Below are 57,671 nucleotides of genomic sequence, written 5' to 3'. Positions count from 1 at the left end.
TTTATAGGACTAGCCATTCCGCATATTACAAGACAGGTTTTTAACACCTCAAACCACAAGGTATTGTTACCTGCTGTATTTTTGTTTGGAGCCATCATCATATTGGTATGTGACAGTATTGCGCAGTTACCAAATAGTGAATATACGCTACCCATCAATGCTATAACATCGCTTATAGGAGCACCAATAGTAATTTGGTTATTAGTTAGAAAACGAAAAATGATGTTTTGATGACAAAGGAAGAAAAACATATCGTTTTAAAAACTGAAAACCTAACCATTGGTTATAGCTCTAAGAAGGAGGAAAATATTATTGCCTCTAATATCAATATTGAATTACATAAGGGTGAATTAATTGGGTTAATTGGAGCTAATGGCATAGGTAAATCTACACTTCTAAGAACACTTACCAGTGTTCAATCAAAATTAAGTGGTAACATCTTTATAAATGAAAAAGATTTAAACACTTATACAAACCTTGATTTGGCGAAATCCTTAAGCTTAGTCCTAACCGAATCTTTGCCATCAAAAAATTTCACAGTTTTTGAATTAGTAGCCCTAGGCAGACAACCTTATACCAATTGGCTTGGGAATTTATCTGAAAGTGATATTCAAATAATTAATAAAGCAATATTTCAAATAAACATTGAAGACCTTAAAAACAAAAAGTGTTTTGAATTAAGTGATGGTCAACTCCAAAAAGTAATGATTGCTCGTGCTTTGGCTCAGGATACAGATTTAATTATTCTAGATGAACCAACAACACATCTAGATATGTATCACAAAGCTTATATTTTAAAGTTACTACAACAGCTTGCAAAAGATACCAAAAAGACAATTTTATTTTCATCACATGAAATAGATTTAGCTATTCAGTTGTGTGATAAATTGGTTGTAATGACTGAAGACAATGTAGTTTCAGACCAACCATGTAATCTAATTTCAAAGGGCACTTTTCAAAATTTATTCCCTAAAGATTTAATTACTTTTGATGAAAACTCTGGAAGTTTTAGAGTGAAAAAGTAGAAAATTTATTTCCCCTTGTAAATTCCAAAACGAAGGATTTATAATCATTCAAAGAGCAAATTTGCATTAATACTACAATGCTATGACTAAATAGTCAAAGGCATTTGCCTATATTAAATATATCTTTACTGTAAAGTTTTACAGCGCTCTTACCTTTTTAAGGCAACAGATAGTATTAAATATAACAACCTTTATTATGAAAACTAAATTAAGTCTTTTACTATTTTCCTTGGTAACTCTTGCAATTGTTATGTTAGTTTTAAATGACAAAGATAAGTTTGAATACCCTAAAAGAATTGGTTCTAAAGCAGTAAGCTGTACACCAACTAAATTCCTTTTAACAGATATTGATACCACAAAACAAATTGCACCCTTGTTTGAAAATATAGGCACTCATAGTTATAAAGTGAGTACAGAAAATGAGATGGCTCAAAAGTTTTTTAATCAGGGTTTGCGCTTAACATATGCTTTTAATCATGCCGAGGCTCATAGAGCTTTTATGGAAGCATCTAGGCTTGACCCAAATTTAGCTATGGCATATTGGGGGCAAGCTTATGTACTTGGACCAAATATTAATGACCCTTTTCCAGATGACGAAAGGAAAGCAAAATGTAACGAAGCCATTAAGAAGGCGAATAATTTTCTAAGTAATGCTACAACAAAAGAACGTCATTTAATTCAGGCGCTATCTCATAGATACTCTAAAGACTCAACAGATGTGGCCATATTAAACTCTGAATATACGGAGGCTATGGAAAAAGTGGTTACTAAATACCCCGAAGATGCGGATATACAAACTCTATATGCAGCTTCAGTTATGAACACAACACCGTGGAATTATTGGAATGAAGATGGGAATCCACAACCAAATATTAAAGAAGCCAAGGCAGCTTTGGAAAAAGCTATTAAAACAAATTCTGAACACCCAGGAGCCCATCATTATTATATTCATATGGTAGAACTACCAAAACCAGATTTGGGTGTTCCCTCAGCCGATAAGCTGGGAACTTTAATGCCTGCAGCTGGTCATTTGGTGCATATGCCATCGCATATTTATATAAGAGTTGGCCGGTATAAAGATGCCGTAATATCAAATCAAAAAGCCATTTTAGCAGATGAAGATTATATCTCGCAATGTTACTCCCAAGGTATGTATCCGTTAGGCTACTACCCGCATAACATTCATTTTTTATGGTCTGCTTCCAGCTTACTCGGTGATAGTAAAACGGCTATAGAAGCGGCTAAAAAAACTGCTGAAAAAGTTCCGGTTGGAGAAATGAAAGAACTTCATTTTCTTCAAAATTTTGCCTCTACTCCATTATTGGCATATACCAGATTTGGTAAATGGAATGACATTTTAACCTATCCAAAACCTAATGATGATATTAAACACTTAAAACTTATTTGGCATTATGCTAGAGGAATTGCCTTTTGCAGAAAAAGCAATTTAAAAGAAGCCAAAGAAGAACTTGATGCCTTAGAAAAATTTGTAAAAGACCCCGATATGGAAACTATAGTAGCCACTGGTTTTGATAACGGAAAAACAATTAGTGAATTAGCTTATGAAATTGTAGCTGGTGAAATTGATATTTTAAAAGGGGATTTAGATTCGGCAATATCACATTTAACTAAAGCAGTAGAGATTGAAGATAGTTTAATTTATAACGAACCTTCCGCGTGGCATATTCCGCCAAGGCAAAATTTGGGTGCCGCCTTAATGCTGGCTAAACAATTTGATGAAGCCGAAAAAATATATAAAGAAGACTTAGAAGACCTTAGGCAAAATGGTTGGTCTTTAATGGGGTTGTATAAAAGTCTTATAGCACAAGATAAAATTCAAGAAGCAAAAGAAATAAAAGCAGAATATGATAAAGCTTGGAACGAAGCAGACACCAAAATTGAAACCTCCATTCTATAGTTTTTTTTATTATATAAAATAAGTTTAGATTAATGATTTCCTCATAAAAAATTTATCTTTGAGTAAACTATTATTTTAAATGAACGACAGTTTAATTCTTATTCTTGCCATATTAATTTCTGCAGGAGTTGGTGCCTATTTAGGCATACTATTTACAAAGCTTAAAAGTAAAGGCGAACAAAGTGCTTTAGAAGAACGTCAAAGTCAACTTAATAAAACAATTTCAGATTTAAAATCTACTATTGAAGGTTTAGAAAGTGAGCGCAATCAATTTCGTGATGAACGCGAAGCTTTAAACTTAGAATTGGTTCAAAAGAATACCGAATATGAGAATCTACATCAATTAAACCTTAAGCGTGATAAAGAGTTAGAAGAGCGTCAGGAGCAATTGCGTAAAGACTTTGAACTTCTAGCCAATAAAATTCTTGAAGAAAAATCGAATAAATTCACTGAGCAGAACAAGGAGAACATCAAAAATATCCTAAATCCACTTCAGGAGAAAATTCAAGGTTTTGAGAAAAAAGTGGAAGCCTCTCAAAAGGAAAGCATTAGTATGCATTCAGCATTAAAAGAACAACTTTTAGGCTTAAAAGACCTCAACCAGCAAATGACGAAAGAAGCAACCAATTTAACTCGAGCGCTTAAAGGCGATAGTAAAATGCAAGGAAATTGGGGCGAGCTAGTTTTAGAACGTGTACTTGAAAAATCTGGTTTAGAAAAAGATCGTGAATATTTTGTACAACAAAATTTTACACGTGATGACAACTCTCGTGTAATGCCTGATGTTGTTTTGCATTTGCCCGATGGTAAAAAAATGATAATTGACTCTAAGGTATCTTTAACAGATTACGAACGTTTAGTAAATGCTGACGATGATGATAAACCACAATTCTTAAAAGCACATGTGAACTCCATTAAAAAACATGTAGAGCAACTATCTGCAAAGAATTATCAAGATTTATATGATATAGAATCACCAGATTTTGTACTCATGTTTATTCCTATTGAACCTGCATTTGCAATAGTGGTTAATGAAGACAACGCTATTTACAATAAAGCTTTTGACAAGAACATTGTTATAGTTACTCCTTCTACTCTACTTGCAACGTTACGCACCATAGACACCATGTGGAATAATGAAAAACAGCAACGTAATGCCTTGGAAATAGCACGACAAGCTGGTGCACTGTATGACAAATTTGAAGGTTTAGTTACAGATTTAACTGGCGTTGGCAAAAAGATAGACGCGGCTAAAACTGATTATTTATCTGCCATGAATAAATTAGTTGAAGGACGCGGAAACCTCATCACAAGTGTTGAAAAGCTTAAAAAAATGGGAGCAAAAGCCAAAAAATCACTTCCTGAAGCTATTATTAAACGCGCTGAAGAAGAATAATTTTATCACACAAAAACGTGATATATTTGTTTATCATATAAAAACGTGATATATTTGTTTATCATATAAAAACGTGATAAAATGATAACAAGTGTAATTACGGGTGACATCATTAAATCTACAGTTCATGAATTTCCAAAAATCTGGCTAGATGGCTTAAAAGAAACATTGTCTTATTTGAGCACAAATAGATTTTCTTGGAGGCTCCATCAAGGAGATAGTTTTCAATTAGAAATTCCAGACAAACACCTTAGTTTTATAAGTGCAGTTTATATAAAAGCATCTATGAAATCCAAAGGACTAGATGTACGATTAGCAATAGGTATTGGTGATAAATCATATGAAGGCGAGAATGTTAGTGAATCTAACGGAGAGGCTTTTGTGTTTTCCGGAGAAACATTAGAAACTCTTATAAAAGAAAAGCAAAATTTACGCATCAAAACTAATGATTTCAAACTTAATGAAGAGCTCAACCTATATTTTAAATTAGCTCTTATAGCTATGGATAGTTGGACAGTTAATACTGCTGAAATAGTTAAACTTAGCATAGAATATCCTAATGCCCTACAAAGCGAACTAGGGAAAATGATTGGAATTAATCAAAACGCAGTAAGTACTAGACAAAAACGAGCACATTTAAATGAAATAATGGAGTTAGATTTGATGTACAGACAAAAAATCAACAAACTATGATCTTATTCTTAAAACTATTCTTGGCACATATTATTGCTGATTTTTTTCTTCAGCCAGCAAAATGGGTAAAAGAAAAAGAAAAGAAAAAACTAAAATCAAGTAAGCTATATATTCATGTACTGCTCCACATTATTGTTACTGCTTTAATTCTTTGGGATACATCCTTATGGGGCATTGTATTAATAGTAGGTACTTCCCACTTAATTATTGATGCATTAAAACTTATCATTCAAAAGAAAAAAACAAAACGACTACTGTTCTTTATTGATCAGCTGTGTCACATAATAGTCATAACCATTTGCTATTATATTTTTTCAGATGAATCCTTCAACCTAAAATTCATCATTACAGAAGACGTTTTATTACTCATAACTTGTTTGCTATTTTTAACAATTCCAGTATCTATAATTATGAAAATCATTTTTTTAAAGTGGAATCTTTCCGAACTCACTAAAAATAATGAGTCATTAGAAGATGCTGGCAAATATATTGGTATTTTAGAACGCGTTTTAGTGTTCATTTTCATTGTATTAGGGCATTGGGAAGCTGTTGGGTTTTTAATTACAGCTAAGTCGGTTTTTAGATTTGGAGACTTAAGAGAATCTAAAGACAGACAACTTACCGAATACATTTTGATAGGAACTCTAATTAGTTTTGGCATTGCCATAATAACCGGAATACTGTATAATTTAATTGCTTAATAGTCATGTTTAAAAGCGCTAAAGAATCTCAAGTAACCATTACAGAATTAATGCTACCAGCCCACTCTAATTTTAGTGGAAAAATTCATGGTGGTTATATATTGAATTTAATGGATCAAATTGCATTTGCTTGTTCGTCTAAACACTCAAGACATTACTGTGTAACAGCTTCAGTAAACCGCGTTGATTTTTTAAACCCTATTGAAGTTGGTGAGTTAGTTACACTTAAAGCATCTGTGAATTATACTGGAAGAACCTCTATGGTTATTGGTGTTCGTATAGAAGCGGAAAACATTCAAACCGGAGAAAAGAAACACTGTAATTCTTCTTATTTTACCATGGTTGCCAAAGACGAAAACGGCAATAATGTTCCTGTACCAGGTTTAATTTTAGATAGCGAACAAAGTGTGCGCCGTTTTTCAAGAAGTATTGCCAGACAAGAACAAGCAAAACATAGAACAACAAAATTCAAATCTACAGAGTTTAAAATGCAAGATTATCTTGAGCTTTTAAAAGAACATAACGCCAAAATAAAACTTTAAAAGTGAACTCTTACTACAGCATTTGGCGTAAACCCTAATGACTGTTGAATTGTTTCATTAAGATTATCAAGGTTGATACTATAAAAATTGTTAAGCTCATTCTTCCTATTTAAAACATTCCAGAGAGATAAGCCAACTTTAACTTTAGATTTTTTATTTAAACTAAAGTTATAAAGTGCAGATATATCTAATCTTAAATAGTCTTTAAGAGTTTCTTCATTAGTTGGCCCAAAATTAATATTACCATTTACTATTTTGTCATCTTGTATTGGGCAAGTAACCGGTTTTCCCGAATGCCAATTTAATCCTCCGGATACTTTTATTCTTTTATTAGAATATGTAGTTCCAAAAGTTAATGCATGGGTTATATCATAATTGCTCGGAAACGCATGAGGTTCTAAGTCCTTAAAGGTATAATCACTGCTTAAATGGGTATAACTTAACCACAAATTAAAATTACTTATTTGCTTTCTTAATAAAACATCTAAACCATGAGCATTGTAACTTCCTTTACTTTTAACAAATTCATACTGATTTTGAAAACCTTGACTTTGTGATGTTATGCCCTCAACCTTTTTTAAATACCCTTTAACACTTAACAACCAGTTATTATGATTATAATTCAAGCCTGCGGAAACTTGTTTACTGGTTAATATTGGAATATCTAAGTTATTAGATAGCTGCCATCTACGTTTTTCAATGCCCAAAAAATCACTTTGAAAATTAATAACTTGAGATGTGTTTTGATTCTTGAATTCTCCTAACATTTCAAAAGTGAAATGGTCTGAAAAACGTTGCATGAAACTAAACCTTGGTTCTAAAAACGATTTTTTAAACTTACTAATGTAATTGTATCTTAATCCAAAATTAACATTAGTAGTTCCATTTTTGGATTTGTAATTAACTTGTGAAAACACGCCGTGGGTTCTCAATACTTCTGACACCAAAAGTCTATAAATAGGATTGTCCATATCATCTAAATTAGACACTTCTGTTTCTACAAAATGATATCCTAATAAAAAATTTAAATCATTGGTTGGGTGATAATTTAATTTAATCTTACTACTGGTTTCCGAAACCACATTTTCCTGTAGAAATCGTTGAGACTCTAATACATTTGAATTTAAAGACCTTAATTTATAATCTGTCTCATAAATTTCGAAAGTGGTATTCAGTTTGTTACTCCAATATTTCTTATAATTTAAACCTCCAGCAATACTATTTTGGGTTAACGTACTTCTTTTAGATTCAGCTTGATTATTAACAACGGCATTTTCATTGAATTGAAGTCTGTTGTTTGCATTAATAAAATTTAATCGTAATTCTTCATTATCATTAATTTTATAAATCCACCGCAATGAAATATCATAAAAATCGAATGCTTCATTTGTATTAGAAATAGCGTTAGCATTACTAGCTACTTCAGTATTTTGGGAAATTCTTTCAAAAAAGGAATTGTAAGTTGGTGTTTCAACAAATTGGTTAATAGATTTCCTTGTGGCCAATTGTAAAGATGATTTGTGACCGATTGGTACATCAGCAAAAGCATTTACGTTGGTTAAATTAGCATCAACAACACCCTTAAAGTTATCATTAACCTTGTTTTCGGTTTCCATCATAATGGTACCTGAAACACCATCGGTATAACTAACATCACTTCCGTTTTTTCTTAAAAAACTCTTTTGTGTAATGTGTGGATTGTACATGGATATAAGTCCAAAGAAATGACCAGATTGATACATTTTAATGCCATCCCAAAGTATAAGGTTTTGATCATGAGTCCCTCCTCTTATGTTAATATTTGAAACCGTTTCGTTAGCACTAATAATACCTGGAAATGCCTGTACGGAATGTAAAACATCATTATCTATCAAACCAGGCAAAATATCAAATTTTGAATAGTCTATCTCATAAGAACCATCGCTTATTTTATTAATTCCAGTGGCTATATAATTTGAAATTACTACTTCTGATAAAGACTGAAATTCATGTACTAAATAGATATCCTCACAAGTATTTAAAACAAATTCATTGTATGGTTTTTCAATGGTTTTATAACCTAAATGTGAGATTCTGACAGGCAATTCAAGATTTGTCAATTCAATTTGAAAATAACCTGCTTTATCGGTGGTAGTTCTATTGTTACCAGATTGAACTATGGTAAATGATAAGGGTTGTAAGCTCTCTCTATCTTTTAAATAACCACAAATTTTTACAACACCTTCCTTCTTAAGTTTAATTATTACAATATTATCTAGTCTAGTATATAGCAAAGTGGTATTACTTTCGAGGTGTTTTAAAACTTCTGGTAAGGTTAAATGGTCTTCTGGCGCTATTAAAAAAACATCCTCAATAATATCTTCAGCATAATTAAACTTAACATTAAACTTATTTTGAAGTGTATGAATAACGGATGCTAATGACTGCTTCTTATTCTTTTCTTGAGCGCTAACATTAAATAAAGCAAGAAGTATAAAACTAAATAAAATGATTATTTGGTTAGTTTTCTTTATCATGAATTGTTACCATGTTTGAAGGACTTAATTCATAAGATAGGTTCATTGGCTGAGTAATTGCTATCAACGCATTTTCAAGATTATCATGCGGAAAACCTCCAGTAAACAACCTGTTAGTATTAATATCTTTATAGACAATTTGTAAATTATATTGTCTTTCAATTTCAGCAAGTACTTCTTTAAAAGGTATGGCATTAAATTCACTCATATTTTCTGTCCACTTGGGTGTCTTATTATTTATTTCACCTTCGGTGAATTCCCCGTTCAGAACCAGAAAAGAATTACCTTCAGATAATGTCTTGTTAACATGGTCAAAATTCACTTTTACAATCCCTTCAAAACATTTAACCTCAAAATAATTCCGCCTTTGTTTCACATTAAACTCAGTACCAACAACCGTAACCAATCCGTGGCTTGTTTTGACGTTAAATGTACTCCCCTTTTCAACTTTAAAAAAGGCTTCCCCATCAAGCAGTAACATTCTATGATCTTGCCATTCTTCTTTAGTATATTTTATTGATGACAATGCATTTAATTCTACAATAGAATTATCTGGTAAAATATAAGCTAACTTTTCCCCTGCTAAGGTTTCAATATTGGTTTGTGCATTGAAAAAAATTGTATAATACAAACCTAATCCTATTATTACTACACTAGCTATTTTTAAGAAAACATTAAACGAAGCATACTTTTTTGTTGGTTTTTGTTGTTCATACAACTCTTTAAAGGATTCAAATTCAGAAGTTTTGAAAAAGTTCGAGGCCTTGAAATGCTTCGCTTTATCAACTATAAACTCATTATACTCGGAATCATTCAACTCACTAAACTGTTTTTTTTCAGCATTTGTGAGTTCATTATTGAGCCACTTATTTATTAAATCGTCTTTATCCATAATCACCTAAGCTATATATATAACAACTGAATTTTAAATTCTCCTGATTATTTTATTTTGAACCCCTCTAGTTCTTCTTTCAAAGTATTAAAGGCAGTATATATTCTGTACTCTACAACTTTCTGTGAAACTCCCAAAATTTCGGCAATTTCTTTGTGCTTTTTCCCTTCAACCTTACTTAATAAAAAAGCAACTCGCTGTTCTTCTTTTAAATTTTCAAGTACCCGCTTGTATTGTTCTAAAAACTGATTTTCTTCTAAGAGGAATTCCGGAGATTCGTTAGTATAATTATTTTTATGCTCTTGCCTATATTTTAAAACAACTTTCTCATGTTTAATAATATTCAATGCCATATTATTAACCACCTTATATAAAAACGATTTAGCTTTTGACAGGCTTACATTTTTACAATTATCCCATAACTTGATAAATGCTTCTTGAGTTAAATCACTCGGATTAGATTTATCACCATATTTATAAAACAAAAAACTTTGTAAATCCTGCGCATACTTATTATAAATATGCTCAAACACTTTTTCTTTACAAATATTTTCGTTGAGCTCCTTTGCCAAGTTTTTTTTTTAAAGTTAAATAAAATATGTTTCTTTTTCAGGAGATTTTAAAATTCAGTTGTTATATAATAAAGCGCAACAGTTAGTCTAACTGAAAATTATGAGTATTAATAAATTAAATTTCATTTTAACAGTACTTTGCTTGCTCATTTTAATGAGCTGCAGAAGAGAGGAAATGGAGTTTATTCAAGCCCCTGAAGAAGAAAGGTTAAGCAAAAACTCTGCTATAGCCAGTTCAATGAAAATGATTGCCATCAATGATGGATCTGATGATAATATTCTAGATTATTCAAACTGTTTTAATGTTAAATTACCTATTGAGGTAACTGCAAATGGTGAGATAATTGATGTTAAAACTAAAGAAGACTACAAAATTGTAGAATATATTTTTGACGACTCCGATGATGATACTGATGTTCTAGACATTACATTTCCTGTTACAATTACCCTTGAAGATTTTAGAGAAGTGATAATTTCAAATGCTGAAGAATTGGCCAGTTATTCTCAAAACTGTAATGGTGAAAATGAATTTGATGATGATATTGAGTGTATTGATTTTAATTACCCAATTCTTGTTTCTTTATTCAACCCAGACCGCGAAACCTTTGGTGTGATTAAATTAGATTCAGATGAAGGTTTATATCAATTTATTGACAACTTACATGATTCAGATTACATGACCTTAAATTTCCCCATTACTACTACTCTTTTTGATAATTCAACACTAAATATTAATAGTCTTAATGAATTGGAAGATGCTATTAACACTTTTAGCAACGCGTGTGATGAAGATGATGATTACAACTTTAATGATGACGATTGTGATGACTGTGATACTGAAATGCTGGCTTCTATCTTAACCAATTGCCAAAGTTGGACCATAGATAAACTAGAGCGTTATGGTAATGATTTAGATGATTATTATGAGGGTTACACCTTTAATTTTCACGAAAATGGTAGGGTTGGTGCGTATTGGGATGGACAGAACGCCTACGGCACTTGGGAGGCAAGTGGAGAAGCCAATAATATAACTGTAATAATTAACATTCCCGGTTTAAATTACTGTAATAAAGACTGGAGATTACATGAAATATCTGAGTACAATGAGGTAAAAGTAGACTTTAGAGTGGGATATAATGACAGGTTAAGGTATAACAACATTTGTGATTAAATTAAAAAGAATTAAGCTAGTATAATCTGCTGTTCTATGAAAAAGAAAAGGATTTTATAATCAAGTTAGACTTGATTTCTAGCTAAACTGCTTCAGTAGTTAACTACTGAAGCAGTATTTTAAAAAATTTGAAATGAAGAAGAAACTTATAATCGTATTACTAATAGGTGTAATTGGTGTTGTTTTATATAATTACATTTATAAAGACCATAGAAATATTTCAACCGAAAAAGCTGAATTTACAATAACTTCTATAGAGTTATCCAACGATTTCCAAATAGCACCATCAGACTCGGAAAAAAAATATTTAAATAAAACCATTGTTGTTAGTGGTACCATATCTGAAGTTAATGATAATAATTTAGTCTTAAATCAAAATATATTTTGTCAGCTACAGGATCCAATTAATCAATCTCTCCAAATAGGTAATTCTTTAAAAGTTAAAGGGCGTTGTATTGGGTATGATGACCTTTTGGAAGAGATTAAATTAGACCAATGTACAATTTATAATTAATATCTATGAGAAAAACTACACTTTTACTTATTCTTTTAATTTCCACTGGGTTAAATAGTCAAAATAGCATTTTTGACCATTGTAGAAATGGCAATGTTTCAGAAATAGAAAAACTTCATAATCAAAATCCTTCAATTATTAATTTAAAAAATGATTATGGCTATACACCTATTATGCTAGCCGCATATCACGGTAAAGAAAATGTGGTGGCGTTTTTATTAGATAAAGATGTTGCTATAAATGAATGTAGTGATTATGGCACACCCCTTATGGCTGCTGTTGTTAAAGGGCACTTTAACATTGCCCAACTTTTATTAGAAAAAAAGGCCAACCCCAACATATCTGATATTAAGGGCACTACCGCTTTACACTATGCTACCATGTTCCAAAATCTTGAAATAATAAAGCTTCTTGTGACAGCTGGTGCAGACGTTAATCTTAAAAATAATGTGGGCAAAACCCCTATGGATTTTGGGTTAGCCTCAAACAATAACGATTTAATAAATATTCTTAAAAACTATTAATCATGAAAACAATTATTTATTCCATTTTACTGTTATTTCCGTGCTCCATCCTATATGCTCAGACCTATACTACTGGGGTTGTTAATTTAGACACTGATTATACGGCTCGGTTTGATGTAAATACTTCTACTAATAAAGTTACCATGACATTAATAGGGCCCGATAATCGATGGTTGGGTATAGGCCCTGGAATTTCTACCGGCTTAGGAATGGGGAATCTTGGTGATGATGCTGTTGTATATAATTCAACTGGTTTGGAAGATAGAAATATGCCTTCTGGAACCGGAATGCCAAATCTAGATTCTAGTCAGGATTGGAGTGTGAGTAGCAACACTACTAATGCCGGTGTTAGAACTTTAATAGCCACGAGGGATATAAATACTGGTGATTCCAATGATTATGTTTTTCCAAGTTCTGCGAGCTCATTACCAATTCTTTGGGCAAAAGGGTCTTCTTTATCTTTCGGGTATCATGGTTCAAATAAATCAGGAACAGTAGCAAATCTTACTTTAAGTCAGGATACCAATATTTTAAACGAGTTTAAACTATATCCAAACCCCGTTACATCATTACTAAAAATAGAACTCCCTGGTCCTATCCAAAAAGCTAATATTGAGGTTTATAATAGTTTAGGGAAAATTATCTATTCAGGTGAAGTAACAAAACTAATGTCCTCCGTTGATGTTACAAGATTTAATAGTGGGCTACATTTAGTAAAATTAACATATCTTGAAAGTACTAACACTAAACGTTTCGTAAAATATTAAGTCTTATTAATTATTTTGATATATTGAAGTATGACGTATTTATTCTCCTTTCTAATTATATTAGTTCCTTTATTTACATTTTCCCAAGAAGACCTGCTTGATGAAATAGATACCGATTCCACAGGGACACAATATGAATCTGCTACATTTAAAGGTTTAAAGATTGTAAACTTTGAATCTACAAAACTAGTTTCAGATAATGAATTAACTCTTATAGTATCACATCGATTTGGTAGCTTAAAAAATGGTATTGATACCTTTTTTGGTTTAGATGAAGCAGTAACCAGAATTAATTTTGTATACGGCATTACCGATGGACTAAATATTGGCATTTCCAGAAGCTCCTTTCTTAAAATTTATGAGAGTTCATTAAAATATAGACTCTTTAGGCAAGAAAAAAATGGCTTCCCATTTACCATAGTTGGTTACAATTCCATATTGGTTAATACTGCTTTGGATAAAGTCAACTATCCATTATTGGAATTCAAACATAGAGTTGGGTATACTTCACAAATTTTAATAGCCAGAAAAGTAAACTCTAATTTATCTTTTGAGTTAGCTCCAACAATATTTCATGACAACTTTGTAGTAATAGATGAACAAGATAATACACAATACGCCTTAGGTCTAGGAGGACGCTATAAATTAAGTAAACGTTGGTCTTTAAATGCAGATTACGGATGGCATCTTAATAGAGCTGATAATTCACCTTTTAAAAATCCGTTTTCTATTGGTGTTGATTTAGAAACTGGTGGACATGTTTTTCAAATGCACTTTACCAATGCCCAAGGTATGAATACGAATACCTTTTTAGGGCAAACCTCAGGAGACTGGGGTGATGGCAACATTTATTTTGGCTTTAACTTAAGTAGAAGATTTTAATAATGAGTAACTATAAAAACAATTGACTATGAAAACAAAAAACCTATTGTACATTCTGAGTTTTTCGGTTTTGTTATTCGCTTGCTCCAGCAGTAGCAGTGATGATTTAAGCAATCCTGATCCAGATCCAATAGAAAAAGTAACTTACAAAGACAATGTTAAAGCTATAATAGATAGTAATTGTCTTAACTGCCACGGTAATCCTACAAATGGCCCTTCTAACTCCTTAAACACATATGACTTGGTTAAAAATGATGTTGACAAAATTATAGACCGTATTAACAGAACTGGAGCAGGAAAAATGCCCCCAAGTGGAAATTTATCAAACTCGGCCAAAGCCCTTATCCAGCAATGGAAAGATGACGGACTCTTAGAAGAATAAAATGAAAACATTATTATTTATTATAACACTAATTTTTGGAATTAGCTCTTTTGCCCAGTCAAAATTTATAACAAAAACAGGAACTGTAGGTTTTGAAGCCTCGGTTCCTTCTTTTGAAGAAGTTAGAGCTTCTAATAATTCCGTCACAGCCATTATCAATACTGATACTGGTGAGTTTGCTGCATTGGTTTTAGTTAAAGGATTCCGATTTAAAAATGCCCTAATGGAAGAGCATTTTAATGAAAATTATGCAGAGTCTGACACCTACCCAAAGGCTACTTTTAAAGGTAGGGTTAAAGATTTTGACCTTGCCAAGCTCAAATCAAAAACTCAGGAATTTGTAATTGTTGGTGCTCTTGCTTTTCACGGTAAAACCAAAAAACTGACGGATGTCCCTCTCTCCATTTCACAAAATGAAGGTGTCATTACTATAGAAGGGAGTTTTAAAACTTTAGCATCTGATTTTGATATTAAAATTCCAAAAATTGTCAAAAATAAAATAGCCGAAGATGTACTTGTCACCTTTGATTTTAAACTCAATAAAAAGTAAAACAAAAATTCCCTTTTCAAATTTAAAAAAGGGGATTTTTACTACACTAAATAATATCTAATTACGGTTTATGTAAGGCCTTTAAAATTATAATACCAATTCTGGGTAAAATAAAAGTAATTGCTCCAAAAACAGTTGTTAACAATGCTACCTTTAGTCCTCCAGCCATCATTCCCTGGCTAACATCTCCCAGCGCATCAATAGCATCAAAAGCTTGTATCATACCAATAATGGAGCCCAAAAGCCCAAATACCAAACCTAAAATACTAGTGTCTGAGGCTAATCTTACCATTTTTTTCGATTTGTCAGGGCTTTTGTTCAAACTTAAAAACCCTAATACCAAAAACAAGAGGGCCAGTAATAAGCATATTAATATCAGTGACATAAAAAACGGGCCTCCTTCGTTAAACCTGTCAACAAAAACATTTCCTACTAAAGGTTTTGAGGAACTTAATAATAAGATATTCATAATTAATAATTTTGATTAAACATGTCACAAACATACACCTTGAATGAATTGATAAAATAAAAATGCGACGGATGACCAAATTAGCAATTAAAACGGCATGATGCAGAAACACGCGTTAAATTGGTTATCTGTCTACAAAAACAACAACGGCCCTAAAAATACATTAATATTGTATTTTATTAATGCTAATAATGAAGGCTATATTTATTTTAAAGAAATTAGGACAGTTAATTTTACACATACTTTTTTGGGGCGGCGTACTACTATTTTACACCTATTTCTTTGGGTTTGATAATGACAATTTTAATTACGTTTTATCATTCTCATTATTCTTAATGCCCATTACTATAGCAACTACTTATGTTTTTATTTATAAAATTATTCCAAAATATCTTATAACAAAACAATACATCAGATTCGGATTTTATACGTTTTGCTCTATAACAATTTCGGCATATCTTATTGTAGTTTCTGTTTTCTACGGACTCATCTATCTTTCGAATTTTGACTATTCAGATATGGCCCCGATTAGTAGGAGTCTATTGTTTGTAGCTACCGCTGTATATTTGGTTGTTATTATTGCCAGTGGATATAAACTTCTTAAACTGAACTTAAAACATACTCAGGAAACAAGTAAACTTGAAAACAAAATATTAGAGGCACAACTAAAACTAAAAGAACAAGAGTTGAATTATTTAAAAATGCAGATTCATCCACATTTCTTGTTTAATACGCTAAATACCATGTATGGTTTCGCACTGAAAAAAGCCAATGAAACCCCTGAAATGATTCTGAAGCTCTCTAATTTATTAGATTATTTGCTTTACAAAATAGATAAACCATTTGTACTATTGACCGAAGACATAAATCATATAAAGGATTATGTGGAGTTAGAAAAAATGCGCTTCAACAAGACTTTAAATATAGATTTCACTACTAGAAATATTTCAGAAGACGTTAAAATTGCTCCCATGTTATTACTTCCATTTATAGAAAACAGTTTTAAACATGGTACGTTGAAAAACGGCATGTTAAAAATAGTTTCCACCATTACATGTGAAGAAAATAAAATTCATTTCGATATTGAAAACACCAGCACCCAAGAGGAAGAATTAAAAAATGGCATTGGTTTAACCAATATTAAAAAGCGTTTAGATTTGTTATATAAAGATAATTACAGCCTTAAAATAGATAACAAAAATGGTATATTTAAAGTAAATCTAACCTTAAACACTATTTAGGAGTTGAATCAGAATAAAGACATATCATGTTTAATTGTTGATGATGAAAGTATTGCACTAGAAATAATTGCTTCTCATCTATCTAAAATACCCAATATTAAGAAAATTGCTAGTTGTAATAATGCTATTGAAGGTTTTAGTTATTTGAGAGATAATCATGTCGATTTAGTTTTTCTAGATATTAATATGCCTGAAGTATCGGGAATTTCGTTTGCAAAATCCATTAGTAAAGACATTAAAATAATTTTTACTACAGCCTATAGAGACTATGCAGTTGAAGGTTTTGAATTGCAAGCTGTAGACTATCTTTTAAAACCCATTTCGTTTGAAAGGTTACTCAAAGCGGTTAACAATTATTTTGATATTTATGGTGAGAGCGCATCCAATTCCATAGAAATATCAAACGGAAATGAGTTTATGTTTGTGCGTTCTGATAGACGTATGATTAAGATTGATTTTGATGAGATCATCTATATTGAAAGCTATAGTGATTACATAAAAATTCATTTAAAGGACGAAACCATAGTTACAAGAGAAACTATAAGCTCAGTAGAAGCAAAACTTCCCAATAATAAATTCATGCGTATTCATAGGTCTTTTATAATCTCTTTAGCCAATATTTCGTCTTTTACCAACGAGGAAATCACCATCAATAAAAAATCACTACCTATTAGTAGAAGTTATAAAAAAGAAGTTTTAAATACTCTGGAGAAATTCTAATTGAAGAATCCCATTTTAGGTTTAATAACTTTTGGAGCCCAAATTTTTATATCATCAAATTTACCAGTGTCGTCAAATGATCCAAAACCTAAAAAACCCGATTTAAAATGTGTGTCATTAGCTTCCATAATAGGTGTAGTCTTATCATCAAAGTATATTTTTATAATACCTTCTTCAACTTTTCTAACCACTCTAGCGGTATGCCATGAATCTTTGCCACCCCAATTCGCTCCATCAGTTCTTTTAGCAACAATACTGGTTCTAGGTTCATCATTTACAATAAATATGCTGTGTGCATGGTCATCTGGTTTTGAAGCTATGTGCGTATAATAATAATTTGATGGATTATTAATACCAAACATTAAACACAAATCTCTATGAGAATACTCGCGACCATTTTGATTCAATCTTATTTCGAAAATAAAATCGCCTACCAAAACATCTTTTATCATGGCAATATTAAATGGTGAGCGCACTACACTTTTGTATTCGCTTTGTTTAAAGAGTTCCATACAATTTCCATTATCACCCTTACCTATTCTCCATGCGTCAGGGTCTGTCATTTCAAAATGGTTCATAGCCTGAGGTTGCTCAAAATCTTGAGAATAAATTAGCTTATAATTATCGGGTATATCAGCTTGAGCAGTTAGTTTTAAACAAAAAGCAAGAGCTAGTACAAAAGCAAAAGGTGATTTCATAGAATTAGTATTTAACGCTATCGAAGTTATCACAAAAAAAATCCCCTTCCAAATTAATGAAAAGGGACCTAAGAGTCTTTCAATTTACAGAACTTAACCAACCAAATTTTAACCCTAACTTAAAGTTAATCCTGTATTTTTACTTGACTCTCAACAATATCTTTTATAGGTATTACAAGTTTACCTTTCTCTGTCTTTAACGTAATACTCATGTTGTCAATTGCTTCAACTTCACCTTTAATATCGTTAAATTCTATTACCTGACCAATTTCATATGTTTTTCTTGCATAAAAGGTTTTTAATAAATCCCCAACAACCTTTTGTGCCCCAAAACCAAAAGCCAAAGCAAAAGCCAATAGAAAGGCTGCTAAAATCATAGTGATATTACTTGTTATAATTTCAGTATTAACACCAGCTTGATTTAAAGCAGTAATAGAGGTAAAAATCAAGATTATAAAAAATACTACCTGACTAATAATTTTAGCTCCTGATAAATCCATAGATTCAAAAAAAGATTTCAACCCCTTTTTAATTACGTTTGCTAGAATAAGGCCAATGGTAAAAATCACTATAGCTGCAAACAACTGAGGTAAATACCCTAGAAGATTGCTTATTTGTTCAGAAATCATGGTTAGATTTAAAATATCAGAAACCATGATAATCAACATAATATACATTACCCATTTTACAAAATTTGAAACAATTTTGATGGTATCGAAGTTTAGCTTTTTACCTTCAACAATTTCAATATCATTCAACTTATCATCCAATTTGTTAGCCTTGGCCAGCTTTAAAGCTTTCTTTATTAAGCGCACAACCAATTTGGTCACTAACCAGCCTACTATAACTACAATTATGGCACCTATAATACTTGGGAACACCTTTGTTATTTCTAACCACATAGCTTTGAGAGATTCCATAGCTACGTTTTTCCATTCTGTTGCTTTTTCCATTTTACTACTATAAGTTAGGGTTGTTATCTTTATTTTTCACGTCTCTTTGTTTCATTACAGATTCTATAATATCACCAATATTATAAGAGAATAACGCCGCTAGCTCCATGAGTAATTTAGCCATAGCAATATCATTCATAACCTTAGACTTAAGTTCCTGAGGAACTTCCTTAAGTGGCTGATCTACGTATTTAAACGGGTTATCCATTATTTAAGGTTGTTATACACGGTTATTAGTTTGTCTTTTGCACGTTTAATTCTCATTTTAACCGCACTTTCTCCTATACCTAAAACACCTTCAATATCTCTAATTGAAAGTGAATCTTGGTATTTAAGCAATAGAATCATTTTCTCATCAGGAGAAATATGTTCTAAAGCTATTTTTAATTTGTCAACCTTCATAGTTAAAAAACCATAATCCTCATCTTCATCCTCTGAAAGGTTTTCAATATCTTTATAATCTACAGACTTTTTTTGAAACTTCTTAGCTGAATTTCTAGTTACATAATTTACGCAATGATTATAAGTAAATGCGTATAACCATGTTGAAAATTTAGATTTCCCTTTAAAACTAGCTAGCTTTACAAAGAGTTTTAAAAAAACATCTTGGGTTAAATCTTTGGCTTCATCTACATCCTTTGCAAATCCTAAACATTTATTATAAACCAGCATAGCATACCTGTCATATAAAATCTCAAAAAGCAATGTATCATTAGTTTTAATAATTGCCTTAACAAGATCTTCATCAGATTGCTTATTAATATTTTCTAGGGTTTCCAAATGTAGCTATGAGCTATTTAGTTACTTTACAGTTGTAAGACACTAATCTATTTAAAAAGTCACATTATATGAACTAAAAGTTAAAAAAAAACGAACCCTTTTTTTGGTTCGCTTTTTTTTAATATATTTTTTACTGTTCCCTCTAGCTAATACTTCAATATTTTTTGGGTCAATCTTCCGGATTCACTTTTAAGATTAATAAAATACATACCATTAGTTAAATTAGAAATATCTATTTCATTCATGCCCATAGCCAAATTACCTGTAAACATTAATTGTCCCTGAATATTTTTTAAATTATAAGTAACATTTGAAAACGTTTCTATAAAAACCTTATTTTTTGTTGGGTTGGGATAAATTGAAATATTCGATAGATCAAAATAAGTTGTGCTTAAATTACAGGACTCCTCATAACTTGTAATTACATCTTTACGCCAGTTATTTGTATCCTTGTTATCTGCATTAATTTTATTATCTACCTGTATACAACTTAGATTAGTATTAAAGTTTGCAAACATCCAATCTAAACTTTCATTATTCCCATTGGCTATGTTTAAAAAAGTTAATAAATCATTGTCCTGACAATAAAATTGAACCAACCCTTTTAACATGCTAATATCCACGCTGCTTAAATTTCCATTACCAACATCTAAATCCTCTAAGGTATTATAAAGGTTTGTGTAAGGGGTAAAATCAATACTATTTAAGGCATGTCCATACATCCAAAAAGTTTTTAATGTTGTTGTGTTGGGGAGAGTTATACTCGTTAGCGAACTACTATTATTAATCCTTAAGAATTCTAGTCCTGAAAGCATACTTGTATCTAGGTTTATAACCCCCGTATTACTAGAGTCAAATTCAAAAAGTGTATTTGTTGCAGGCAAATTAAAAGTAGTTAAACTCGGATTATTAAAGCTCCATAGTTTTTCTAGAGCATATAGGCCATTAATATTGAGACTGGTTAAACCCGTATTATTAGTTATTAATAAGTCAAGTGTATTATTCGTTACTGGAAAAGTAACAGATGTTAAATTAGGGTTGTTCTTACAATTTAATTCTTGTAAAGCATCATTGTTTGAAACATCTAAACTATTTATGCTCGTCCCATAACATTCAATATCCACCAAAGTATCCAAATCATCTGGCAAATCAATCGCTGTCAAATTGGTGTTTGTATGACAAAAAAAGCTAATCAAACTTGTATTACTAGAAACATCTAATGTACCTGTCAGTCCAGTATTATAGCACCAAAAAATTTCTAACCCTGTATTCTTACTAACATCAATTGAGGTTAGACTACTATTAGAAAAGCAATCCAACCTTGTTAATGTTGCAGTATTGGGTAATTGTATGGAGCTGAGACTAGAATTATTTGAACAATAAAGTTCTTTTAAATTTGTATTTCCCAGAACGTTTAAAGTGCTTATACTAGTTGTAGAACAAATCAGCCTTTCTAATAGAGTATTCATGGATACATCTAACGTACTTATGGGGTTACCCCCAACACTCAAAAACGTTAATTTAGTATTTAGTTCAACATCAACATCTGTTAAATTATTTCCTCCACAATTCAAATGAGTCAATTCTGTATTAGCATCAACATTCAACACGTTTAATTCATTTAAAGCTAGATCTAAATAAGTTAAGGCCGTATTAGAAGAGAGGTCAATTATGGTAACATCACTATTATAAATATCCAAATATGTTAAAGCTAGCATTGAAACATCCAGAGAAGTAAGACTGTTCCCCCGAGCATCGAGTTTAGTTAAAGATGCAAAATCTTCTATCCCTGTAAGATCAGCAATATTTTGATTAAAAAGATTTATCTCCGTTAAACCACTAATTTTAGATGTGGGAACATAATTGTTCATGATTCCATCTCCGAGATTGTTAGGGTCGCTTATAGGCACTACGCTACCGTCTGCTTTCCTAGTTTCAAGGAAATTTTCAAAAGCATCATCCGGAACACATGTATATCCTGCTGGTGTACTTTCGCACTGGGCGAAACTTGAAAAATAGGCAAATAAAGTTAGGGCAACGGAAAGAAGTAATCTTGTTTTCATAATATACTAATTTTATAGCATAACATAAAAAGAGACCATGTCAGCTTGCGGGACTAATGCTATTAATAAGTAATATTAATTCAAGAAAGAATCCTAAGGTATTAAATTACAAAATGTTAAATAAATATTCAAAAATATTTTTCAAAATAAATCAATCAAACCAGTTTAAAGAAATTACTGATTTACCAAGATCTAAGTCATTAACATCTCTAAAAAATGTCGTTAATCCAATATTTTGACTTACATCTAAACTTGTTATTGGATTATTTGAGCAATCTAGATGGGTTAGTGAAGTAAAACCTTCTATCCCTTTTAAGCTTTTAATTTTTTTACCAGACACATCTAAAAAAGTAACTTTAAGCGCATCGCTTATTAAAATTTTACCATTAACAATATTATCACTATCAATTTCTAATTCAATAAGTGTTTTTTCAAAATTTTGATCTGGGATTTCAATAGTTTGAGAGTAACTAATCATACTCAAAATTGTGCACAATAATACTAGTGAGAGTTTCATAATTGGTTGGTTATTAGTTAGTATCCGTCCTTAAGATAGAAAAAAAATATTAAACCTATATTAAAACTCACTCAACCTCCAACTATTGAAACTAAAAAAGCCCCAGTAAAAACTGAGGCTTTTTCTATATTATTAAATACGTTTTTAAATATGTAAAGCTCTATCATCTGTAGCAGCCAAGGCCGCTTCTTTAATGGCTTCTGTAAATGTTGGGTGTGCATGAGACATTCTTGATATATCCTCGGCACTTGCTCTATATTCCATAGCAACAACAGCTTCTGCTATCATATCTGCTGCACGGGCACCAACCATATGAACTCCTAAGATTTCATCGGTAGATTTATCTGCCAAAACTTTAACAAAACCATCAATATCCATACTAGCCCTACTGCGTCCTAAAGCTCGCATTGGGAACTGACCTACCTTATAAGCTATTCCTGCTTCTTTAAGCTGTTCTTCAGACTTTCCAACAGCAGCAACTTCAGGCCAAGTGTAAACCACCCCAGGAATTAAGTTATAATCTATATGTGGTTTTTGTCCTGCTAATGTCTCAGCAACAAATACGCCTTCTTCCTCTGCTTTATGTGCTAACATGGCACCTTTAACCACATCACCAATAGCATAAATATTAGATGCACTAGTTTGCAAATGGTCATTCACCTCTACTCTACCTATATCATCTAATTTTATTCCTGCAGCCTCAGCATTTAATCCATCCGTATAAGGACGACGACCAACAGACACTAAACAATAGTCACCTTTAAACTCAACTTCTTGACCTTTTTTGTTATCTGCCTTTACAATAACTTCATCACCAACACGCTCTACAGACTTTACTTTGTGAGATGCATTAATTTTGAATTTTTGTTTCTTTAAAACCTTATTAAGTTCTTTAGACAAACCAGCATCCATGGTTGGAATAATTCTATCCATGAATTCAACTACAGAAACTTCAGCACCTAATCGCTTGTATACTTGTCCAAGTTCTAAACCAATTACACCTCCACCGATAACAATTAAATGTTTTGGGATTTCCTTTAATTTTAAAGCCTCAGTAGATGTTATAACACGTTCTTTATCAATATTAATAAACGGTAAACTAGAAGGTTTACTTCCTGTAGCAATAATGGTGTTTTTAGCTTCAATTTCGGTAGTTTCTTCACCTGAAATTGTAATATGAGTAGCATCCTTAAAGCTTCCTAATCCATTATAAACATCAATGTTATTTTTCTTCATTAAGAAATCAATACCACCAGTAGTCTGGTCTACAACAGCTTGCTTACGAGCAATCATTTTCTCTAAATTCACCTTTACCTCACCCGGAATTTCAATTCCGTGCTCTTCAAAATGTTTAACCGCATCTTCGTAATGGTGTGATGAATCTAAAAGAGCTTTACTTGGAATACATCCCACATTTAAACAGGTTCCACCAAGTGTTGAATACTTTTCTATCAAGGCTGTTTTCATTCCTAATTGTGCGCAACGAATGGCTGCTACATAACCTCCAGGACCAGAACCGATAACGGCTACATCATATGAACTCATAAACTAATTCTTGTATTAAAAAATTGGAAAACCAAAAATACAAATGTTTTGGCTTAAGGCAATGAAAAAGCATATTTTATAGTTCTTATTATGGTTTGTACAATATCAATAAGACATAAATAAGTTTTATTCAAAAAAAATAGTTTTAAAAAGTTAAGAATATAAATTTGTGTAGTTTTGTGCACCAATGCAAAAAAACGTTAACATATTAAACAAAAAGGCGCGCTTTCAATATGAAATATTGGATAAGTACACCTGTGGTATTGTGTTAACTGGAACTGAAATAAAATCTATTCGAAGTGGTAAAGCATCAATTGCAGAAAGCTTTTGTGAGTTTAATGACAGTCAAGAACTTTTTGTGATTAATATGACTATTGAAGAATACAGTCATGGTACATATTACAACCACAAACCAAAAGCTACACGTAAGTTACTTTTAAACAAGAAAGAACTTAAGAAGTTAGAGAAGGAAGTTCAAAATACAGGACTTACTATTATTCCATTAAGATTATTTGTAAACGAAAAGGGATTCGCAAAACTTGATGTTGCCTTAGCAAAAGGTAAAAAACTTTATGATAAACGCGAAACCATTAAAGACAGAGATAACAAACGTAATCTTGACAGAATTAAAAAGAACTTCAAATAATTTATATAAAACTTAACCGTTTTAGTTTATCAAATTTATTAATTTTCGACTTTAATCATCAATCATTATAAAATGAAGAACTTTTTTATAGTATTAGTATTTGCGTGTACCACATTAACAATTCAGGCTCAAAAAAAAGAGAAAAACCAAAAACCTCAAGTATATGGTATAGATAGTACTAAAGTTACTACCATTGATAAAACCATTAAATCCCTTTATGATGTTGTTTCTGGTGAAAAAGGCGAAAAACGTAATTGGGGACAATTCAAGTTTTTATTCTATAAGGATGCAAAATTAATTCCATCTGGAAAGAATAAAAAGAAAGTTCATGTAGCCAGTTTTATGACTCCTGATGATTATGTTAAAAATTCTGGGAAGTGGTTAGTGGAAAATGGTTTTTTTGAAAAGGAAATAAACAGAAAGGTTCAACGATTTGGAAATATTGCTCATGTATTTAGTACCTATGAAGCTTTTAATAGTAAATCTGATGATGCGCCATTTATGCGCGGTATCAATAGTATTCAGTTATTAAATGATGGGAAACGCTGGTGGATTATAAACATTTATTGGACTCAAGAAACTACAGACAACCCCATTCCTGAAAAGTATTTACCAAAGAAATAAGCTATGGCTAGTTTTTATACAGAGGTTACCCCCGAAATAAAATCATTTATTGAAGCACAGAAAATTTTCTTTGTTGCAACTGCAGCAGATGAAGGAAGAATAAATTTATCACCTAAAGGTTTAGACACTTTTAGAGTTATTGATAACAATAGAGTTCTTTGGTTAAATCTAACAGGAAGTGGTAATGAAACAGCAGCTCATTTGTTGAAAAACAACCGTATGACGGTTATGTTCTGTTCTTTTGAAGGAAAACCACTTATTCTTAGATTATACGGAAACGCCAAAATGTATCATGAAAGTGATGTGGAGTTTAAAGATTATATTGACTTGTTCCCAAAAATTTCAGGAACTAGACAGATTGTTGAAATGCGAGTTGAATCGTTGCAAACATCATGCGGATATGCCGTTCCTTTTATGGATTTTAAAGATGAACGCAGACAATTAAATTCTTGGGCTGAAAAACAAGGTAAAGAACGGTTACAGAATTACCGAAAAGAAAAAAACTCTAAAAGTATTGATGGGTTTGATACGGGGTTGTTAGAAGGCTAATTTTATCTTGTTCCGACAGTTTCGAAATAATTGTTCATCATTTCTGATGATTTCTCTTTAGATCGTAAGGAAATTATTTCTCCACTTTCATCAACAGTAAAATGTCCTTTAAATGCATCTGGCATTTCATTATACTGTTTTTCCACAATATTCAAAGTTTCTATAAAGCAATCATATTTATACCTCTTAAGTAAATATGGCAGTGAATTTTTACCTTTTAGTAATTCGTACTCCTTGTAATTACATGGAGTTTTTTCTGGGCGCCTTTTTAAAACAGCATTGAATTTCAACAAGATTTTCTCTATTTCATTTTCGGGTTTAAACTGAGCAAGCCCTCTCAAAGCTAATATCTTCATATCAAGATACCCTTCTCTTTTGTAGGCTGCGATAAAGAAATCTTCTAAATGTTCAAAATCTTTATTGTAAAGCAATTTCAAAGATTTATTTCTCATTTCATGAAGTTTAGTAGAGTGATAAATCTTGATAAGGTATAAAGAGTTTTCCATCGTAACGGAATCTTCAGTTAAGGAGAATAACGCATTGTAAAACTCAATATTTCTATGATTGAGTTTTTCATTTTTTAAAACATCAGGAAATTCAATTCTAATCAGTTTGTTTTTTTTATTTCTTTTTTTCCAAAACATATAAAAGAATTTAAAACAATATTAATTTTTATCCTCTAACAGTGGCACAAACCTAAATTCACCATATTCGTGTTGCTCAAATTCTTTAGGTCCTTTTCTAACAAATAAAGTCATCATTTGAACGTCATCACCTACGGGAATCACTAACCTACCTCCTATTTTAAGTTGGCTCAATAAAGGCTTAGGCACAAAGGGTGCTCCAGCTGTTACTATAATACTATCAAATGGTGCTTCTTCCGGTAAACCTTTATAACCATCACCAAAGATTAACTTTTTAGCTCTATATCCTAGTTTTGGCAAAAACTTGCTGGTTTTTTTAAACAACTCTTGTTGGCGTTCTATACTATAAACTTTAGCTCCCAACTTACATAATACAGCACATTGATAACCACTCCCAGTCCCAATTTCCAAAACTTTGTCTCCTGGTTTCACTTGCAATAATTCAGATTGAAAGGCTACCGTATAGGGTTGTGAAATTGTCTGGTCTGCACCTATAGGAAATGCTTTATCCTGATAAGCATGATCTAAAAAACTAGAATCCATAAATAAGTGTCTAGGGATGCTACCTATTGCATCAAGTACATTTTTATCGGCTATACCTTTGGCTTTTATTACATTAACCAGTTGCTGTCTTAATCCCTTATGCTTAAAAGTATCTTTCAATTTTTGGTGTAGTTTAGTTTGCTAAAATTAGTCAAACATTTTAAAGCTTAAAATAATTTCACAACAATTTATTCAGGACATTTTAAATCTCTCTTTATAAGGGAAAATTTAGTCAGAAATCATTAAATTCATCCTTTTAAATATCTTATTTTTGTTAAAAACATATTTATTATGCTAAATGCTGGTGTACTTGGTGCTGGCCACCTCGGAAAGATTCACTTAAGACTTCTAAATCAATCAAATAAATACAATCTTGTTGGGTTCTATGATGCCGATGAAACCAATGGCAAAAAGGTAGAAGCTGAATTTGGATATAAGTTTTTCAACTCCATTGAAGCGCTCATTGATGCTGTTGATGTGGTTGATATTGTAACACCTACACTTTCGCATTATGATTGTGCCAAAAAAGCTATAGCAAAAGGTAAGCATATATTCATAGAAAAGCCAATTACTAATACTGTTGAAGAAGCAGAACATGTTAGAGAACTATTATCCGAAAATAATCTTAGAGGTCAAGTAGGTCACGTAGAGCGTTTCAACCCTGCGTTTTTGGCAGTAAAAGAAGACATCAAATCACCAATGTTCATTGAAACACACAGGTTAGCAGAGTTTAACCCTAGAGGAACTGATGTTCCTGTTGTTTTAGATTTAATGATTCATGACATAGATATTATTTTAAGCATTGTGAAATCTAAAGTGAAACATGTTTCTGCCAGTGGTGTTGCGGTTATAAGTGACACACCAGATATAGCTAATGCAAGATTAGAATTTGAAAACGGTTGTGTTGCTAACTTAACCGCAAGTAGAATTTCGCTTAAAAAGATGCGTAAGGCAAGATTTTTTCAAAAAGACGCCTATATCTCGGTTGACTTTTTAGATAAGAAATGCGAAGTAGTTAAAATGAAGGACGCTCCAGAAAACCCGGGAGATTTTGATATGATTCTTCAAAATGCTGAAGGGGTTAAAAAACAAATCTATTTTGACAACCCCAAAATAGAAAATAACAATGCCATTTTAGATGAATTAGAAACCTTTGCTGATGCCATTAATAATAATAGCACACCCGTTGTTACACTACATGATGGTACTGAAGCATTACGAGTTGCAAATCAAATAATCAATAGTTTTTAGGATGCAAAATATAGCTGTTATTGGTGCAGGAACCATGGGAAATGGTATTGCCCACATGTTTGCTCAAAGCGGATTTAAAGTTCAGCTTATAGATATCAGTGAAACTTCCCTAAAAAGAGGATTAGAAACCATAGCTAAGAATTTAGACCGTATGGTTACTAAAGAAAAAATTTCTAAAGCAGAAAAAACGATAACTTTAAATAACATCTCAAGTTATACTAATTTAAAAGAAGGAGTTAAAAATACAGACCTAGTAGTTGAGGCTGCTACCGAAAATGTAGATTTAAAACTGACCATTTTTAAGCAATTAGATGAAATTTGTGCTCCCGATACTGTTTTGGCAACTAATACCTCATCTATTTCAATTACCGAAATAGCAGGTGTAACTTCAAGACCAGATAAAGTAATTGGCATGCATTTTATGAATCCAGTGCCTATTATGAAATTAGTTGAAGTCATTAGAGGTTATAGTACCAGTGATGGGATTACTAAAACCATCATGGAGCTATCAAAAACTTTAGGTAAAGTTCCTGTAGAGGTAAATGATTATCCTGGATTTGTAGCTAACCGCATTTTAATGCCCATGCTTAACGAATCTATTGAAACACTTTACAATGGCGTTGCAGGTGTTGAAGAGATTGACACGGTGTTGAAACTAGGTATGGCACACCCAATGGGTCCTTTACAATTAGCCGATTTTATAGGGTTAGATGTTTGTTTATCGATTCTTAATGTGATGTACGAAGGTTTTAAAAATCCAAAATATGCACCTTGTCCTTTATTGGTAAATATGGTTAGAGCAGGTAAATTAGGAGTGAAATCAGGTGAAGGCTTTTATGATTATTCAGAAAGTAGAAAAGCCGAAAAAGTGTCTGATCAATTTTTGAAATAATGCCGATAAAAGAGAGCCTTCAAAACATAAAATCTACTTTACCCAATCATGTCACCTTAGTAGCTGTATCCAAAACTAAACCTGTTAGTGATATTATGGAGGCTTATGATGCTGGCCATAAGGTTTTTGGTGAAAACAAAATTCAAGACATGGTTGAGAAACATGAAATCATGCCAAAAGATATTGAGTGGCATATGATTGGTCATGTTCAACGGAATAAGGTTAAATATATGGCAAGCTTTGTGAGTTTAATTCATGGTGTAGACAATCTGAAATTACTGCAAGAAATCAACAAACAAGCCATAAAACATGGTAGAGTTATTGAATGCCTGATACAAATAAAAATAGCTTCGGAAGATTCTAAATTTGGAATGGATCCAGAGGAAGCTTCAGAAATAATACTATCCGAAGCATTTTCGGAATTAAAAAATATTAAAGTTGTTGGTGTCATGGGAATGGCAACTTTCACTCATGATAAAATTCAAGTTGAAAAAGAATTTAAAAGGCTTAAATCAACTTTTGATAATTTAAAAACAATAAAAACTGAAAACTGCGAACTAAACATTATTAGCATGGGTATGAGTGGAGATTATCAACTCGCCATAGACTGTGGGAGTACCATGGTAAGAGTTGGCAGTAGCATTTTTGGAGCACGTAATTACAACTAAAGACATAGACATTTTTTGTACGCAATACTAGACATAGAAACCACCGGAGGCAAGTATAATGAAGAAGGTATTACAGAAATTGCTATCTACAAATACAATGGTCATGAAGTTGTAGATCAATTTATCAGTCTTGTAAATCCAGAGAAAGACATTCAACCTTTTGTGGTAAACCTAACAGGTATTAATAATAATATGTTGCGTAATGCACCCAAATTTTATGAGGTTGCAAAACGTATAGTAGAAATTACTGAAAATTGTATTGTAGTAGCGCATAACGCTCAATTTGACTACAGAATATTATGCACTGAATTTAGACGCTTAGGTTTTGAATATGAGCGCAAATCACTTTGTACGGTTGAACTTTCTAAAAACCTAATTCCTGGGCAACAATCATATAGCTTGGGCAAATTGGTGCGTTCTTTAGGAATTCCTGTAACTGATAGACACAGGGCTTCTGGTGATGCTCTAGCAACTGTTAAGTTATTTAAAATGTTGATGGATAAGGATACGCAAAAAACCATTATTCAAAATTCTGTTAGAGCAAATCCTAAACATCAATTAGAGCCTAGACATATTGATATTATTGCAGATTTACCAGCAATAACAGGTGTGTACTATATTCATAAAGAAGATGGTGAAATCATTTATATAGGTAAGAGTAAGAATATAAAAAAACGCATCAATCAACACTTCACTAACACCAACCCAAAGTCAAAAAAAATTCAAGCACTTGTTAGATCTGTCACTTATGAATCTACTGGTAGTGAATTGGTAGCACTTTTAAAGGAGAGTGAAGAAATTAAACGGATAAAACCGGTTTTTAATAGAGCATTGCGTAGGACAAGATTTACCCATGCATTATATAGTTTTGTTGATGAAAATGATTACGTTAACTTAAAAATTGATGTTGTAGACCTAAGAAAAAAACCTATCACCACATTCAACAACAGACAAAGTGGTAAGAGCTTCATTATAAAGGCTATTGAGGAGTATCAGTTATGTCAAAAACTTACCGGTGTTTATAAAACAAAGACTAGCTGTTTTAACTACGATATAAAAACGTGTGAAGGTGCCTGTATTCAAGAAGAATCTTCAGAAACATATAACAAAAGAGTTAATTCTCTAATTTTAAAAAACAGTTATTCAAACAAAAACATGGTCATTATTGACCGTGGGCGTGATGTTGATGAACGCAGTGCCATATTAATTGAAAATGGAGTCTTTAAAGGATTAGGATTCTTCAATCTAAACTATCAAATCAATAATATTGAAATATTAAAATCTATTATTACCCCTATGAATAATAATAGAGATACGCAACACATCATTCAAGCTTACCTCAGAAAAAACAAAAAAATAAAACAAATAATATTCGAAGAACCATGATAAGAATCACCGTAATTCTACTATTTCTCTCCTCATTTAACCTCTTCTCTCAAACATCATTCAACTCAGAATCATTTCAGGTAAAGCTAGCCGATATTGAAACAAATACTTTTGAAAAAGATTCTACAGCAAATGCCATAGTAATATACGAGTATGGAAATAGTTATGTCGACAAAAATGAATATGATTTAAGAACCGAAGAAAAGCACAAAATTAAAATATTAAATAAAGAAGGGTTTAACAATGCTACTGTTGCCATTTATTTGTACAAAAGTAAAAGCTATTCTGAAAAAGTTGAAGACATTAAAGGGACTACCTATAACAAAATTGACGGGACTGTTGTTAAAACTCCATTAAACAAGAAGGATATTTTCAAAGAAAATTACAATGAAAACTTCGATATTGTAAAATTCACGCTACCAAATGTTAAGGAAGGATCCGTAATAACATATAGTTATAAAACAATTTCTAAGTACATGTTTAAGTACCATGGTTGGGAATTTCAGGGGAAAATCCCAAAACTTTACAGTGAGTATAACGCTAGTATTCCTGGGAATTGGTTATACCATATTAAATTAGTTGGTGGGAAAAAGTTGGCCATCAATGAATCTAAACTTGAAAAACAGTGTTTAAAAATGAGTAATGGCGCCAGTGCAGATTGTGGCAAAAGTAAATACGCTATGAAAGACATACCTGCATTTATAGAAGAGGACTACATGACTTCTGAGGATAACTATTTGGCCCGAATAGAATATGAGTTAGAAACCTTTAAGGGAATGGACGGTACTATTAAACATTATACTAAAACCTGGGAAACAGTTGATAAGGAATTTCGAACCGATAAGGAAATAGGCAAGCAACTTAAAAAAAAGATAGATATTGAAGAACTCTTAAGCCCCGACATAATTAATGAAAAGGAAAATTTAAAAAGAGCGAAAGCAATATATCAATTTGTTCAAGAGAATTACACCTGGAATGAGGAATTTAGAATATTTAAAGATGTTTCTGTCAAAGATCTTATAAAAAACAAATCTGGAAATGTTTCTTCAATAAATATTTTACTTCATAATCTGCTTAGAGAAAGTAATATTGATGTAAAACCAGTGCTTTTATCTACGAGAAGAAATGGGTTTCCTACGAAGATTTTCCCTGTACTTTCGGATTTTAACTATCTAATTGTTCAGGTAACAGTTAATGGGGAAACATTTCTTTTAGATGCTACTGATAAATATTTAAGTTTTGGTGAAGTTCCTTTCAGATGCCTAAATCAAACAGGCCGACTACTAGATTTTAATACTAGTAGTGAATGGATAGACATTATTCCTAACAACTCTAATGTATTCTACAATGCTGAAATAAGTATTGATGAAAACGAAAATATTTCAGGAACTATTCAATCTAGAAGAACAGGCTATCACGCTTATGATCACAGAAAATTTTACTTTAAAAATAAATCGAATTATTTAGATCGATTAGAAAACAATTCTGTTGATCTTGTAGTTTCTGATTTTAAAACATCTAATAGTACTTCAACAAGTTCAACTTTTGAAGAGCAATATAATATAGAATATACTGCAGAGGAAACTGGAGAAAACATATATGTAAACCCATTCTTTGTGAAATTCTTTAAAGAAAACCCTTTTAAGCTTCAAGAAAGAACCTACCCCATTGACTTTGGATATAAAGATTCTTATAATTATACTTTAAAACTAAATTTGGGAGATTTTTATGAAGTAGTTGAAAAACCTAAACCAGTAATAGGCAGTTTGCCAAATAAAGCTGGTCGATTGTTCTTCTCTTCAACTATTATGGGAAATCAACTATCGTTGACGTTCAGGATAGAATTTAAAGAAGCTATATATGCTCCAGAATATTATCCCTACCTAAAAAAGTTCATGAATAAAATAGTTAATATTCAAAACAATTCTCTTGTATTGCTAAAGAAAAAATAATCTTTCTTACTTTTGAATATGACCGCAAAGCAAAAACAATACCTGAAGGATAAAATTCATGAAATAATTTATGAAGCAGATACTAAACCAGGTAAACTTTTTGATGTCATTCTGCTATTTGTAATTATCGCAAGTATTTTACTTGTGATGTTAGAGAGTGTTGATAGTTTTGATGCTAAATATCACAGCTTTTTAAATATTTCAGAATGGGTTATAACCATTCTTTTCACAATAGAGTATATAGCCAGAATTGTTAGCGTTAAAAATCCCATTAAATATATATTTAGCTTTTATGGGATTATCGATTTGTTATCTACTATCCCAAAATATTTATCGCTTTTCTTGACCGGTACACATTCATTGGTTGCACTACGCGCATTAAGACTGATGCGTGTTTTCAGAATTTTAAAGCTAACACGCTATATTGGAGAATCTACCAACTTTGTTAGATCATTAAGGAGAAGTAGGGTTAAAATCTCGGTATTTCTGATGTTTGTTTTTATTTTATGCATTATACTAGGAACGGTAATGTATTTAGTTGAAAGTGGTAATGGCAGTGGTTTTACCAGTATTCCTAGAAGTGTATATTGGGCTATTGTAACCCTTACAACTGTTGGGTACGGAGACATTGCGCCAATAACACCTTTTGGACAGTTTATTGCATCTTTAATAATGATTATGGGTTACGGTATTATAGCCATTCCAACAGGAATAGTTGGGGCTGAAATGACAAAAAAAGATAGAGATAGAATACCTACAAATACTACATCTTGTCCAAATTGTGCTGAGCCATACCATCGTGATAATGCAGAATTTTGCCATCAATGTGGTTCTAAACTAGATGACTAAATATTTAATTTCAATTATTGGTCCCACTGCTATTGGGAAAACCGCTCTTAGCATTAAGTTAGCGCAACATTTTAATACAGATATTATTTCTGCTGATTCCCGGCAGTTTTTCAAAGAAATGCAAATTGGTACTGCTGCTCCATCTTTAGAGGAATTGGCTGGTGCAAAACATCATTTTATACATCATAAATCTATTCATGACAATTACAGTGTTGGTGCTTTTGAAAGGGATGCTATTGAAAAATTAAATGCGCTTTTTAAAAAGAAGAATGTAGTTATTATGGTTGGTGGCTCAGGTTTATATGTAGATGCTGTAACCAAGAGTCTAGATCATTTTCCAGATGTCGATAGTAACATTAGAAAAGGCCTAAACCAAAAATTAGAAACAGAAGGTTTAGAATCATTAAGGAAGCAACTAAAAGAATTAGATGAAATTTCATATAGCACCATTGCTATTGATAATCCGCATAGGGTAATTAGAGCTTTAGAAATTTGTATCGGTACCGGTAAACCTTATTCTTCGTTTTTAAAAGGACCGAAAAAGCAGCGAAACTTTAAAACCATAACTATTGGGCTTAATGCCGAAAGAGAAATCATTTATGAACGTATCAATCAGCGAGTTGACATTATGTTTAATGATGGTTTATTAAATGAAGTCGAAACCTTAATTCCTCATAAAAACTTGAATGCTTTAAACACGGTTGGTTATAAGGAATTGTTCAAATATTTTGACGGAGAATGGACTTTAGATTTTACTGTCTCAGAAATAAAAAAGAACACCCGTAGATTTGCAAAACGACAACTTACTTGGTTTAAAAAGAATGAGAATGCTATTTGGTTTGATTATTTAACACCAATTGACGAAATCATAGAAAAAATCAATATTTCAAAATAATGTCTTATTCAGAAGAGCCTTTAAATAATCCGGTTTGGTCATCTTTAACAGATATTCATATAAAAGAATGCATTGATTATGGAAATGTAAAGTTCTACCATCCAGATTTTACGCCTTTCGGAGCTTTTGTAAATAACCATGACACGAGTAAGGCTATAAAAGAACATTCTAAATTATTAGACCGCTTTTTTATAGTTGGAGAGAAACCTATAATACCTGATACTTTTCGACTGACGAAACATGTGGGTTTACAAATGATTATTTACAACGAAATTGACTATCCCATCACATCAGATATCATAGAACTTAACCAAACTCACTACAATGATTTAATGAATTTAATATCTTTGGTTTATCCGCATTTCTTCAAAAAGAAAACCAATTTATTGGGACGGTACTTTGGTATTTATAAAAATGATCAATTAGTTGCGGTGGCTGGAGAGCGTATGCAAACCAAGAATTTTACTGAAATTAGCGCTGTTGCCACACATCCAGATCACACAGGACAAGGTTACGCTAAACAGCTCATCACATATGCCGTTAAAAAAATATTTGAAAAAAATAAAAATCCGTTTTTACATGTAGATGAAACCAATACCGGACCTATAAAATTGTATAAGAAGCTAGGGTTCTCGGTACGAAGAAAAATACATTATTGGCTAATTACAAGTCCACAAACTAATGATTAGAATAATGTTATTTGTCCCTCATCATCTATTTCCAAATTTCCTTCTCCATTTTTATTTGGATTGGAATCAGTAGAATTACTTTCATTAGAAACCTCTGTTTCCCCTACAACCTCTATTTCTACTGCCGGTTTATCTTCTGGTGCTTCATATGGGATTGGCTCTAATAAATTTATTTGATTTACTCGTTCTTTTGTCAATTGATTCCCTAATGCACTAAGACCCTTAATTGAAATAAATTCTTCTAAATTCACGTCAAGGTTTTCCTTTCTTTCCTTGCCTCTCTCTTTAGCAAATACAACTTCTGCCATAGGTTTCCAATCTGTAGAAACTATCTCTAATTGGGAGTTAGGATGATCTGAAATAAACCTTTCTTCCCTGTTTTCATTATCAATCAAGAAACGCTTCACATAATAACGTTCCTTTTCTCCATCAAAATAAATAGCGGAGATAGGTTTTTTTGGAATCCACTTTTCAAGTACAATCATATCACTATCAAAATGAACCGTTAGCTCTGGTATAATAGTTTTAACTATCCCAGCCTGAGAGATTATCAACAACCTATCCTCACCTCTAAATTCACCAATTAATTCGCCTCTGCCATCAACATTAAGTCTTTGAACAGAATCATCAAACCAAATTTTGCGTGGCTTTAAAGTAGAGACCCCTTTTTCTTTTAACTCTATCCGCTTTATAGAATATTTAGTTACTAAATTTCCTTTGGATACGCGGCCTTTTATTAGAATATCAGCAAAATCGATATCCCATTTTAGCTTTTTAATACTTCCTGCTTGTCTTAAATTAATAGTTACAACTTCGGCTTCACCATTAGGGTTTGCAGAAAAATATAAAATAGCAGAAAGCTTATTACCATTAGTTAAGTCATATTCCCTATCTCTTGTCACAGCAGTAACTGCGTAGCGCTTTATATAAGATGGACCACCTTTTCCGTCTCTATAAATCATATTATAAATGGTTCGCTTATCCTTCTTTTTAAACACTGCGACATGAATAATATCCTTTCCTATAAATGTTTTTGTGTCCACTTTGGTAACCATCATCTTACCTTGTTTTGTAAACACAATTATGTCATCTATATCACTACAGTCACAAACATATTCATCTCTTCGTAATGAAGTCCCTATAAATCCTTCTTCTCTATTTACATATAGCTTAGTATTTCTGATAACAACTTTTGTAGCATCTACATCATCGAAAATTCTAATTTCAGTTTTTCGCTCTCTACCTTTACCATAATCCTTTTTAAGCCTTTTGAAATAATCAATAGCGTATTCTATTAAGTTTTCTAAATGGTATTTAACTTGAGCTATTTGTTCTTCAAGAGCATCAATTTTTTGTTGCGCTTTATCTATATCAAATTTCGAAATACGTTTAATACGAATTTCTGTCAAACGTACAATATCATCTTCAGTAACAGCTCTTTTTAGATGCCTTATATGAGGTTGAAGTCCTTTATCAATGGCACTAATAACACCTGGCCAAGTTTCCTCTTCTTCTATATCACGATACACTCTGTTTTCTATAAATATACGCTCTAAAGAAGCAAAATGCCATTGTTCTTCAAATTCACCGAGCCTTATTTCTAATTCCTGTTTTAAAAGCTGTACCGTATTATCTGTAGAGCGACGCAACATTTCTGACACACCAATGAAAAGAGGTTTATTGTCTTCAATAATACAGCCTAATGGAGAAATAGAAGATTCACAGCTTGTAAAGGCATATAAGGCATCTATGGTCTTATCTGGTGATAATCCAGAAGGTAAATGCACCAGAATTTCAACTTCAGCCGCTGTATTATCTTCAATCTTTTTGATTTTGATTTTCCCCTTATCATTCGCTTTTAAAATAGAATCAATAAGAGAAGATGTTGTTGTTGCGAATGGAATCTCTGAGATTACCAAAGTGTTCTTATCTAACTGAGAAATTTTAGCACGCACTCTTACTTTTCCACCTCTATTTCCATCATTGTAATTTGTGAAATCTGCAATTCCTGCTGTTGGAAAATCAGGTAGGATAGTAAATCGTTTTCCTTGTAGGTGCTTAATTGAGGCATCAATAATCTCAATAAAATTATGTGGCAATATTTTAGTAGAAAGTCCTACAGCAATTCCTTCTCCTCCTTGCGCCAGTAATAAAGGAAACATGACAGGCAAACTTGTAGGCTCCTTACGTCTACCGTCATAACTAGCCTGCCATTCCGTGATTTTTGGGTTATAAACAACATCTAAAGCAAACTTAGATAAGCGGGCCTCAATATAACGTGAAGCCGCTGCTCTATCTCCTGTTAGAATATTTCCCCAGTTTCCCTGAGTATCAATCAATAAATCTTTCTGACCTATTTGCACCATGGCATCGGCTATACTGGCATCTCCATGGGGGTGATATTGCATAGTGTGCCCAACAATATTAGCCACTTTATTATAACGTCCATCATCTAAATCTTTCATGGAATGCATAATACGGCGTTGTACAGGCTTAAAACCATCCTCAATTGCAGGTACAGCACGTTCTAGGATTACATACGATGCATAATCAAGAAACCAATCTTTATACATACCAGTAATTCTGGTAATGGTTTCTTGTGGCTGACCATCTTGCTCATTCATTAAATCGTCGTTCTCTTCTTCTATCATTAACTATTATCCTTTTTTCTATTATTTCTTACCATCTTCCTTAAAGACTGCCGAATGTATTTTCTCTTTTTTCTTGACACCAGAGTCACATTAAAATATACATATTTAACATTACCATTGTTATTCTTAATACGCAATCTTAACCCTTTATATATTAAAAAATTTCGAAATTTATAAGATATTAAATTATGCTTTTCAAACTCTACCTTGTACTCCCTATAGTTTAAATAATCAGATAATAAAAGTCCTTTGTTAACAATCACAACCTGCATCCCATCACTGTCGTATTCAAAATATTTTGAAATCCAGTGTACTAGAAAAAACAAGGCTATAAAACCAAATAGAAAAATAAAAAACGTCAACATAGGATTTCCTGTAACGTTTTTAAATGCACTAAAAACAGTAGATAAGATAATAGCTAAAACTATCAAAATAAAATAAACAGAAATTATTATACTTCTAACTTTACCGTTGTTGGTCCTCATTAATTATTCTCCTCAATTAGATCTAATTCAACCTTTAAATTATTAATAATAAATTCCTGTCTACTTGGTGTATTCTTACCCATATAAAATGATAGTAACTCATCTATAGACATATGCTCGTCTAACATAACAGGGTCTAAGCGCATATCCTCCCCTATAAAGTATTTAAATTCATCTGGCGATATTTCTCCAAGCCCCTTAAACCTAGTAATCTCAGGTTTGGGTTTTAATTTATGTATAGCATTAACGCGCTCTTCATCGGTATAACAATAAATGGTTTCCTTTTTATTTCTAACTCTAAATAAAGGTGTTTGTAAAATATATAAATGTCCTTCTTTTATGACCTCTGGAAAAAATTGTAAAAAGAAAGTAATTAATAACAACCGTATATGCATGCCATCAACATCGGCATCTGTAGCAATAACCACGTTGTTATATCTCAAATCTTCAAGAGACTCCTCAATATTTAAAGCTGCTTGCAAGAGATTGAATTCTTCATTCTCGTACACAATCTTTTTAGTCAATCCATAACAGTTTAAAGGTTTTCCTTTTAAACTAAAAACAGCTTGGGTGTTTACATCGCGTGATTTAGTAATACTTCCTGAAGCCGAATCTCCCTCTGTAATAAACAAAGTAGTTTCCAGATTACGTTCATTCTTGGTGTCCCCAAAATGAACACGGCAATCTCTAAGTTTCTTATTATGTAAACTTGCTTTTTTTGCCCTGTCCTTGGCTAGTTTTCTAATACCAGACAATTCCTTTCTCTCACGTTCTGCTTGAAGAATTTTTCTCTGAATTTTTTCAGCGGTATCCGCATTTTTATGAAGGTAATTATCTAATTGGGTCTTAACAAAATCATTAATATAGGTTCTAACAGTTGGGTAATCACCACCCATATCTGTAGACCCTAATTTAGTCTTAGTTTGACTTTCAAAAACAGGTTCCATAACTTTAATAGCTATGGCACTGATAATAGATTTTCTAATATCGGAAGCATCAAAATTTTTACCGTAAAACTCCCTAATGGTTTTTACCACTGCTTCTCTAAAAGCATTAAGATGTGTTCCTCCTTGGGTAGTGTTTTGTCCATTTACAAAAGAATGATACTCTTCACTATATTGTGTTTTACTATGTGTAATAGCTACTTCTATATCATCGCCTCTTAAATGAATAATAGGATAAAGTAAATCTGACTCGTTAGTATTATCTGTAAGTAAATCTTTTAAACCATTTTCACTGAAATATTTTTCTCCATTAAAAACTATGGTTAATCCCGGGTTGAGATACACATAATTCTTAAGCATTTTTACAATATATTCATTTCTATATTTGTAATTCTTGAATATAGTCTCATCTGGTATAAAAGATACTTTGGTTCCTTTTCTACGTGAAGAATCATCTAGTAAATCCTTATTAATTAGTTCTCCCTTTTCAAACTCTGCTGAGGCCGACTTGCCATCTCTAGTAGATTCTACTCTAAAATAATTTGAAAGTGCATTTACTGCTTTAGTACCAACCCCATTTAATCCTACAGACTTTTTAAATGCTTTCGAATCATATTTTCCACCGGTGTTCATTTTAGAAACTACGTCTACTACCTTTCCTAACGGAATACCTCTTCCATAATCTCTAACGGTAACCTTATTCCCATTAATGGAAATATCTATAGTCTTTCCGGCTCCCATAACATACTCGTCAATAGAGTTATCTAAAACCTCTTTTAGAAGAATATATATACCATCATCTGGCGACGATCCATCACCGAGTTTTCCAATATACATTCCAGGACGCATTCTAATATGCTCTTTCCAGTCAAGTGAACGTATATTATCTTCGGTATAATTAGATTGTACAGCCATAGAAATGAGAAAAATTTTATGATAGAACGCTAATATAACACAACGCCTTAAAAAATGAAATAGCCGAGAAGCAAAGTAATTAACAATATATAGGCATATTTGTTGAGAACCTTAAGCAGTATTTAACTCTTAAAAAATCAATGTTTACAAAAAAATAGATCAACACCACTTAAACTACTGTTTATTAGATTGTTGAATTGTTTCTATTAGCCTATATCTGGAAGCTTTACTTTTGAAACACTAAAGCCCTATTCGCTATTCGAATAACAAAAAAATTGTACCTTCATCAACCACAACCTGATACAACCAACCAAAAATGAAAATCACTCCAAGCAAAACTGAACGAATCCATTCGTTAGATTCCTTACGTGCCATTATGATGCTTTTAGGCCTCGTTATACATTCTGCTATTACATATGGTGTCATTGACTATGGTCGTGTTTGGTCTATTAAAGACCCAAACGTAGCACACCTTTCAAATGATTTTATTATTAGTTTTATTCATGCCTTTAGAATGCAAATATTCTTTGTAGTTGCCGGTTTTTTCGGAGCCATGTTATTCTATGAAAGAAAACCATTAAAAATGGTTAAAAACCGGGTAGAAAGAATATTGTACCCTTTTTTAGTGTTTGTATTATTTCTTTGGCCCACTATTGTTTTTGCTTTTAGCTATACCCGTTTTGTTTTTGCAGGAAATACAAATGCTTTTAATGAAACTATAGGTATTTTCTCAAATTTACTGGTATTAATTCCAGCAAGTACGTTTCATTTATGGTTTTTATATTATTTGGTTTTAATAACCTTCGCTTCGGTAATTTTGGGGTTTGCATTTAAAAAACTACCAAGTGCATCAAACTCCATTTCTAAGGCATTTAGTTCAATTTTGCAAAAACCCCTCCTACGTATTGTTATTTTGGGTAGTATTACCGCTATAGTCTACTTTATAATGGGTACACCTTCAGTTGCTACTTCAAACTCATTTATTCCAGATTTTAATACCTTTATATACTATTTTGCCTTCTACATCATAGGTTGGGTATTATTTAAATCTAAGCACTTGTTAGAATCTTTTATGAAACATGACTGGATAAATACCGCTCTGGCTATCATTATGTTTTCAATTTTCTTTTTTATGCAAAGTATTATTAGTTATGAATTGAAAATTATCTTTAAATCAATAATGGTGTGGTTTTTTATTTTTGGCATAACTGGTCTATTTATTCGTTATACTAGTAATCATTCCGCTAGAATGCGGTATATTTCAGATTCCTCCTATTGGGTATACCTGGTACACTTAACATTTACGGCTTTTATTCCTGCATTCATTAAAGATTGGGCTATCCCGTCAACTCTTAAAATGCTCATAGTACTTCTTACCACTGGTGTTATTTGCTTTGTAAGCTATCATTATTTGGTAAGAGCAACTTTTATAGGCAGATTCTTAAACGGTAGAAAATATTCACGGAAAATTTCTGACATAAAGCCAACAGCTCCTATTAAAACTCAGGTGGTTTTAGATAAATAGTGTAACTTAGGGTGTTAATCATTTTTAATCTCTTTTTAAAACCAAACTTATGAGAAAGCTAATAACCCTATCAGTTAGCTGTATGGCTATCTTTTTATTACTATCATTTAGTTTTCATAAAAGTAAGCACGTTGTTAAGTTTTTAGATTGCCTAAATACGGAACAATTAAAAAAAGTAAGTTTGCCTTTTGATGACAACTCTCGTACCTCATGGCATTTTTTACCAAGTACCATGTACCCTAGAGAAGGTATCACCCTAAAAGAACTAAATAATGATCAAGAGGCTGTTTTCTTTAAAATGCTCACACACTTTTTAAGCGAATCTGGTTACAACAAGACAACTAAGATTATTGACTTAGAAAATGTTTTAGTTGAATTGGGAGGTGACCCCAAGTTTAGAGATGCCAAAGCTTATTATATTGCCATTTATGGTAACCCCAGAGAAGACAAAATATGGGCATGGTCTTTTGAAGGCCATCACATATCATTAAACTTCACGGTAAAAGATCATAAAATTTCTGCTTCTCCTCGTTTTTTCGGATCTAATCCGGCCATTATAAAAAAAGGAAGTAGAAAAGGAGAACGTACACTTCATAGGGAAGAAAAGTTAGCTTATTTATTAATGAAGTCTTTATCTGATGAACAAAAGAAAGAAGTTATTTTTAGAGATACAGCATACCCAGACATTGTTACTTCTAACAGCACTACAGTAACACCATTAGAACCTGTTGGCATAAAAGCAACAAAATTGAACGATGAACAAAAAGTGAAATTAAAAGCCATTTTGTACCAATATTTAAGAGACTTACCAGATAAATTGGCACAAGCAAGAGAAAGTAAAATTCATAATGAAGAATTTAACGACATCTTATTTGCTTGGGCAGGAAGCACAAAAAGAGATGAGCCTCATTACTACAGAATTCAAGGAAAAACCTTTTTGATTGAATTAGACAACACCCAAAATAATGCAAACCACATTCATTGCGTTTGGCGAGATTTTGATGATGATTTTGGTAGAGATATTATTAAAGAGCATTATAAAAATTCTAAACATCATTCTAATAATTAGTTATGAAGAGACAAAAGTTGTTATTAGTAATTGGATTTAGTATAACGGTTTTAGCAATACTCTCTTTTTCTAAATCCAATCAAGAAGATAATACTATTGAAACCTTTTCATTCTCTTCAAACGGAGAAAATATTAAGGCAAAAATCTATTTACCAGATACTTATAAAACAAACAATAATTTACCTGCTATTTTTTTAATTGATTTTACTGAGCAACATTTTAAGTTAGTTACAGATGAGTTTGAGCAAGTTTTAAAAGCCGTTAAACAATTAAATGGCACAGATGCTTTGGTGGTTTCATTAGCAAATATCCCGGATGTAGATGCTACACCAGATAAATTTCAAGAGTATTACACCATTTATAAAGACCTAGTACATTATGTTGATGGAAAATACACCAACAATACATCCAGAACCTTTATTGGTAAAGGCAGTGAAGGAGGTATTGTTGTAATGGCGCTTCTTACAGAGGATACTGAAAATACATTATTTGATAATTTTATTGCTACAGACCCATCAGGAAAATATGCCGATGCCCTCGCAAATATGATTGAAGCAGACTCCTTTCCTAAAAACAAAACCAACAAAAAATTACACTTTTCTTTCACACCAAGTAATAATTACAAAAAGTGCTCTAAGCTAATAGGATTGATTAATGAAGCTAATTACCCATGGTTAACTTTTTATTCTACCTATTATAAGAATAACACATATGACAACGCATATCCCATGGTGTTTTCTGAAGGGATTAAATTTGTTTTTGAAGACTGATTCCCTGTTTTTAATTCTGTTTATATCATTGTCTTAATTGTTGATAATTAGGAATACGTACTTATTGATTTTAGGTAAGAAAATTCTAACTTTGTATGTCAGTGGATATAAATCATATGAAATATATTCATTTCCTTAAGGTTACCTGCTATATAAAATAACGCATGAGCTTTTCATTTAAAAATATTTTCAAAAAAGGTAGGAAATTCAAAGAATCTGGAAATACAGTTGTGTATACTACTACTTACGTAATGCATGAAAAATCTACAATAACTCTTGTATCACACGAGCTTAATGGTGATTGGCAATTTATGGGAAATGAATCTCTCGAAAATTTTCAAGAAATAGGTTTATTAGTGTCTTTGTTTCAAGTTATAAAAATTGATAATTCAATATTATCGCTGGTCGATTTACCCATTGGCTATCAAGCTACCAGAGTAAAAAAGAGTGATGAGTGGAAAATTGAGAAAATCCATTATTCAGAAAGTGAAATACAGGAAATGGGATATTACTGTAGCGAATGTGGTGAATTTCACGGTGAAATACCAATGAGCTATGGTGCTGAATCACCTACATCTTATTTTAATCTAGATGAAGAGACTAAAAATCAATCAGAACTAACAAGAGATATTTGTATAATTAATCGAGAGAGGTTTTTCATTAAAGGCCAAATTAAAATTAAAGTTGATACTCAAAATAAGCCATTTACTTGGAATGTTTGGGTGGAAATAGGAAAAGAAGATTTTGATATTGGACAAGAAAATTGGACAAATGAAAATCGGTTTTTGAGAAAACCTTATAATGGAGTCATCGACACGCCTTTGAATTGTTATTCAAATACTTTAGGTCTCAAAGTAAAAGTCCAAACTCAAAAAGTTGGAATAATACCTGAAATTATAATTTCAGAAACGAATCATCCATTATTTTTTGAACAAGAAAATGGAATTAATATGGACCGAGTAACTGGATTCGCAAAAAAAATTCTTTATGCGCATTAATAAAAGCAACAAGTAACAAAGTGTAAAAATAATTGCTTGGTTCTTGCCTACTCATAAAATCCAGCGGATTTTCCTCTGGTTCGTTCCATTTTTGGTATGTTAGTTGCTCAATCACACAACCATTATTACACAAATCGAAAAGCGCACTGATAAAACCACTTCAAATGCTTACTATTCTCAACACCTTAACTCATTTCGTCATGCTGAACTTGATTCAGTATCCGCAACAATAAAGTTAGATACACAGGTTAGTCCCAAATGACAAGTACTACTTCATATACTTCCCCTTCTTACTGCCTTCATACATCACATATTTAACTAAACGAGATTCTAGTTTAGCATTAAACAGTTGTATTTTTCTTGAAGGACGTAAACCAACATGCTTTAAAGCATCCAAGTTTGAGGTAATAAACCAAGCATCGGTTCCTGGGTAATTTTGTTTAAGGGTATCCCCAATATTTTTATAAAAGGCTTCCATATCTATATTTAAACGCTCACCATAAGGTGGATTAAATACCATGTGTAATTTTTCTTCATAGCCTTTTTGGGTTTTAAAAAAGTCTTCATGTTTAACAGTTATAAAATCATCTAACTGTGCATTTTTAACATTATCAATAGCTTTATAAACGGCACTTGGGGCTTTATCATACCCTATAATTCTATGATGGAAATCACGCGTTTTACTAAGTAAAGATTCTTCTATTTTTTCAAACAACTCAACATCCCAATCTTGCCAACGCTCAAAAGCAAATTCCTTTCGCATTAAATTGGGTGGAATATTACAAGCAATCATAGCAGCTTCAATAAGCATGGTACCTGAGCCACACATGGGATCCATAAAATCAGACTGTCCGTCCCAACCGGAAAGCATAATTAATCCAGCAGCCAAAACCTCATTTATAGGCGCAATATTAGTAGCTGTTTTATAACCACGCTTATGTAAAGAATCACCAGATGAATCCAATGAAATAGTACATTGTCTGCGATCTATATGTACATTAATTTTTACATCGGGGAATTTTAAATCTACATTAGGTCTTTGACCCATGGTATCTCTAAACTTATCTACAATAGCATCTTTAGTTTTTTGAGCAATAAATAGGGAGTGCGAAAACAAATCGGAATGGATGGTAGCATCTATAGCCAAAGAACCTGTAGGTTTTAAATACGGGCTCCAATCCATTTTATAAATTTTATCGTATAAATCTTTCTCGCTACTTACGGTAAAAGTATGGATGGGTTTTAAAATTTTAATGGCAGTACGCAATCCTAAATTAGCTTTGTACATAAAGCCTTTATCGCCCACAAAACTAACGTTTCTTACACCTGACTTTATTTCTTGAGCACCTAATTGTGTAAGCTCTTTTGACAACAATTCTTCAAAACCAAATAAAGTTTTGGCCACCATTTTGAAATTTTCTTCCATGTTTTGCTACTACTTAATTGCTTAACGATAACTAGAATGCAAAAATAGGGTAATTTTCTTCTGTGAAAACGAAATTTTTAAATGAAAAAAAATCATGTACTTTTGTGTTAAAATTTTGTTAACGGGAATTGGGTTAAGGATTGCAACGGCATCCTTTTGCGGAGCAAAAGATATAGAGGAAAGCCTGACGACGCGATAGCGTGGGAACCCCCTAAAAATAATTAATGATAGCAGATACAACTACATGGTTTTCTTCTTGGTTTGATACGCCATATTACCATATTTTATATAAGGATAGAGACGACACTGAGGCGCATGCGTTTATGGACACGCTTACGCATTATTTAAATATTCCGGAGCATGGAACCATTTTAGACTTAGCTTGCGGACGTGGAAGACACGCCCGTTATCTGAATAAAATTGGCTACGATGTTACGGGTGTAGATTTGAGTGAAAATAGCATAGAGTTTGCCAAACAACATGAAAATCATAGATTGAAATTTGATGTGCATGATATGTGTAAACCTTACCCAAAGCAGTTTGATGTCGTTTTTAACTTGTTTACCAGTTTTGGATATTTTGATGATGATGCCGATAACTTAAATACTATAATGGCAATTAAGGCCAATTTAAATGAATATGGTTTTGGCGTGATAGACTTTATGAATAGTGAGTTTGTTATAGATAATTTGGTACCAGAAGAAGTTAAAATTGTTGATGACATAACTTTCAATTTAAAACGCTATGTTGAAGATGGTTATGTTATAAAGGATATAAGTTTTACGGTTGACAATCGTTTATACAACTTTCAGGAGCGTGTTAGAGCTTTTACTTTAAATGATTTTGAAGAATTATTTAAAAAAGCTGATGTACATTTGCTTGATGTTTTTGGAGATTATAAATTGCGTAAGTTTAGTAATAAAACCTCTGAACGTTTAGTAATGATTTTCAAATAGGTCGGTAATCGACTTTATTACCAGTATATTTTTACATGAGTGATTATCTTTTTCCTTTTCTTGCCGTAGTTTTAGGCGTTATTTTGGCAAGTTTTACAAAAAACAGTAAATCTTGGAACACCAAACTCCTACTATCTTTTAGTGGTGCTTTTTTATTGGCGCTTACCCTTTTTGAACTTTTGCCTGAAGTTTATAATCATTTAGACACTAAGCTTACCGGACTTTTTATTATGGGCGGTATTTTGCTGCAAATTGTATTGGAGTTATTCTCTAAGGGGGCTGAACATGGGCATGTACATATTCATAAAAACAGTACCGCTTTTCCGTGGCTGCTATTTATTAGTTTATGTATTCATAGTTTTTTAGAAGGTTTTGCTATACATGAACATAATGACATGGTATATGGTGTTTTGGTTCATAAAATTCCTATTGCCACTATAATAAGTATGTTTTTATTTAAGGCTAAGTATAGCAAATTTCAGATTGCCTTATTCTTATTGGTCTTTGCCTGTATGACACCTTTAGGAACGTTAATTTCTCATACATGGGAATCTATGGCTCAATACGGACATGTATTAAATGCTATTGTCATTGGAATCTTTTTTCATATTTCTACTACCATTTTATTTGAAAGTAGCGACGGACATAAATTTAACATGTCTAAATTTGTTGCCATTATTTTGGGTGTTGCTGTGGCTTATTTGATATAATTAAATGTTTTCAAAGGAAGAATCTAGAATATTAAGACAAGAATTTTGGACCAGTTTTGGAAAATCATTTCCGAGGAAGTGGATTCTTTATGATACCAAGCTAAAAGGACTCAGCTTTAAATTTCATTTTGACACCAAAAAAGCATTGGTAGCTCTAGACCTTGAAGACGATTTAGAACACCGTATTAAATACTGGGAAAAGCTAACGGCTCTAAAATCTATTTTACTCGATGATTTCTTACCTGATGCAATTTTTGATGAAGAATACGTTTTAGAAAATTATAAGGAAATCTCTAGAATCTATATTCCATTGGAGCAAAAAGCATCTATTCACAATAAAAACTCATGGCAAGTTGTTATGGAATTCTTCAATAAAAAAATGAGTTTATTCGAAGCTTTTTTTGAAGAATATAAAGAGGTTATTGAGGGTTAGAGCTCTTTCACCATCTCAAAATCATCCATAATGAAGCCATTGCCTATATCAATCACAATTGGACCAACTTTTTTAAAGCCTAATTTCTCGTAAGCCTTAATAGAATTAAGGTTATTGATATTTACAGTAAGTCTAATTGTATTGAGGTTATAAGCCTTAGCCTTGTCTTCTACAAAGATTAAAGCTGTCTTTCCAATATCTCTACCTCTAAACTCCCCTACCACATATATTTTACTTAAAAATAAGCTATCATCTTCTTTATTAATTGAAATGTAACCTACATTAATATCTTCATTACTAAGCAAATAATATTCATAACCTTCAGAGATTTGACCTTCAATGGCCTCAACGGATTGAAACTTATCAAGCATATAATCTACTTGAGGCTTCCCTATAATGGCAGTATAATGCTCTCGCCAAATAATATTGGCTAAATCTTCAATGATTTTATAATCTTCTGTATTTGTTGCAAGTGTAATTTCAGTCATACCACTAAATTATATAAAAAAATATCATAAAAAAATGAAATATGGCACCTGCCAAAACAAACAAATGCCAAATAACATGATTAAAGGGAATCTTTTCAATAACATAAAAAATAATGCCTCCTGTGTAGGCTAAACCACCGGCAAATAATAATAAAATAGCATTACTATCAACTGCTTCAGATAAGTTTGAAAAATCAAAAACAATCAACCAGCCCATGACCAAATACAATAAGGTTGAAAAAGTCTCAAACTGTCCTGTAAAAAAAAGTTTTAAAATAACACCAAAAGCAGCAATACCCCAAACAACCCAAAAGAGTAACCATCCTAAGGTATCACTTAACGTAATTAACAAAACCGGTGTATAAGTTCCAGCAATTAACAGGTAAATACTTATATGATCTACTATTCTAAAATAATGTTTTCGTTTTTCACTACTAACTGAATGATACAAAGTAGAAGCTGTAAATAAAATAATAATGGAAATACCATAGACAATGACACTAAACAGGCTCCAATCCGTCTTTTTAGTTTCATAAATAACTAATAGCACTAAGGCTGCAATTCCAAAAAGAGCACCAATACCGTGTGTTATGGAATTGAGTTTTTCTTCAAAAAAGGTTTGCTTTCGCATGAAATTATTTTGATTTAGAATCTGGATTCAACCACTTTTCTGTGAGATCATAAAAATCAAAATCAATAGCCGATTTTTGTGCTTCTAGACGTCCGCTTTGAAAATTACGCTGCAAAATATCTTCAATTAAATAATCTTCTTTTACATTTTCAGGATCAAACTCACGCTTTAAAGAAATATCAAACATGCTTGCCGTGGTATTATACCAAAAGGCTCTCCAGCCATTACGTAACTCTTTTACCAGATCGAAAGTAGTAACACCCGTTTGCCTATGAATTAATTTAACCAAAATCTGACCTTCTGTACGGGTCATTTTTTTTAATTCATCCGAGAACTCACCTTCAATATATTTTTGAACACGCTTAGTATAACGCTTCTTATCTCGATTCCTTTTCATATTAGCCAATCGATTATTCATAGAATCTAATCTAACTGCAGCTAATTTAGCATAAGGATATACTTTGACTGTTTTTCTTCGTAGAATTAAATATCTAATACGATCCTCTTTACTATCAAACTTTAGTCTGTGCAAAAGTTTCACTTCTTCTAAACCTATAGAAGTTCTAGGTACAGAATCACCTTCAATAATTAAATACTCTTTAGTAGATATAGAATCATTCTGCACTTCATTGGTTTGTGCCAACAAGAGCGTGGGAAATAAAATAAATATGTATCTAAAAAAGTTCATCAATATAAAAACAGAGGCATTATACATCAAAATTAACAATTTACATTTTCTAAAACGTTTTTTTTCATTGGTTATTTTTCTGCCATTAAGCTGTAGGCTTTCTATTTATATTATTATTTTAGTGCAAAACTTATACAAATGGCGAAGAAGAGTATTCTCAACAAAAAATCAATTGACTTTTTAGAAAAATATTTAAACAATGCGGCTCCAACGGGTTATGAATGGGACGGACAAAAACTGTGGATGGACTACCTAAAACCTTATGTTGATGAGTTTATTACAGATACATACGGTACTGCCGTAGGTGTAATAAACCCTAAGGCAAAATACAAAGTTGTTATTGAAGGACATGCCGATGAAATTTCATGGTATGTTAATTATATAAGTGATAACGGACTTATTTACGTGATAAGAAACGGCGGAAGTGACCACCAAATAGCTCCCAGTAAAGTAGTTAATATTCATACTAAAAAGGGTATTGTAAAAGGTGTTTTTGGATGGCCTGCAATTCATACCAGAAGTAGAGTTAAAGAAGAACCACCAAAACCTGATAATATTTTTATTGATTGTGGTTGTAAAAACAAAGAAGAAGTTGAAAAATTAGGAGTCCACGTAGGTTGTGTAATTACATATCCTGATGAATTCCATATTTTAAATGGCGACAAGTTTGTTTGTAGAGCTATTGATAACCGTATGGGTGGATTTATGGTAGCTGAAGTAGCTCGTTTATTAAAAGAAAACAAAAAGGAACTTCCTTTTGGCTTGTACATTACTAATGCTGTTCAAGAAGAAATAGGATTACGTGGTGCTGAAATGATTGCACACACCATTAAACCAAATGCAGCAATAATTACTGATGTTACTCACGACACCACTACCCCAATGATTGAAAAGAAAAAAGAGGGTCATTTAGAAATTGGAAAAGGTCCGGTGGTAGCATATGCACCTGCTGTTCAACAGAAATTACGTGATTTAATTATTGATACGGCAGAAGATAAAAAGATTCCTTTCCAACGTTCAGCACTTTCTAGAGCAACAGGAACAGATACGGATGCTTTTGCTTACAGTAATGGCGGTGTAGCTTCTGCTTTAATCTCTTTACCGTTACGTTATATGCATACCACTGTTGAAATGGTTCATAAAGAAGATGTTGAAAATGTGATTAAACTGATTTACGAATCACTTTTAAACATTAAAGATGGAGATACTTTTAGTTATTTTGAATAATAAATAGCTTTAACAAACCTTTAATGGAGACAAAATTCCTTTAAATCACACCAGTGATGCCTTCCTCTGATATAGATAGAGATGTCAATTGGTATAATGGAAAACTTGGTTTTGAATTGGTTTCAAAAGATAATATGTATGCTGTCTTAAAAAGAGAAAAACTATTTATTCATTTACAATGGCATGCAGATACAAAAAATGATCCGTTATTGGGAGGTTCAGTAATTAAAATTTTTGTAAAAAACATACACCCTATTTTTCAAGAGTTAGTTGAAAGAGGCACAGTGAACAAAAACAAACTAGTGCTTAATACACCTTGGAAAACTAATGAATTTGGTTTTTTTGATTTAAATAATAATGCCATTTTCATAGTAGAAGATGCTTAATAATATGGATGAACTAATTGACATTGTTGATGCTAATGGCAACCCAACTGGAGAATCAGAATTAAAATCTGTGATTCATAAAAAGGGGCTTTATCATAACACTGCTCATATTTGGTTTTACACCAAAAAAGGAGAAGTTCTTTTATCTCAACGATCAGCAGAGAAAGTTATTTGTCCATTAATGTGGGATGTATCGGTTGCTGGACATATTGATTCTGGTGAAACAATAAAACAAGGAGCAATTAGAGAAACTCAAGAAGAAATTAGTTTAAATATTTCTGAAACTGATTTGGTTAAAATTGGTGTATTTGAATGTTTTCAAAGCTATGATAATGGTATCAATGACAACGAGCTTCATAATACCTTTATTTGTGAGTTAAAGGTTCCTCTATCAGAATTAATCCCACAAAAAGGAGAGGTTGAAGCTTTAAAGATTGTGACCTTCGATGAGTTCAATCAATTAATTGAAAATATTGGAAATAACGGGAATCATTTTGTACCATCAAATAAGGAGTATTACCAATTTGTACTTCAAAAAATAATAGAAACTATTAATTAATGAATTTATTACTATTTGCTGTTGCACCCGTCTTTATAATTATACTCTATATTTATTTTAAAGACAAGTATGAGAAAGAGCCCAAACGGTTACTTGTTTACAACTTTCTTCTAGGAGCAATTGTTAGTATTATAGTAACCACTATTCTATATTATATAATAAATGTTTTTATACCACTTCCAAATGAAACAAGTGTTTTCCAACAATTTATTAAAGCTTTTTTTGTTGTTGGTTTAACCGAAGAGTTTAGCAAATACATCATAGTACGCTATTATGCACAAACAAATAAAGAGTTTGATGAACCTTTTGATGGAATTGTATATGCAGTAATGGTTTCCATGGGTTTTGCTGCAACCGAAAATATATTTTATGTGTTAGAAGGTGGTTACCAAACGGCGCTATTAAGAGCTTTTACAGCGGTTCCGGCTCATGCTACCTTTGGAATTTTAATGGGCTATTATATGGGAAAAGCCAAATTTTCTAACAATAAAATACTATTAAACCTAACAGGGTTACTTCTGGCGGCTTCTTTTCATGGAGCCTATGACTTTTTCTTATTTATAGACTTTATACCAGGTATATGGTTGGGAGCTTTTGTGTCGTTAATAGTAGGTATCGTTTTATCGAGAAAAGCCATTAAACGTCATCAACAAAGATCCAAATTTAAATAGGGCTAATATCCTCTAGATAAATCTACCATATTGAGTAGCTTTTCCCCTTGAATGTAGCGTCTTAAATTCTCTCTTGTAATCATGAGCGAGTTTCTCCTAGATAAATCTGATCTTCCAGCTGTATGCTGCGTAATAATTACATTTGGCATAGACCATAGTTCATGATCTTTAGTTAAGGGTTCAGGATCGGTAACGTCAAGGCCTACTCCACTTAGTTTCCCGTTTTTAAGAGCAGTTATTAAAGCTTCAGTATCTGTGGTTTTTCCTCGTCCTACAGAAATATAGTAACTACCATCTTTTAAATTATTAAAGAATTCTTGTCCAACAATACTTCTTGTTTTATCTGTTAGAGGTAAAGCATTAACAACAACATCAGCTTGTTTAGCCAATTCTACGGTTTCATCACTTAATCCAACATAATCCACATAATCTGGTCCGGTTCTACTGGAGTTCCGTGTTCCAATTACGCGCATTCCAAGTCCATTGCCTCTTTTAGCTACCTGGTTTCCTATACCTCCTAAACCAAGAACTAAAAGTGTTTTTCCCTTTACAGAAATTGCATTTGGCGCATTGGGAGCACTTCCACGACTCCAATCAGATTTCCCTTTTAGATCTTGAAACATTGGAATTCTTCGGGTTAAGGCCATCATCAATGCTATACTATGTTCTGCAATAGTTTCGCTACTTGCTTTGGCATTATTTGTAGCAATTAAATTAGAGGTTTTAATACCAGGAATAGAGCCACACCTATCTATTCCAGCACTTGTTATATGAACATAATCTAAATTCTCCCCTTTGCCTATTAGGTTAGAACACCCTCCTATATAGGCGTCACTTTTTACTATACTCTCCTCAACTTCAGTTGAGCTTCTAACAAACTCAATATTAACGCCGTCAGCTACTTCAAGAAACCACGCTTTTGAACCTAAACCACTTTTAGCATTTGAAAAATACCTCATAGTTATTTTTTCTGGTCGCGACCAACCGTCCATATCCCTACTAGCTTGCTTTGACTCTCTAATTCCTAATTCCTTTATTAAAGTGTCTATATTTATTTCAGGTGATTGTCCCAAAGCTTGGAAATAACTAAACACAAATAAAATCGCTAATGCAAAATGTAACTTTTTCATACTAAATATTATAACTATTGTAAATTACAGTTTTCAATGTCAATTAACAAATTTAATATTGAGAATAAAAATATATCTAATTGAGGAATCAACAATAAAAAAGCCTCTTCACTATAGGATATATTCAAAATCCAATAGTAAGAGGCTCTGACTAAAAACTGTAAAAATTATAAAATTGTAGATTCTATAAATCTAGCGGCAAATTTCAACATGATATCGTCTTTAGCTTTAATTGCACCCATTAAAGCTTCTGGTGGGGTTAAATTAAAATCAGTCATTTTCAACTTAACTTTACCTTCAAGAATAACTTTATTATCATCAATAACTACATCAAAACGCATTGGTACTGATTTTTTTGTACCAGCAATTATTAAATCTCCCAATGCTTCTAATTCAAAAACACCACTATCTTTTTCTGTTATTTTTTTTACTTCAGTAAGTGCAAATAAAATGTACTTGTATTTATCAGACTTTAAGGTTTCTGAGGCTGTTTCAGCCATACCAGGCTTTACACCTTTTAAACTTGTGGTAAGCACAGTTAGTGATAAGTGATCAATTTCACAAGACTGGAGGTTATTAAAACTAATAGCCCCTTGTTGTGTTTTGGCATCTACTTTCCAACCGTGTAAATTAGAAGTTCCAAAAACAGTTAAAGAAGATTCACTATTTTCAAGACGCAACATTTGGCCCTGTGTATAGTTAACTGAAAACCCTATTGCAAGAATGCAAATAATTAGTCTTTTAAAAAATTTAGTATTCATGAGATTTGTATTATTTGTTTAAAATTATGTAGCAAATTTCAATTATACATAATTATCATAAAATGATTTAAATCATGTTTTATTTATCAATATGATAATTTAACATATATTTATGAGTAATATATTATCATATTCTCAGTTTGTAAACAAATTTAGTTCAGATAACAACCACTGTTTTTAAAAAAATCAAAAAAAGAATCATGAATTTAAAGCTCTCATAAATATGATGAAACTCATGTTTTTAGGTGGTTGGTTTAAATATATTTATTCAACCTTTCTGGGTTATTAATTTTCCGAAAAAGTTATGACTCATTATAACTATATTTACCTAAACCAATTATTCTAATTATGAATAAAATTTTCAATACTAAGGTTAATGATTCTTTTGATTTTGAGATTAATACGAAAGACGTGTCTAACCTTGATGCGTTGCAAGTTTCAAAGTCACAGTTTCATATTCTTCACAATAACAAATCTTATAAAGCTTCCATTGTTGATAGTGATTTCAACAAAAAGACTTATCAGATTAAAGTAAACAGAAATACGTATAGCGTTAACATTTTTGATGATTTAGACCTACTTATAAAAGAAATGGGGTTTACTGTAGCCGCTTCAAAACACGTTAACTCTATAAAAGCACCAATGCCTGGTCTTATTATAGAAATTAGTGTAGAAGCAGGTCAAGAAGTCAAGGAAGATGATGCTTTGCTTATCCTGGAAGCCATGAAAATGGAAAATGTAATTACATCACCTAGAGAAGGCGTAATTAAATCCATTAAGGCAGAAAAAGGTGATGCTGTTGAAAAAAATCAATTGTTAATTGAATTTGAATAGGTAATGAAAAAGATTTTAGTAGCAAATAGAGGTGAAATTGCCATTCGTGTAATGCGAACAGCCAAACAAATGGGTATTAAGACTGTAGCAGTCTACTCTGAAGTAGATAGAAGTGCACCTCATGTAAAATATGCTGGTGAAGCCGTATGTATTGGTCATGCCGCATCAAATGAGTCCTATTTACGCGGTGATAAAATAATTGAAGTTGCTAAAGCTCTTAATGTTGATGGCATACATCCCGGATATGGATTTTTGAGCGAAAATGCAGAGTTTGCAGAATTATGTGAAGCTAACGGAATCATTTTTATAGGACCACGCTCAAAAGCAATAAAAATGATGGGTGATAAATTAGCGGCTAAAGAAGCTGTTAAAGATTATAAGATTCCTATGGTTCCAGGTATTGACCATGCCATTACCGATCCAAAAGAAGCGATTGAAGTTGCCAAAATGATAGGTTTTCCTATACTTATTAAAGCTGCAGCAGGTGGAGGCGGAAAAGGTATGCGTATAGTTGAGAATGAAAAGGATATTGAAAGTCAAATGAAACGTGCCATTAGTGAAGCTAAATCAGCTTTTGGTGATGGCTCAGTATTTATTGAAAAGTATGTCACCTCACCAAGACATATCGAAATTCAAATCATGGCTGATATGCATGGTAATTACCTTCACTTTTTTGAGCGCGAATGTTCCATTCAACGACGTCATCAAAAAGTAATTGAAGAAGCGCCCTCCTCAATTCTTACACCACAATTAAGAGATAAGATGGGACAAGCAGCAATTAATGTGGCTAGGTCTTGTAATTATATTGGTGCAGGCACCGTAGAGTTCTTGATGGATGCAGACCATAACTTTTATTTTCTTGAGATGAATACACGTCTTCAAGTAGAACATCCTGTTACGGAATGGGTTACAGGTGTAGATTTGGTAGAATTACAAATTAAAGTGGCTCGTGGTGAGGAATTAACCATTAAACAAAATGATCTTAAAATTAATGGGCATGCCATTGAATTGCGTGTTTATGCTGAAGATCCGATGAATGACTTTCTGCCAAGTGTTGGAAATTTAGAAGAGTATAAATTACCAAAGGGCGAACATGTACGTGTAGATAATGGTTTTGAAGAAGGCATGGATATACCCATATACTATGACCCTATGTTGTCAAAACTTATAACCTATGGCAAAACCAGAAGTGAAGCCATTGAATGGATGATTTACGCTATTGATAATTATAAAGTAAAAGGTGTAAGAACCACCTTGCCATTTGGAAGATTTGTTTGTAAACATGAAGCCTTTAGAAGTGGTAATTTTGATACACATTTTGTAAAAAATTATTATTCACCCAACATTGTGGAGGAAGCTAGTGAAATTGAAGCTGAATTAGCTGCAAAACTTGCACTTATGCAATATTTGGAAGATCAAAAACAATTAAGATTACCAAACTAAACATTTATGGATCCAAGAATAAAAAAACTTAATGAACGTATAGAACAAGCACATTTAGGTGGCGGACAAAAGCGTATTGACAAGCAACACTCAAAGAAAAAACTAACTGCAAGAGAACGTATTGATTACTTACTTGATGAAGGCTCTTTTGAAGAAATAGGTATTTTGGTAACGCACAGAACCACAGATTTTGGCATGGACAAAGAAATCTATTTTGGAGATGGTGTTGTTACTGGTTATGGAACCGTTAACGGTAGATTAGTTTACGTCTATGCTCAAGATTTCACAGTTTTCGGCGGTGCTTTATCTGAAACGCATGCCGAAAAAATTTGTAAAATCATGGACATGGCGG

The 57,671-nt window shown here is 32.1% G+C and carries 63 protein-coding genes (2 of these 63 cut by a window edge); 41 read left to right on the top strand and 22 right to left on the bottom strand.

The annotated features are described in order from the left end of the window. From FUA22_RS05560 to FUA22_RS05530, 7 genes are all read left to right on the top strand, one after another. Positions 1–231: the final stretch of a FecCD family ABC transporter permease gene (locus FUA22_RS05560; protein WP_241664758.1), read on the top strand. The gene continues 798 nt to the left of window position 1, outside the view; 231 of the gene's 1,029 nt are visible here — the last part of the coding sequence; its start codon lies off the left edge, out of view; the stop codon is at positions 229–231. Next, positions 231–1,025: an ABC transporter ATP-binding protein gene (locus FUA22_RS05555; RefSeq protein WP_147766912.1), complete on the top strand. Its 795-nt coding sequence runs from the start codon at positions 231–233 to the stop codon at positions 1,023–1,025. Before FUA22_RS05560 ends, FUA22_RS05555 begins: the two co-directional genes overlap by 1 nt. Before the next feature lie 196 nt (positions 1,026–1,221). After that, entirely contained in the window at positions 1,222–2,943 is a 1,722-nt protein-coding gene (locus tag FUA22_RS05550) for a tetratricopeptide repeat protein (protein WP_147766911.1), read from the top strand. Between the two features lie 79 nt (positions 2,944–3,022). After that, positions 3,023–4,339: a DNA recombination protein RmuC gene (gene rmuC / locus FUA22_RS05545; RefSeq protein ID WP_147766910.1), complete on the top strand. Its 1,317-nt coding sequence runs from the start codon at positions 3,023–3,025 to the stop codon at positions 4,337–4,339. A gap of 81 nt (positions 4,340–4,420) precedes the next feature. Then, positions 4,421–5,032: a transcriptional regulator gene (locus FUA22_RS05540; protein ID WP_241664757.1), complete on the top strand. Its 612-nt coding sequence runs from the start codon at positions 4,421–4,423 to the stop codon at positions 5,030–5,032. Next, on the top strand, positions 5,029–5,733 hold the full coding sequence (locus tag FUA22_RS05535; RefSeq protein WP_147766909.1) for a DUF3307 domain-containing protein: 705 nt from the start codon (positions 5,029–5,031) through the stop codon (positions 5,731–5,733). The genes FUA22_RS05540 and FUA22_RS05535 overlap by 4 nt, the downstream gene beginning before the upstream one ends. 5 nt (positions 5,734–5,738) lie before the next feature. Continuing rightward, positions 5,739–6,275: an acyl-CoA thioesterase gene (locus FUA22_RS05530; protein WP_147766908.1), complete on the top strand. Its 537-nt coding sequence runs from the start codon at positions 5,739–5,741 to the stop codon at positions 6,273–6,275. Here the strand turns inward: FUA22_RS05530 and FUA22_RS05525 are convergent. Genes FUA22_RS05525 through FUA22_RS05515 form a run of 3 tightly spaced genes read right to left on the bottom strand, consistent with a single transcriptional unit; the run spans position 6,272 to position 10,255 of the window. Further along, entirely contained in the window at positions 6,272–8,791 is a 2,520-nt protein-coding gene (locus FUA22_RS05525; RefSeq protein WP_147766907.1) for a TonB-dependent receptor, read from the bottom strand. The two genes, FUA22_RS05530 and FUA22_RS05525, sit on opposite strands and share 4 nt — an antisense overlap. Continuing rightward, positions 8,775–9,683 carry a FecR family protein gene (locus tag FUA22_RS05520; RefSeq protein WP_147766906.1) on the bottom strand — a complete coding sequence of 303 codons (909 nt, stop codon included), beginning with the start codon at positions 9,681–9,683 and terminating at the stop codon, positions 8,775–8,777. The genes FUA22_RS05525 and FUA22_RS05520 overlap by 17 nt, the downstream gene beginning before the upstream one ends. Positions 9,684–9,730: 47 nt before the next feature. Beyond that, entirely contained in the window at positions 9,731–10,255 is a 525-nt protein-coding gene (locus tag FUA22_RS05515; protein ID WP_147766905.1) for an RNA polymerase sigma factor, read from the bottom strand. A gap of 100 nt (positions 10,256–10,355) precedes the next feature. Here FUA22_RS05515 and FUA22_RS05510 point away from each other — a divergent pair, with 100 nt between their 5' ends. The 7 genes from FUA22_RS05510 to FUA22_RS05480 all read left to right on the top strand — a co-directional run bounded on the left by FUA22_RS05510 (position 10,356) and on the right by FUA22_RS05480 (position 15,045). After that, positions 10,356–11,426: a hypothetical protein gene (locus tag FUA22_RS05510; protein WP_147766904.1), complete on the top strand. Its 1,071-nt coding sequence runs from the start codon at positions 10,356–10,358 to the stop codon at positions 11,424–11,426. A 133-nt stretch (positions 11,427–11,559) separates the two neighbouring features. After that, a complete protein-coding gene (locus tag FUA22_RS05505; protein ID WP_147766903.1) occupies positions 11,560–11,940 on the top strand; it encodes an OB-fold protein in 381 nt (126 codons plus the stop codon). Between the two features lie 5 nt (positions 11,941–11,945). Continuing rightward, entirely contained in the window at positions 11,946–12,464 is a 519-nt protein-coding gene (locus FUA22_RS05500) for an ankyrin repeat domain-containing protein (protein ID WP_147766902.1), read from the top strand. Between the two features lie 2 nt (positions 12,465–12,466). Next, positions 12,467–13,231: a T9SS type A sorting domain-containing protein gene (locus FUA22_RS05495; protein ID WP_147766901.1), complete on the top strand. Its 765-nt coding sequence runs from the start codon at positions 12,467–12,469 to the stop codon at positions 13,229–13,231. Between the two features lie 30 nt (positions 13,232–13,261). Continuing rightward, positions 13,262–14,113 carry a DUF5777 family beta-barrel protein gene (locus FUA22_RS05490; protein WP_147766900.1) on the top strand — a complete coding sequence of 284 codons (852 nt, stop codon included), beginning with the start codon at positions 13,262–13,264 and terminating at the stop codon, positions 14,111–14,113. Between the two features lie 28 nt (positions 14,114–14,141). Beyond that, on the top strand, positions 14,142–14,495 hold the full coding sequence (locus FUA22_RS05485; RefSeq protein ID WP_147766899.1) for a c-type cytochrome: 354 nt from the start codon (positions 14,142–14,144) through the stop codon (positions 14,493–14,495). A 1-nt stretch (position 14,496) separates the two neighbouring features. After that, complete coding sequence (locus FUA22_RS05480; protein ID WP_147766898.1) at positions 14,497–15,045, top strand: YceI family protein; 549 nt, start codon at positions 14,497–14,499, stop codon at positions 15,043–15,045. A gap of 61 nt (positions 15,046–15,106) precedes the next feature. Here the strand turns inward: FUA22_RS05480 and FUA22_RS05475 are convergent, their stop codons facing one another. Then, a complete protein-coding gene (locus FUA22_RS05475; protein WP_147766897.1) occupies positions 15,107–15,514 on the bottom strand; it encodes a MotA/TolQ/ExbB proton channel family protein in 408 nt (135 codons plus the stop codon). A 191-nt stretch (positions 15,515–15,705) separates the two neighbouring features. Here FUA22_RS05475 and FUA22_RS05470 point away from each other — a divergent pair, with 191 nt between their 5' ends. Continuing rightward, on the top strand, positions 15,706–16,755 hold the full coding sequence (locus tag FUA22_RS05470) for a sensor histidine kinase (protein ID WP_147766896.1): 1,050 nt from the start codon (positions 15,706–15,708) through the stop codon (positions 16,753–16,755). Between the two features lie 3 nt (positions 16,756–16,758). Beyond that, positions 16,759–17,475, top strand: a complete 717-nt coding sequence (locus FUA22_RS05465) for a LytR/AlgR family response regulator transcription factor (protein WP_147766895.1) — start codon at positions 16,759–16,761, stop codon at positions 17,473–17,475. Here FUA22_RS05465 and FUA22_RS05460 read toward each other — a convergent pair. From FUA22_RS05460 to lpdA, 7 genes are all read right to left on the bottom strand, one after another. Then, complete coding sequence (locus tag FUA22_RS05460; protein WP_147766894.1) at positions 17,472–18,173, bottom strand: hypothetical protein; 702 nt, start codon at positions 18,171–18,173, stop codon at positions 17,472–17,474. The genes FUA22_RS05465 and FUA22_RS05460 overlap by 4 nt on opposite strands. 125 nt (positions 18,174–18,298) lie before the next feature. Next, positions 18,299–19,126 carry a mechanosensitive ion channel family protein gene (locus FUA22_RS05455; protein ID WP_147766893.1) on the bottom strand — a complete coding sequence of 276 codons (828 nt, stop codon included), beginning with the start codon at positions 19,124–19,126 and terminating at the stop codon, positions 18,299–18,301. Positions 19,127–19,133: 7 nt separating this feature from the next. Next, entirely contained in the window at positions 19,134–19,334 is a 201-nt protein-coding gene (locus FUA22_RS05450; RefSeq protein ID WP_147766892.1) for a hypothetical protein, read from the bottom strand. Continuing rightward, complete coding sequence (locus FUA22_RS05445) at positions 19,334–19,906, bottom strand: RNA polymerase sigma factor (protein ID WP_147766891.1); 573 nt, start codon at positions 19,904–19,906, stop codon at positions 19,334–19,336. The genes FUA22_RS05450 and FUA22_RS05445 overlap by 1 nt, the downstream gene beginning before the upstream one ends. Positions 19,907–20,052: 146 nt before the next feature. Continuing rightward, on the bottom strand, positions 20,053–21,969 hold the full coding sequence (locus FUA22_RS05440; protein WP_147766890.1) for a T9SS type A sorting domain-containing protein: 1,917 nt from the start codon (positions 21,967–21,969) through the stop codon (positions 20,053–20,055). Positions 21,970–22,120: 151 nt separating this feature from the next. Continuing rightward, entirely contained in the window at positions 22,121–22,486 is a 366-nt protein-coding gene (locus FUA22_RS05435) for a leucine-rich repeat domain-containing protein (RefSeq protein ID WP_147766889.1), read from the bottom strand. Positions 22,487–22,630: 144 nt separating this feature from the next. Beyond that, positions 22,631–24,031, bottom strand: a complete 1,401-nt coding sequence (lpdA, locus tag FUA22_RS05430; protein ID WP_147766888.1) for a dihydrolipoyl dehydrogenase — start codon at positions 24,029–24,031, stop codon at positions 22,631–22,633. A gap of 187 nt (positions 24,032–24,218) precedes the next feature. Between lpdA and smpB the strand changes: the two genes are divergently transcribed. The 3 genes from smpB to FUA22_RS05415 all read left to right on the top strand — a co-directional run bounded on the left by smpB (position 24,219) and on the right by FUA22_RS05415 (position 25,850). Next, complete coding sequence (smpB, locus tag FUA22_RS05425) at positions 24,219–24,677, top strand: SsrA-binding protein SmpB (protein ID WP_147766887.1); 459 nt, start codon at positions 24,219–24,221, stop codon at positions 24,675–24,677. 72 nt (positions 24,678–24,749) lie between these two features. Next, entirely contained in the window at positions 24,750–25,301 is a 552-nt protein-coding gene (locus FUA22_RS05420; RefSeq protein ID WP_147766886.1) for a hypothetical protein, read from the top strand. Positions 25,302–25,304: 3 nt separating this feature from the next. After that, complete coding sequence (locus FUA22_RS05415) at positions 25,305–25,850, top strand: pyridoxamine 5'-phosphate oxidase family protein (RefSeq protein WP_147766885.1); 546 nt, start codon at positions 25,305–25,307, stop codon at positions 25,848–25,850. Between the two features lie 2 nt (positions 25,851–25,852). Here the strand turns inward: FUA22_RS05415 and FUA22_RS05410 are convergent, their stop codons facing one another. Next, positions 25,853–26,494 (bottom strand): hypothetical protein, encoded by a 642-nt coding sequence (locus FUA22_RS05410; RefSeq protein WP_147766884.1) that lies wholly within the window; start codon positions 26,492–26,494, stop codon positions 25,853–25,855. Between the two features lie 21 nt (positions 26,495–26,515). Next, on the bottom strand, positions 26,516–27,157 hold the full coding sequence (locus FUA22_RS05405) for a protein-L-isoaspartate(D-aspartate) O-methyltransferase (RefSeq protein ID WP_147766883.1): 642 nt from the start codon (positions 27,155–27,157) through the stop codon (positions 26,516–26,518). Positions 27,158–27,328: 171 nt separating this feature from the next. Between FUA22_RS05405 and FUA22_RS05400 the strand changes: the two genes are divergently transcribed. The 8 genes from FUA22_RS05400 to FUA22_RS05365 are packed head-to-tail and all read left to right on the top strand — an operon-like array spanning position 27,329 to position 35,619. Further along, entirely contained in the window at positions 27,329–28,288 is a 960-nt protein-coding gene (locus FUA22_RS05400; protein ID WP_147766882.1) for a Gfo/Idh/MocA family protein, read from the top strand. 1 nt (position 28,289) lies between these two features. Continuing rightward, positions 28,290–29,180: a 3-hydroxybutyryl-CoA dehydrogenase gene (locus tag FUA22_RS05395; RefSeq protein WP_147766881.1), complete on the top strand. Its 891-nt coding sequence runs from the start codon at positions 28,290–28,292 to the stop codon at positions 29,178–29,180. Continuing rightward, complete coding sequence (locus FUA22_RS05390; RefSeq protein ID WP_147766880.1) at positions 29,180–29,848, top strand: YggS family pyridoxal phosphate-dependent enzyme; 669 nt, start codon at positions 29,180–29,182, stop codon at positions 29,846–29,848. Before FUA22_RS05395 ends, FUA22_RS05390 begins: the two co-directional genes overlap by 1 nt. Before the next feature lie 15 nt (positions 29,849–29,863). Beyond that, the gene (locus FUA22_RS05385; RefSeq protein ID WP_147766879.1) at positions 29,864–31,234 is read left to right on the top strand and encodes an exonuclease domain-containing protein; all 1,371 of its coding nucleotides are present in this window, start codon (positions 29,864–29,866) and stop codon (positions 31,232–31,234) included. Next, positions 31,231–33,186, top strand: a complete 1,956-nt coding sequence (locus tag FUA22_RS05380; protein ID WP_147766878.1) for a DUF3857 domain-containing protein — start codon at positions 31,231–31,233, stop codon at positions 33,184–33,186. Before FUA22_RS05385 ends, FUA22_RS05380 begins: the two co-directional genes overlap by 4 nt. Before the next feature lie 18 nt (positions 33,187–33,204). Then, positions 33,205–34,035: an ion transporter gene (locus tag FUA22_RS05375; RefSeq protein WP_147766877.1), complete on the top strand. Its 831-nt coding sequence runs from the start codon at positions 33,205–33,207 to the stop codon at positions 34,033–34,035. After that, a complete protein-coding gene (miaA, locus tag FUA22_RS05370; RefSeq protein ID WP_147766876.1) occupies positions 34,028–34,930 on the top strand; it encodes a tRNA (adenosine(37)-N6)-dimethylallyltransferase MiaA in 903 nt (300 codons plus the stop codon). The genes FUA22_RS05375 and miaA overlap by 8 nt, the downstream gene beginning before the upstream one ends. Further along, complete coding sequence (locus FUA22_RS05365) at positions 34,930–35,619, top strand: GNAT family N-acetyltransferase (protein WP_147766875.1); 690 nt, start codon at positions 34,930–34,932, stop codon at positions 35,617–35,619. Before miaA ends, FUA22_RS05365 begins: the two co-directional genes overlap by 1 nt. On the opposite strand, the gene FUA22_RS05360 is transcribed toward FUA22_RS05365, so the two are convergent. Genes FUA22_RS05360 through FUA22_RS05350 form a run of 3 tightly spaced genes read right to left on the bottom strand, consistent with a single transcriptional unit; the run spans position 35,616 to position 40,614 of the window. Further along, the gene (locus tag FUA22_RS05360; RefSeq protein ID WP_147766874.1) at positions 35,616–38,270 is read right to left on the bottom strand and encodes a DNA gyrase/topoisomerase IV subunit A; all 2,655 of its coding nucleotides are present in this window, start codon (positions 38,268–38,270) and stop codon (positions 35,616–35,618) included. The two genes, FUA22_RS05365 and FUA22_RS05360, sit on opposite strands and share 4 nt — an antisense overlap. Further along, positions 38,270–38,755: a hypothetical protein gene (locus tag FUA22_RS05355; protein ID WP_147766873.1), complete on the bottom strand. Its 486-nt coding sequence runs from the start codon at positions 38,753–38,755 to the stop codon at positions 38,270–38,272. Before FUA22_RS05355 ends, FUA22_RS05360 begins: the two co-directional genes overlap by 1 nt. After that, entirely contained in the window at positions 38,755–40,614 is a 1,860-nt protein-coding gene (locus FUA22_RS05350) for a DNA topoisomerase IV subunit B (protein WP_147766872.1), read from the bottom strand. Before FUA22_RS05350 ends, FUA22_RS05355 begins: the two co-directional genes overlap by 1 nt. Before the next feature lie 316 nt (positions 40,615–40,930). Between FUA22_RS05350 and FUA22_RS05345 the strand changes: the two genes are divergently transcribed. The 4 genes from FUA22_RS05345 to FUA22_RS05330 all read left to right on the top strand — a co-directional run bounded on the left by FUA22_RS05345 (position 40,931) and on the right by FUA22_RS05330 (position 44,976). After that, the gene (locus FUA22_RS05345; RefSeq protein ID WP_147766871.1) at positions 40,931–42,139 is read left to right on the top strand and encodes an acyltransferase family protein; all 1,209 of its coding nucleotides are present in this window, start codon (positions 40,931–40,933) and stop codon (positions 42,137–42,139) included. A 49-nt stretch (positions 42,140–42,188) separates the two neighbouring features. Next, positions 42,189–43,208 (top strand): DUF3500 domain-containing protein, encoded by a 1,020-nt coding sequence (locus FUA22_RS05340; protein ID WP_147766870.1) that lies wholly within the window; start codon positions 42,189–42,191, stop codon positions 43,206–43,208. A 2-nt stretch (positions 43,209–43,210) separates the two neighbouring features. Continuing rightward, complete coding sequence (locus FUA22_RS05335) at positions 43,211–43,978, top strand: hypothetical protein (protein WP_147766869.1); 768 nt, start codon at positions 43,211–43,213, stop codon at positions 43,976–43,978. 164 nt (positions 43,979–44,142) lie between these two features. Further along, complete coding sequence (locus FUA22_RS05330; protein ID WP_147766868.1) at positions 44,143–44,976, top strand: DUF2199 domain-containing protein; 834 nt, start codon at positions 44,143–44,145, stop codon at positions 44,974–44,976. A 268-nt stretch (positions 44,977–45,244) separates the two neighbouring features. Here FUA22_RS05330 and FUA22_RS05325 read toward each other — a convergent pair whose 3' ends face one another. Continuing rightward, complete coding sequence (locus FUA22_RS05325; protein WP_147766867.1) at positions 45,245–46,402, bottom strand: THUMP domain-containing class I SAM-dependent RNA methyltransferase; 1,158 nt, start codon at positions 46,400–46,402, stop codon at positions 45,245–45,247. 224 nt (positions 46,403–46,626) lie between these two features. Between FUA22_RS05325 and FUA22_RS05320 the strand changes: the two genes are divergently transcribed. Genes FUA22_RS05320 through FUA22_RS05310 form a run of 3 tightly spaced genes read left to right on the top strand, consistent with a single transcriptional unit; the run spans position 46,627 to position 48,501 of the window. Then, entirely contained in the window at positions 46,627–47,358 is a 732-nt protein-coding gene (locus tag FUA22_RS05320) for a class I SAM-dependent methyltransferase (protein ID WP_147766866.1), read from the top strand. 35 nt (positions 47,359–47,393) lie between these two features. Continuing rightward, positions 47,394–48,068: a ZIP family metal transporter gene (locus FUA22_RS05315; protein ID WP_147766865.1), complete on the top strand. Its 675-nt coding sequence runs from the start codon at positions 47,394–47,396 to the stop codon at positions 48,066–48,068. 4 nt (positions 48,069–48,072) lie between these two features. Beyond that, positions 48,073–48,501 carry a DUF4268 domain-containing protein gene (locus FUA22_RS05310; protein WP_147766864.1) on the top strand — a complete coding sequence of 143 codons (429 nt, stop codon included), beginning with the start codon at positions 48,073–48,075 and terminating at the stop codon, positions 48,499–48,501. Here the strand turns inward: FUA22_RS05310 and FUA22_RS05305 are convergent. Genes FUA22_RS05305 through FUA22_RS05295 form a run of 3 tightly spaced genes read right to left on the bottom strand, consistent with a single transcriptional unit; the run spans position 48,498 to position 50,308 of the window. Continuing rightward, positions 48,498–48,989: a GNAT family N-acetyltransferase gene (locus FUA22_RS05305; protein WP_147766863.1), complete on the bottom strand. Its 492-nt coding sequence runs from the start codon at positions 48,987–48,989 to the stop codon at positions 48,498–48,500. The two genes, FUA22_RS05310 and FUA22_RS05305, sit on opposite strands and share 4 nt — an antisense overlap. A gap of 4 nt (positions 48,990–48,993) precedes the next feature. After that, a complete protein-coding gene (trhA, locus tag FUA22_RS05300; protein WP_147766862.1) occupies positions 48,994–49,620 on the bottom strand; it encodes a PAQR family membrane homeostasis protein TrhA in 627 nt (208 codons plus the stop codon). A 4-nt stretch (positions 49,621–49,624) separates the two neighbouring features. Continuing rightward, complete coding sequence (locus tag FUA22_RS05295; protein ID WP_147766861.1) at positions 49,625–50,308, bottom strand: DUF4294 domain-containing protein; 684 nt, start codon at positions 50,306–50,308, stop codon at positions 49,625–49,627. A 138-nt stretch (positions 50,309–50,446) separates the two neighbouring features. On the opposite strand from FUA22_RS05295, the gene FUA22_RS05290 reads away from it, so the two are divergent. From FUA22_RS05290 to FUA22_RS05275, 4 genes are read left to right on the top strand one after another with little or no spacing between them, the layout of a single operon-like run. Further along, a complete protein-coding gene (locus FUA22_RS05290) occupies positions 50,447–51,535 on the top strand; it encodes a M42 family metallopeptidase (RefSeq protein WP_147766860.1) in 1,089 nt (362 codons plus the stop codon). A 56-nt stretch (positions 51,536–51,591) separates the two neighbouring features. Then, positions 51,592–51,921, top strand: a complete 330-nt coding sequence (locus FUA22_RS05285) for a VOC family protein (protein WP_206667091.1) — start codon at positions 51,592–51,594, stop codon at positions 51,919–51,921. Between the two features lie 4 nt (positions 51,922–51,925). Next, positions 51,926–52,480, top strand: coding sequence for an NUDIX hydrolase (locus FUA22_RS05280; protein ID WP_147766859.1), 555 nt, complete (start codon positions 51,926–51,928; stop codon positions 52,478–52,480). Then, on the top strand, positions 52,480–53,151 hold the full coding sequence (locus FUA22_RS05275; protein ID WP_147766858.1) for a PrsW family intramembrane metalloprotease: 672 nt from the start codon (positions 52,480–52,482) through the stop codon (positions 53,149–53,151). Before FUA22_RS05280 ends, FUA22_RS05275 begins: the two co-directional genes overlap by 1 nt. A gap of 2 nt (positions 53,152–53,153) precedes the next feature. On the opposite strand, the gene FUA22_RS05270 is transcribed toward FUA22_RS05275, so the two are convergent. After that, on the bottom strand, positions 53,154–54,281 hold the full coding sequence (locus FUA22_RS05270) for a D-2-hydroxyacid dehydrogenase (RefSeq protein ID WP_147766857.1): 1,128 nt from the start codon (positions 54,279–54,281) through the stop codon (positions 53,154–53,156). Between the two features lie 167 nt (positions 54,282–54,448). Continuing rightward, positions 54,449–55,042 carry a YceI family protein gene (locus tag FUA22_RS05265; protein WP_147766856.1) on the bottom strand — a complete coding sequence of 198 codons (594 nt, stop codon included), beginning with the start codon at positions 55,040–55,042 and terminating at the stop codon, positions 54,449–54,451. Between the two features lie 348 nt (positions 55,043–55,390). Between FUA22_RS05265 and FUA22_RS05260 the strand changes: the two genes are divergently transcribed. The 3 genes in view from FUA22_RS05260 to FUA22_RS05250 are tightly spaced (at most 6 nt apart) and all read left to right on the top strand, a layout consistent with a single transcriptional unit that may run on beyond the window. After that, a complete protein-coding gene (locus FUA22_RS05260; RefSeq protein ID WP_147766855.1) occupies positions 55,391–55,876 on the top strand; it encodes an acetyl-CoA carboxylase biotin carboxyl carrier protein subunit in 486 nt (161 codons plus the stop codon). A 3-nt stretch (positions 55,877–55,879) separates the two neighbouring features. Next, on the top strand, positions 55,880–57,319 hold the full coding sequence (accC, locus tag FUA22_RS05255) for an acetyl-CoA carboxylase biotin carboxylase subunit (RefSeq protein ID WP_147766854.1): 1,440 nt from the start codon (positions 55,880–55,882) through the stop codon (positions 57,317–57,319). Between the two features lie 6 nt (positions 57,320–57,325). After that, positions 57,326–57,671: the 5' end (the start) of an acyl-CoA carboxylase subunit beta gene (locus FUA22_RS05250; protein ID WP_147766853.1), read on the top strand. It continues 1,196 nt past the right edge of the window; 346 of the gene's 1,542 nt are visible here — the first part of the coding sequence; it begins with the start codon at positions 57,326–57,328; its stop codon lies beyond the right edge, outside the window.

The organism is Seonamhaeicola maritimus (genome assembly GCF_008056315.1).
Taxonomy (GTDB): domain Bacteria; phylum Bacteroidota; class Bacteroidia; order Flavobacteriales; family Flavobacteriaceae; genus Seonamhaeicola; species Seonamhaeicola maritimus.
The sequence above is the reverse complement of the archived record's forward strand: the minus strand, read 5'-3'. Positions and strand labels throughout refer to the sequence as shown.

Bases quoted from the DNA above. Each gene is read 5' to 3' on its own strand.
- FUA22_RS05555 (WP_147766912.1), top strand. From the start codon at position 231: ATGACAAAGGAAGAAAAACATATCGTTTTAAAAACTGAAAACCTAACC.
- FUA22_RS05550 (WP_147766911.1), top strand. From the start codon at position 1,222: ATGAAAACTAAATTAAGTCTTTTACTATTTTCCTTGGTAACTCTTGCA.
- rmuC (WP_147766910.1), top strand. From the start codon at position 3,023: ATGAACGACAGTTTAATTCTTATTCTTGCCATATTAATTTCTGCAGGA.
- FUA22_RS05540 (WP_241664757.1), top strand. From the start codon at position 4,421: ATGATAACAAGTGTAATTACGGGTGACATCATTAAATCTACAGTTCAT.
- FUA22_RS05535 (WP_147766909.1), top strand. From the start codon at position 5,029: ATGATCTTATTCTTAAAACTATTCTTGGCACATATTATTGCTGATTTT.
- FUA22_RS05530 (WP_147766908.1), top strand. From the start codon at position 5,739: ATGTTTAAAAGCGCTAAAGAATCTCAAGTAACCATTACAGAATTAATG.
- FUA22_RS05525 (WP_147766907.1), bottom strand. From the start codon at position 8,791: ATGATAAAGAAAACTAACCAAATAATCATTTTATTTAGTTTTATACTT.
- FUA22_RS05520 (WP_147766906.1), bottom strand. From the start codon at position 9,683: ATGGATAAAGACGATTTAATAAATAAGTGGCTCAATAATGAACTCACA.
- FUA22_RS05510 (WP_147766904.1), top strand. From the start codon at position 10,356: ATGAGTATTAATAAATTAAATTTCATTTTAACAGTACTTTGCTTGCTC.
- FUA22_RS05505 (WP_147766903.1), top strand. From the start codon at position 11,560: ATGAAGAAGAAACTTATAATCGTATTACTAATAGGTGTAATTGGTGTT.
- FUA22_RS05500 (WP_147766902.1), top strand. From the start codon at position 11,946: ATGAGAAAAACTACACTTTTACTTATTCTTTTAATTTCCACTGGGTTA.
- FUA22_RS05495 (WP_147766901.1), top strand. From the start codon at position 12,467: ATGAAAACAATTATTTATTCCATTTTACTGTTATTTCCGTGCTCCATC.
- FUA22_RS05490 (WP_147766900.1), top strand. From the start codon at position 13,262: ATGACGTATTTATTCTCCTTTCTAATTATATTAGTTCCTTTATTTACA.
- FUA22_RS05485 (WP_147766899.1), top strand. From the start codon at position 14,142: ATGAAAACAAAAAACCTATTGTACATTCTGAGTTTTTCGGTTTTGTTA.
- FUA22_RS05480 (WP_147766898.1), top strand. From the start codon at position 14,497: ATGAAAACATTATTATTTATTATAACACTAATTTTTGGAATTAGCTCT.
- FUA22_RS05475 (WP_147766897.1), bottom strand. From the start codon at position 15,514: ATGAATATCTTATTATTAAGTTCCTCAAAACCTTTAGTAGGAAATGTT.
- FUA22_RS05470 (WP_147766896.1), top strand. From the start codon at position 15,706: ATGAAGGCTATATTTATTTTAAAGAAATTAGGACAGTTAATTTTACAC.
- FUA22_RS05460 (WP_147766894.1), bottom strand. From the start codon at position 18,173: ATGAAATCACCTTTTGCTTTTGTACTAGCTCTTGCTTTTTGTTTAAAA.
- FUA22_RS05455 (WP_147766893.1), bottom strand. From the start codon at position 19,126: ATGGAAAAAGCAACAGAATGGAAAAACGTAGCTATGGAATCTCTCAAA.
- FUA22_RS05450 (WP_147766892.1), bottom strand. From the start codon at position 19,334: ATGGATAACCCGTTTAAATACGTAGATCAGCCACTTAAGGAAGTTCCT.
- FUA22_RS05440 (WP_147766890.1), bottom strand. From the start codon at position 21,969: ATGAAAACAAGATTACTTCTTTCCGTTGCCCTAACTTTATTTGCCTAT.
- FUA22_RS05435 (WP_147766889.1), bottom strand. From the start codon at position 22,486: ATGAAACTCTCACTAGTATTATTGTGCACAATTTTGAGTATGATTAGT.
- lpdA (WP_147766888.1), bottom strand. From the start codon at position 24,031: ATGAGTTCATATGATGTAGCCGTTATCGGTTCTGGTCCTGGAGGTTAT.
- smpB (WP_147766887.1), top strand. From the start codon at position 24,219: ATGCAAAAAAACGTTAACATATTAAACAAAAAGGCGCGCTTTCAATAT.
- FUA22_RS05420 (WP_147766886.1), top strand. From the start codon at position 24,750: ATGAAGAACTTTTTTATAGTATTAGTATTTGCGTGTACCACATTAACA.
- FUA22_RS05415 (WP_147766885.1), top strand. From the start codon at position 25,305: ATGGCTAGTTTTTATACAGAGGTTACCCCCGAAATAAAATCATTTATT.
- FUA22_RS05410 (WP_147766884.1), bottom strand. From the start codon at position 26,494: ATGTTTTGGAAAAAAAGAAATAAAAAAAACAAACTGATTAGAATTGAA.
- FUA22_RS05400 (WP_147766882.1), top strand. From the start codon at position 27,329: ATGCTAAATGCTGGTGTACTTGGTGCTGGCCACCTCGGAAAGATTCAC.
- FUA22_RS05395 (WP_147766881.1), top strand. From the start codon at position 28,290: ATGCAAAATATAGCTGTTATTGGTGCAGGAACCATGGGAAATGGTATT.
- FUA22_RS05390 (WP_147766880.1), top strand. From the start codon at position 29,180: ATGCCGATAAAAGAGAGCCTTCAAAACATAAAATCTACTTTACCCAAT.
- FUA22_RS05380 (WP_147766878.1), top strand. From the start codon at position 31,231: ATGATAAGAATCACCGTAATTCTACTATTTCTCTCCTCATTTAACCTC.
- FUA22_RS05375 (WP_147766877.1), top strand. From the start codon at position 33,205: ATGACCGCAAAGCAAAAACAATACCTGAAGGATAAAATTCATGAAATA.
- miaA (WP_147766876.1), top strand. From the start codon at position 34,028: ATGACTAAATATTTAATTTCAATTATTGGTCCCACTGCTATTGGGAAA.
- FUA22_RS05365 (WP_147766875.1), top strand. From the start codon at position 34,930: ATGTCTTATTCAGAAGAGCCTTTAAATAATCCGGTTTGGTCATCTTTA.
- FUA22_RS05360 (WP_147766874.1), bottom strand. From the start codon at position 38,270: ATGATAGAAGAAGAGAACGACGATTTAATGAATGAGCAAGATGGTCAG.
- FUA22_RS05355 (WP_147766873.1), bottom strand. From the start codon at position 38,755: ATGAGGACCAACAACGGTAAAGTTAGAAGTATAATAATTTCTGTTTAT.
- FUA22_RS05350 (WP_147766872.1), bottom strand. From the start codon at position 40,614: ATGGCTGTACAATCTAATTATACCGAAGATAATATACGTTCACTTGAC.
- FUA22_RS05345 (WP_147766871.1), top strand. From the start codon at position 40,931: ATGAAAATCACTCCAAGCAAAACTGAACGAATCCATTCGTTAGATTCC.
- FUA22_RS05340 (WP_147766870.1), top strand. From the start codon at position 42,189: ATGAGAAAGCTAATAACCCTATCAGTTAGCTGTATGGCTATCTTTTTA.
- FUA22_RS05335 (WP_147766869.1), top strand. From the start codon at position 43,211: ATGAAGAGACAAAAGTTGTTATTAGTAATTGGATTTAGTATAACGGTT.
- FUA22_RS05330 (WP_147766868.1), top strand. From the start codon at position 44,143: ATGAGCTTTTCATTTAAAAATATTTTCAAAAAAGGTAGGAAATTCAAA.
- FUA22_RS05325 (WP_147766867.1), bottom strand. From the start codon at position 46,402: ATGGAAGAAAATTTCAAAATGGTGGCCAAAACTTTATTTGGTTTTGAA.
- FUA22_RS05320 (WP_147766866.1), top strand. From the start codon at position 46,627: ATGATAGCAGATACAACTACATGGTTTTCTTCTTGGTTTGATACGCCA.
- FUA22_RS05315 (WP_147766865.1), top strand. From the start codon at position 47,394: ATGAGTGATTATCTTTTTCCTTTTCTTGCCGTAGTTTTAGGCGTTATT.
- FUA22_RS05310 (WP_147766864.1), top strand. From the start codon at position 48,073: ATGTTTTCAAAGGAAGAATCTAGAATATTAAGACAAGAATTTTGGACC.
- FUA22_RS05305 (WP_147766863.1), bottom strand. From the start codon at position 48,989: ATGACTGAAATTACACTTGCAACAAATACAGAAGATTATAAAATCATT.
- trhA (WP_147766862.1), bottom strand. From the start codon at position 49,620: ATGCGAAAGCAAACCTTTTTTGAAGAAAAACTCAATTCCATAACACAC.
- FUA22_RS05295 (WP_147766861.1), bottom strand. From the start codon at position 50,308: ATGAACTTTTTTAGATACATATTTATTTTATTTCCCACGCTCTTGTTG.
- FUA22_RS05290 (WP_147766860.1), top strand. From the start codon at position 50,447: ATGGCGAAGAAGAGTATTCTCAACAAAAAATCAATTGACTTTTTAGAA.
- FUA22_RS05285 (WP_206667091.1), top strand. From the start codon at position 51,592: ATGCCTTCCTCTGATATAGATAGAGATGTCAATTGGTATAATGGAAAA.
- FUA22_RS05280 (WP_147766859.1), top strand. From the start codon at position 51,926: ATGGATGAACTAATTGACATTGTTGATGCTAATGGCAACCCAACTGGA.
- FUA22_RS05275 (WP_147766858.1), top strand. From the start codon at position 52,480: ATGAATTTATTACTATTTGCTGTTGCACCCGTCTTTATAATTATACTC.
- FUA22_RS05270 (WP_147766857.1), bottom strand. From the start codon at position 54,281: ATGAAAAAGTTACATTTTGCATTAGCGATTTTATTTGTGTTTAGTTAT.
- FUA22_RS05265 (WP_147766856.1), bottom strand. From the start codon at position 55,042: ATGAATACTAAATTTTTTAAAAGACTAATTATTTGCATTCTTGCAATA.
- FUA22_RS05260 (WP_147766855.1), top strand. From the start codon at position 55,391: ATGAATAAAATTTTCAATACTAAGGTTAATGATTCTTTTGATTTTGAG.
- accC (WP_147766854.1), top strand. From the start codon at position 55,880: ATGAAAAAGATTTTAGTAGCAAATAGAGGTGAAATTGCCATTCGTGTA.